Source organism: Streptosporangium sp. NPDC048886 (assembly GCF_055586905.1).
In genome coordinates this window covers 57,672-112,272 of record NZ_JBVJHH010000029.1, presented here as the reverse complement: position 1 = coordinate 112,272, position 54,601 = coordinate 57,672, and the positions used below count along the sequence as shown (strand labels likewise).

The following is a 54,601-nucleotide window of genomic DNA, read 5'->3' as shown; positions in this document are numbered from 1 at the left end:
TCGGCCGGCGGCCCCTCTTCCACCGGGACCTCGGCGGGGACGATCTCCCGGCCGGCGACCTTCGCCTCGATGACCTCGTGGACCGCCTCCCGGTAGGCGTCCTTGTGGGCGGAGGGGTCGAAGTCCGCGACCATCGCCTCGATCAGCGACTCCGTCATCCTCACCTCCTGCGGCCGGACGTCGACGCCCTCCTCCAGGAACGCGAAGTCCGCCGGGCGCACCTCGTCCGGCCAGAGCATGGTCTCCAGCACGAACACCCCCTCGCGGACCCGGAGCGTCGCCAGGGACTCGCGCTGCCGCAGCGCCACCTTGACGACCGCCACCAGCCCCGAGCGCTCCAGCGCGTCACGGAGCAGCGCGTACGGCTTGACCCCGACGGCGTCCGGCTCCAGGTAGTAGGACTTGTCCAGCAGGATCGGGTCGATCTGGTCCGCCGGGCTGAACTGGAGCACCTCGATCCTGCGCGAGGTGGACAGCGGCAGGTCCTCGAAGTCGTCGCCGGCGAGCACGACCATGTCCCCGTTGGGGAACTCGTAGCCCTTGGCCACGTCGGCGAACGAGACCTCCTCCTCGCACACCTGGCAGAACCGGCGGAACCTGATCCGGCCGCCGTCCTCCCCGTGCACCAGGTGGAAGGTGACGTCACGGCGTTCCGTCGCGCCGAACAGCCTGACCGGGATCGTGATCAGCCCGAACGAGACCGTGCCTTTCCAGATGCTCCGCATGACGACCCCCTGCCTTGGAGTTACCCGTCAAGTTTCGCGCACATGTTCGGAAATGGCGCCAAGTAACTGCAAACACTCACCAACCGGGCAGGTACCCCTCATGGCAGACCCGATGCCATGCCTTTCTCAGCAGGCGGGACCCGACGCCGTACGCTTGGCGATGTCCGGTGTTCGCAGGAGAACGGAAACAGAGCGGATGTCAGAGATGGATGTGCGCGACGACAGCCTGCACGGGGAAGAGCCCGAGGACGCCCGCTCCGAGGAGATCGGGATCGAGGCGCCCGAGGCCGACGCGGCCGAGCAGCACCGCCGGGCAGGCGACGACGTCGGCGACTGGCCCGGGGAGACCTCGCCCGAGGCGCCCGAGGCCGACGTGGCCGAGCAGCACCAGTCGGTGGACGCCGACGGCCCCGAATGGCCCGACCACATCCCGCTGGAGGCCGACCCCGCCGACACCGCCGAGCAGAGCCGCACGGTGGAGCTGGACGAGGACGACTACCGTTGACCCGGGTCACACGGCTATCGCTGACCCGAGTTACCCACGCGTAGGATGATTCACGACAGCAGGAGCACCCGCAAGGAGAACGCCGTGACCGCTACCCCGGACGCCAAGCCCCGGGGCACCCGGCTGCCCCGAATGGCCCGTCGCCGCCAGCTGCTCAGCGCGGCGCAGGAAGTGTTCGTGGAGAACGGCTACCACGCGGCCGCGATGGACGACATCGCCGAGCGGGCCGGGGTCAGCAAGCCGGTGCTCTACCAGCACTTCCCCGGCAAGCAGGAGCTCTACCTGGCCCTGCTCGACCTCCACGTGGACGACATGATCGCCCGCTGCCGCGACGCGCTGGCCTCCACCACCGACAACAAGCAGCGCGTCCAGGCCGCGATCGGCGCCTTCTTCGACTTCGTCTCCGGTCAGGGCGAGGCGTTCCGCCTGGTCTTCGAGTCGGACCTGCGCAACGTCGCCCCGGTCCGCCAGCGCATCGAGCGCAACCTCCGCGAGAGCGCCGAGATGATCAGCCAGGTCATCCAGGAGGACACCGGCTGCTCAAGCGACGAGGCACGGCTGCTGGGCGTCGGCCTGGTCGGCATGGCCGAGGTCAGCGCCCGCTACTGGATCAGCAGCAACGGCTCCATCCCCAAGGACGCCGCCACCCAGCTCATCGCCCGGCTGTCCTGGCGCGGGATCTCGGGCTTCCCGCGCACGAACGCCGACCACTGACCGACACCTCTGTTCGCTTGACGCGATCAACCGGCGCGTCGCGCGCCCGATGAGGCGACCATGGGACGAGCAACCCTCGTCGAAAGGGAGCACTATGGAAATCAAAATCGGCGTGCGTTCCGTGCACCGTGAGCTTGTAGTGGAGACCGACCTGTCGGCCGAGCAGGTCGAGGAGGAGCTCGGCAAGGCCATCACCACCGAACGCGGCGTCTTCGGCATCACCGACAGCAAGGGCCGCAGGGTCCTCGTCCCGATCTCCTCACTCGGCTTCATCGAGATCGGTGAGGACGAGCCCAGGACCGTCGGTTTCGGCGGCACCCTCTAGACCCCGTACGGCTCGCGCCAGGCCGTCCCCTGCGGCCATGGCGCGGGTCCGGGGCGCCGGGCGCGCGGCGGGCTCAGCCCGCGCGGCACCCGTCCCGCTCGCCCAGCCCGCAGCAGCGTGGCCGGCGGGCCCGGCGGACGCGGTGCCGCCCCAGGGTCATGGCCGGACAGTCGTCGCCGCCCCTGCGTAACACGGCGCGCGAAGTCCAGCGGTTCGGCCCACATCTCGTCAAGGAACTGCCGTAGCGGCGCGAGGCCCTCATATCTCGCACGTTACAACCGTTCGGCGCCTTCACGCTGCTCGATCAGCAGACCTGTCCGCAGACGCCCCCGCCCACCCCGGCGGAGCGGCCGTCCGCCGGCCCGCCCGCCCCTGCGGATCAGGGCCCCGGGGTCAGTCCCATGGCGGCCATCCGCCTGCCGTGCGCCTCCGTCAGCCGGGCGAACATCCGGCCGATGTCCTCCCCCGCCGCCTCCACCAGCAGCTCGGCGAGCTCCGGCCGGGCCGCGGCCACGTGCTGGCCCTGGCTCAGCGACTCTCCCACCAGCCGCCTGGCCCACAGCGCCAGCCGCCCGCTCAGCGTGGGGTCCTCCTTGATGGCCGCGCCGACCCGCTCGACGGCGAACTGCGACCGCCCCTCGTCCGCGAGCACCTCGTCGACGAGCCGCCGCGTCTCGGGGTCCACGCCGGCGGCGGCCTCCCGGTAGAAGTCGAGCGCGATCCCGGTGCCGACGTACGCCTTGACCAGCGCCTCCGGCCAGTCTCCCGGGGTGGTCTGGGTATGCCAGTCGTCCAGTGGCCCGACGAACGGGGCCATCGCCTCCTCCGGATCGATCCCGAGCGAGGCGATCCGGTCGTGGAGCAGCCGGAAATGGGCGTATTCGGTGGCCGCCAGGTCGCCGAGCGCGGCCCGGTCGGCCAGTGACGGGGCGTGCCGCGTGGCATCCTCGGCAAGGCGGAGGAAGGCGGTCAGCTCCGCGTAGGCGAGCACGCCGAGCAGATCGGCGACGCCGGCAGGGGAATCACTCATGAAGGCAGCCTACGAGTTGACTGACCCGGCGATTCATCAGGAATACTAAGAAATCGGTTCCGCGTTGTGGTATCGAGTACACTGCTCTGAGAAAGTGCGACCGCACTGTGTTAATCCAGGAGATCTGCTCCCGGACGCCCCCAAAGTCGGCATGACGCCGCAGCGGTCGCTGATGACATGAGAGGGCTGGCCCTTCCACGAGGACCCGGGCACGGGGATTTTTGCGTCCGTGGTCCCGACAGGCTTGCCTTCAACGGAGATTTAGGCAGGCCAAGCTGACGACGTTCCGAGACCTCGGAGTCACACCAGAGATCGCCGATGCCCTCGAGACCGAGGGCATCATCACGCCGTTCCCGATTCAGGAGATGGCACTCCCCCTGGCCCTCAACGGCCAGGACATCATCGGCCAGGCGCGCACCGGCACCGGCAAGACCTACGCCTTCGGCGTGGCGATGCTGCAGCGTGTCGGCAAGCCCCGGAAGAACCGCAAGAAGCCCCGCGGGCTGGTCGTCGTGCCGACCCGCGAGCTGGCCGTCCAGGTCACCGAAGACCTGGTGACGGCCGCCGGCAAGCTCGGCTCGCGGATCCTCACCGTCTACGGCGGGCGCGCCTACGAACCCCAGATCGAGGCGCTCAAGCAGGGCGTCGACGTCATCGTCGGCACCCCGGGCCGCCTGCTCGACCTGGTCAAGCAGAAGCACCTCGACCTCGGCCAGATCGACGTGCTCGTCCTCGACGAGGCCGACCGCATGCTCGACCTGGGCTTCCTGCCCGACATCGAGCGCATCATCAAGCTCATCCCGGACAAGCGGCAGACGATGCTGTTCTCCGCGACCCTGCCGGGCGAGATCGTCGCCCTGTCCCGGCGTTACCTCACCCGCCCCACCCACGTGCGGGCCGAGAACCACGACGCCGAAGCCGAGGCCACGCCGCAGACGACCCAGTTCGTCTGGCGCGCGCACCGGATGGACAAGATCGAGATCGTGGGCCGCCTGCTCCAGTGCGAGGGGCGCGGGCTCACGATGATCTTCTGTGAGACCAAGCGCGCCTGCGACATGGTCGTCGACGAGCTCAAGAGGCGCGGCTTCGCCGCCGCGGCCGTCCACGGAGACCTGGGTCAGGGCCAGCGCGAGCAGGCTCTGCGGGCCTTCCGCAACGGCAAGATCGACGTGCTGGTCGCCACCGACGTGGCCGCGCGCGGCATCGACGTCGACGACGTCACGCACGTCGTCAACTACGACTGCCCGCAGGACGAGAAGGCCTACGTGCACCGGATCGGCCGCACCGGCCGGGCGGGCAAGACCGGCGTCGCGGTGACCTTCGTGGAGTGGGAGGACCTCACCCGCTGGAAGGTCATCAACAACGCGCTGTCGCTCGACTTCGCCGAGCCCGTGGAGACCTACTCGACCTCCCCGCACGTCTTCAGCGACCTGGGCATCCCCGAGGGCACCAAGGGCGTGCTGCCGCACGCCAACCGGTCCCGGGCGGGCCTGGCCGCCGAAGAGGTCGAGGACCTCGGCGAGACCGGGCGCGTCCGCTCCCGCGGTCCCCGCAGGGGACGCGAGGAGGAGCGGGAGGAGCGGCGCGAGCGTCCCGCCCGCGCTCCCCGGGAGCGCCGCCGCACCCGCGGCGGCCGGTCGGGCGAGGAGGCGGCGGAGACCGTGCAGGACGTGCGGGCGGAGGAGACGGCCGTCGAGGCGGCGCCGGTCGAGGAGCCCAAGCGCCGTCGCACACGTGCCGGCCGTACCGCCGAGGAGACTCCGGCGCCGGCCGCGGCCCAGGGGATCCAGAGCCCGCTCGTCGAGCTCGCCGAGGTGGAGGTGGATGTGACCTCTCGCAAGGACGACCGTGACGACCGGTCCGCCGAGACCGCGCCCCGCCGGGGCCGGACCCGCAGGGCCGGGCTGAACCCCGAGGTGAGCCTCACCGAGGGCGCCGGGGCGCAGGCTCCCGACGGACCCGCTGCGGAGCAGGCCGACAGGCCGCGCCGCAGGCGTGAGCCGGTGGCCGAGGTCCCGCAGTGGGAGGAGGAGCCCGTGTCCGACCGCTGGGACGACGAACCCGCCGAGGCGCCCGCGCCCCGCCCGCAGCCGGAGAAGATCATCCCCCCGAGCCCGTTCGCGGTGATCTTCCAGTCACCGGACCTGGCGACGGACGACGACGAGATCGCCCCGTCGGCGGCCTCCGAGCGGGCGCAGAGCCGCCGCCGCCCGCCGAACCGAGGCCAGCAGCGGGGCGCACGCCGCCCGAGCTGACCGTACGGAAGGGAAGGGGCGCGACCACGAGGTGGCGCCCCTTTTCGCGTCCTGAGACGCACAGAGCCATGTCACCAAGAGAGGTATCGTGGGGCCACGTGAGTACGCCGCGATTTCTGACCCTGCCTCCTGGCGTCCGGACCCGCCAGATCGAGACGTCGGTGGGCGCCTTCACCGTGCTGGAGGCCCTGCCGGTCAGCGGCGTCCCCGAGCGCTGGCCCGCCCTGCTGGTCCCGGGCCTCACCGGCAGCAAGGAAGACTTCATCGCGGTCCTGCAGACGCTCGCCCAGTCGGGGCGCCAGGTCATCGCGGTCGACATGCGCGGGCAGTTCGAGACCGCCGGCCCTGAGGACCCCCGGGCCTACACCTGCGCGGCGCTCGGCAACGACATCGACGTCCTGGCGCACACGATCGGCGGGGGCGAGCCCCTCCACCTGGTCGGCCACTCCTTCGGCGGCCTGGTCACCCGGGAGGCGGTCATCGACGGCCGCACCAAGTTCGCCTCCTACACGCTGATGAGCTCGGGCCCCGCCGCCATCGTGGGCGTCCGCGAGCGCGCGGGCCGGACCATGATCTCGGAGCTGCCCGAGGCCGGCCTGGAGCACATGTGGCACACCCGGATGGAGCCCGAGGCCCTGTCCGCGGGGGTGCCGGACGACATCATCGCGTTCCTGCGCAAGCGGTTGTTCGCCAACTCCCTGACCGGCATGGCCACGATGACCGAGCAGGTCCTCTCCGCGCCGGACCGGTGCGACGAGCTCGCCCAGGTCGAGGTCCCCACCCTGGTCCTGTACGGCGAGCACGACGACGGCTGGCCGCCGCCGATGCAGTCGGAGATGGCCGCCCGGCTGAACGCCGAGTGCGTGGTCGTCCCCGGCGCCGCCCACTCCCCCGCGGTGGAGGCCCCCGAGACGACGGCCGCCGCGCTCACCCGGTTCTGGAACGCGGCGGAGACGCGCTCACTCGGCTGAGGCTCCCCGCCACCCCGGTCCACCAGTGGTTTCCCGTCATCGACCACCCCTGTTGGATTTCCCGTCGAATGCCATGTAATCATCTACTTACTATGGCGAGCATCGAAGACATCGTCGTCCAGCCCCCGCACACCGCGACGTGGCTGGTGCACATCGACCGCTCCATGTGGGTCGGCGGGGTCCGGGGCCTCATGCTGCAGGCGCTGCACCCGCTCGCGATGCGCGGAGTCTGGCAGAACTCCAACTTCCAGGAGGACCCGTTCGGACGGCTCCGCCGTACGGCGGACTTCGTGGGCCGGGTCACGTTCGGCAGCCCGGCGGAGGCCGACGAGATCGGCCGCCGGGTCCGGGGGATCCACCGCCGGCTGCGCATCGACGACCCCGACACCGGCAGGACCCACCGGGTGGACGACCCCGAGCTGTTGCTCTGGGTGCACTGCGCCGAGGTCTCGTCCTACCTGTCGGTGGCGCGGCGGGCCGGTCTCGGCCTCAGCGACCGCCAGGCCGACCGCTACCTGGCCGAGCAGCGCCGCAGCGCCACCTACGTGGGCCTGCACGCCGAGGACGTGCCCGGCTCGATGGCGGAGCTGGACGCCTACTTCACCGGGATGCGGTCCCGGCTGAGGGTGATCCCGGAGTCGGCCTCCACGGTGCGCTTCCTGCTGTGGCCGCGACTGCCTGCCGAGCTCCGGATGCTCGCCCCCGGCAAGCCCGCCTACTTCCCGTTCGGCGCGCTGTGCTACTACTCGCTGCCGGACTGGGCCAGGAAGCTGTACGGCGTGCTGCCCGAGGTGCCGCCGAGCACCGTGAGCGCGGCACTGAGGGCCTTCCGGCTGGGTATGAACTCGGTGCCCGAGCCCGTCCACGACCGCGCGTTCATGCCCTACACCCGGGACATGCTCGCCGGGGCCCGGGCCCGCCTGGGCGCCGCGGGCTACGACGTCAGCCGGGGGCTCAGGGGGCTGACCGACCCACGCCGCTGGCCGGCCGGGGTGCCGGACGCCGCCTGATCCCCGGCCCCGTCCCGGCACCCGCCGCCACCCGGCCCGGGAGGCGTCCCGGACCGCGGTCAGTCGGCCAGGCCGTCCCAGGGCAGGCGGTCGCCCGAGGCCGCCTGGCCCTCCGGGCAGTGCCTGCGGAAGTCGCACCAGGAGCAGAGGGGGCCGGTCCTGGGCGGGAAGAGCGCGTCGACCTCCGGGGGCACCTCGGGCGGGGTGCGGCCGGCACCGCCGGTCCGCGCCGGGCCCGACCAGGCCCGGTAGCGGTCCTCGGCCTCGGACGCCTCGATCGCGATCTCCTCGGCCCGGCTCAGATGGCGGGCCAGGGACTCGTCGGTGTGCTCCCACTCGGCGACCGTGCCGGTCGGCAGGTGGTGGAGCTCGACCCGGTAACAGGGCCGGCGCAGCACCCGCGAGGAGGCGATGGCGTAGACGGCCAGCGCGAGCGAGGAGCGGGCGTCGTCGGCGGTGAGGGGGCGGCGGCCGGTCTTGTAGTCGACCACGACCAGTTCGTCACCCCGCCGGTCGAGCCGGTCGATGCGGCCGGAGACGGCGATGACGGAGGTCCGGGTGGCCACGGTCCGTTCGACGCCGACCGGCTCGTCGGCGGGGTCGAGGCCGGCGACGTATCCGGCGGTCATGTCGCGGGCCCGGTCACGCCAGGTCGCCGACTGCTCGGCGTCGCGGAACCCCTCGTTGATCCACCCCTTGGTGACCAGGGTGGCCGCCGTCACCGGCGTCCGGCGTTCGTACGGCTCGCGCCACCAGGCGGCCAGGGCGTTGTGGACGCTGGACCCCACGCTGTTGTGCGCCCAGGGCGGCCCCTTCTGCGGCGAGGGCCGGTCCAGGTAGGTGAACCGGTGGCGCCGGGGGCAGTCGAGCCAGGTGTTCAGCCGCGACGGCGTGCAGGAGTAGAGCCGCCGCGGCATGCCCTCAAGGGGGAGCTGGTCCACGGAGGACTACTCGTCGAGGAGCTTCAGGTTGATCTTGGCCGCCCGGGTCCCGTCGCTCAGCGGGCCCTCGCTCTTCTCGGTCACCTCACCGCGGGTCAGCGAGCCGGACAGCCAGGCGTCGAACTGCGGCTCCAGGGCGCCGATGGTGGTCTCCTCGCCGTGCGCGGGCAGCACGCGGATGCCGTGGCGCAGGGTGAACAGCCGGCCGCCGATGGCGGTGAGCTGGTCGGCCAGCGCGGGATACTCCCCACCGATCTTGCCGGGCCCGTCGGCCTGCAGGGTCTTGCCGGTGAAGACCGCGTCGAGGGCCTCGCAGTAGAGCGAGACACCGCCCTGGGAGACGCCGGGGGTGGCCATGACCTCCAGCTCGACGTCGGCGACGCCGAACACGCCCTCGTCCTCCATGTCGATGTCCGGCCAGGTGTCCGGCCAGGTCAGCCGCCAAAGCGGCCGGTCCTTGGGGTGGAGGGCGACCACGGCCTCGTCCCGCGCCGCCACCTCGATGGCCGCGCCCACGTGGTCGGGCAGGCCGTGGGTGCAGATGACGGCCAGCACCTCCCGCTCGCCGACCTTCTCCAGGATCTTCTCCGCGTCACGCGCGGGATCGATGACGATGACCTCCTCATCGTCACCCAGGATCCAGGTGTTGTTCTCGACCTTGTGCTCGGCGCCGTCGACATCGACGACGCCCTCGGTCACCACTCGTTCGATACGCGCTGTCACGCTTCCGAACTTTACTGCCTCGCTCCACCCTGCGGCTCGAGCGCGGGTAACGGATAGTCTTCCCATTTACCCTATTCGCCCGCCTATTCCCTCCGCATTGCCTGTCACCGGCCAACACACCCCCACGGGCCTATCCCGCCCCGACGAGCGTGCGGATCGCGGTGATGATGAGCTGCACCGCGAGGGCGGACAGCAGCAGACCCGAGACGCGGGTGACGAGCTCGACGCCGTTCTCCTTTATGACCCGGAGGATGGTCACCGAGAAGCGCATGAACACCCAGAGCAGGATGTGCACGGCCGCGATGGCCAGGGCCAGCGCAAGGATGCCGCCCTCCTTCTGCCCTGCCTGCTGGGCGAAGACGATCGTCGCCACGATGGCCCCCGGCCCGGCCAGCAGAGGGGTGCCGAGCGGGACCAGGGCGACGTTCACGCTGGACTTCATCGTGTTGGGGGGCGGCTCGGTCTCTCCGGTGAGCAGTTGCAGGGCGACCAGCAGGAGCAGCAGGCCACCGGCGATCTGCATGGCCGCCACCTCGACGTGCAGGTAGCCCAGGATGGCCCGGCCGAAGACCGCGAACAGCACGACGAGGCAGAACGCGACGATGGGCGCCTGCCAGGCGATCCGCCTGCGCTCCGCCGCCGTACGGCCGCGGGTGTAGGCCAGGAAGAGCGGGATGATGCCGGGCGGGTCCATGATGACGAACATGGTGACGAACGCCTCGACGAAGAACTGGAGGTCCAACGCACGCTCCCCTGAGCCGTGGTGAGGTGAGGGGAGTGGTCGGTGCCGGATCGGACGTTCTCACCGCCCAGGCGCGGAGAGATCGGGCGTCCTCCGCCCGGGGACGGAGCGGTCAGCCCTCCTCGCCGCCCAGGCGCGGGGAGAACGCACCGAAGGGCAGGTCGAGGGCCTGGTCCTGGTCTCGCAGGTCGCGCAGGGAGAGGTCGGCCAGGGTCATCATGTAGCCCGCCTCGGCGGGCCAGACGACCGCCCACAGCCAGTTGCCCAGCGCCTCGCCGGCGTAGACCGCCCGGTCGGGGGCGGCGGACTCGACGCACCACAGCGCGGCGGGATGTCCCTTGATCTCGACCTTGGCGTGCGGCGGCCCCTGGTCGAACCCGGTGCCCGGGTCGGGGCCCTCCAGCCCGGCGAACCCCGCGCCCAGGCCCACTCCGGGCTCCTCCGCGATGATCAGCAGGTCGGCCGGTCCGTGGACCAGGGAGGGACCGCTGAGCGCGACCACGGTGGCCCTGACGCCGCTGCGCTCGTCGCCCGCCTCGGCCAGCCCGGTGACCAGCCAGCCCTGGGGCAGGGGCCACGGGAGCCAGACGGGGACGAGGGCGCTCCGGCCGACGGCCTCCATGGCGGCGGCGGAGGGGCGTCTCGGCGGCTGCAGTGGCAGGACGTCACCGTGCGGGCCACATCGCCAGGCGCTCGACCAAGCGCTTGGCGGACGGAGCGGGCCGAAACACCGTGGGCAGGTAGGCGCGGCTCTCACGCCTACCCACGGTGCTTTGTCAGTGGCCATTCGTCAAGGGCGGACCGCGTTATCGAGCCGTAATCTTATCAATGTGCGCGTAAATTGTGTCGGAGCAATAATCTTCGACGGTTCCGGGCGGATGCTCCTCATCCGCCGGGGCCGTCCCCCGAGTGAAGGTCTCTGGTCGATCCCCGGCGGCCGGGTCGAACCCGGCGAGTCGGACGCCGAGGCGGTGGCCCGCGAGGTGCTGGAGGAGACCGGCCTGACGGTCACGGCGGGCCGCCTGGCCGGCACCGTCGACCGTCCCGGCCCCGGCGGCCTCGTCTACGAGATCCGCGACTACCTGGCCGAGGTCTCCGGCGGCACGCTCTCCGCCGGAGACGACGCCGCGGAGGCCCGCTGGTTCAGCGACGAGGAGCTCCGGCGGCTCCCGCTCGCCCCGGGTCTGCTGGACGCCCTCACCGGATGGGCGGTCACCGCGCCGCGGTCAGGGTCGAGCACCACGACATGAGACAGCCGACACCTGCGCCTCCCCCTCCCCCGGGTCTGCTGGACGCCCTCACCGGATGGGCGGTCACCGCGCCGCGGTCAGGGTTGAGCGCCACAGCGTGAGGTGGTCGGCGTCGTAGGTGGTGGACCTGCCCAGGGCCACCACCTGGTCGCCGGAGACCGCCACCGCGCCGAGCTGCTGAGCCCCGTCGCCGGCCAGGCTGCCCTGGGTGGGGGCGTGGCGCTGCCAGCCCAGCCCGTCCTCGGAGGTCCAGGCCACGCTGTCGCCCTCGCCGGGCAGCCCCTGCCAGCCGACCGCCACCACGCCCGCCTCCGTGGCGGCCAGGTCCTGCACGGCGGCCGCCTCCTCGGCGGGGAACCAGGAGAACTCCCACGTCGAGCCGTTGTCGGCCGACACCGCGCCGAAGGCCCGGAGCCCGTCGCCGGTCCGGGCGGTGCCGGCGGCGACGACGTGCCCGCCGTACAGGACCACGTGCCGCAGTCCCGCCGACGTCGCCCCGGGGGGCAGGACCGGCTTGCGCGCGGTCCAGTTGACCCCGTCGGCCGAGACCCAGACCACCCCGGTCTCATGACCCGCGCCGCCGGCGCCGCCGACGGCCACATACCCGGACGAGGTCACCGAGACGTCGTGCAGCCGCACCCCGCCGCCGCCGGCGGGCAGCTTCGCCGCCCTGGTGTAGCGCTTCAGGTCGGAGGAGAACCACAGGACCGGGACGGTCCCGGCCGGGCTGCGATCCTCGCCGGCCAGGACGTAGCCGGACGGGCCCGCGGCGACCGCGTGGGGGGCGAGGAAGTCGTGCTCGGCGGCCGGGGCGAGGGGGCCCAGGACGGGCACCCGGCGCCAGCTCCTGCCGTCGTCCGAGGTGACGAGCAGGGGCTCGGTGGTGGAGGCGTCGGTCATGGCGCTGCCCACCGCCAGCCAGCCCCGCCTGCTCCGGGCGACGTCGCTGAGCGCCTGCCGGCGCGAGCCGCCGAGGATCTGCGCCGGGCCGGCCGCCTGCCAGCTCTGGCCGTCGGCGCTGGTCCAGATCCCCGCGTCGCCGGACACGGCGCCCACGGCGACGAACCCGCCCTCCCCGGCGGCCACCCTGGCCGTCTCCCGCGCGGCCCTGGTGAGCCCTTCGATGCCGCTCAGGGGGACCGTCCGCGCCTGACCCCCCTTGGGGGCGGTGATGAGGACCAGGCGGTTGTCCACGTCGGCGGCGCGCTCGTCGCCGCCGACGACGAGCGTGCCCTCGTCCGAGACGGCCAGCGCCCGCAGCGAACCGGGCACCTGGCCGAGGTCGGTGCTCTTGCTCCAGTCGTGGCCGTCCTTGCTGGTGTAGACGGCGTAGTGCTCGAAACCGGACTCGGTGATCGCGGCCACTCCGGCCGAGGAGGAGGCCAGGCGCTTGACGCCCGAACCGTCGGGGGCCAGGCCGCCGATGGTGCCGCACCGGGTCCAGTCGACGCCCTGGGGCGAGCAGTAGACGGCCACCTCGCCCTTGTCGCTGCGCTGCTGGGTGGGGACCAGCACGAACCCGTCGGCCACCACGGCCAGCGCGCCCGGTTCGGGGACGACGCCCGTCAGCGCCGCGCCGGTCCTCAGCCAGGTCTTCCCCCCGTCGGCCGAGCGCAGGATGACCGAGGTGGACTGGCCTTCGGCCGGATCGCCCAGCGCCACCACGGCGTCGCCCTTGGCGATGACCGCCTTCAGGCCCCGGACCTTGTCCGGCAGGCCGATCTCCCTGGTGTCCACCCGGTCCCAGCTCCGCCCGTCGGGCGAGACCCAGGCGATGGCCCCGGTGGTGCCGTCCGGGAGCACGGTCGTGCCCACCGCGACGAAGCCCGCGGTGGTCCTCGCCAGGTCCATGATCTTGTCCCCGGCCGAGAACGCCTCCAGCGCGCCGGGGTCCACCGCGCCCCAGCTGTAGCCGTCGGCGCTGGTCCACAGGCCGTGTCCGGCGCCGAAGGGGTCGTTGCCCGCGGCCAGCCAGCGGCCGTCACCGCCGGCGACCAGGCCGACCGTGGTCGGCCCCGTCTCGTAGCCGGCCGGGCCGGTCACCTTTCCGAGCTGCCAGCTCCCGCCCCCGTCGGTGGAGACCAGGAACAGCGGCCTGGGGACCGGACTGGTGGTGTCGCTGCCGACGGCGACCATGACGGTGCCCGCCGAGGCCACGGCGTTGAGCACCTGGCTCGATCCGTCGCCGGCGACGTCGGGCGGCGGCACGAAGTTCGCGTCACCGGAGTGCACCTCGTCACCGACCAGCCGGAGCCCGGAGGTGAACGGGCCGCCCACCCACTCCCACAGCACCAGGCCGCCGCCGACCGCGACGGTCAGGACCAGGACCATCATGAACGGGATCATCAGGCCACGGCCGCGCCCGCGCCTGGTCGGACTGGAGCGGCGCACGGCGGAGGGCGCGGGGGCCGCGCGGTGGTGCCGACCGCCGTTCGGCCCCCGCCTGCCGGGCGGGCCCTGGGCGACCAGCAGGTCCGGCCGGGCCGGCCGGCCCTCGGGAGGGCGTCCCACGCGGCGTACCGGCTCGAAGTCGTCTCCGCCCGGTACGGCCGGCCCGCCCGGCGGGGAGGCCGCCGGTTGACCGGAGCGGCTCTCGTCTCCTGACCCACGCGGTGATCCGGGTCTGGCCGGGGGACCCTGCCCTTCGTCTCCCGGCCTCGGCGGTGACGCGGTCCCGGCCCGGGGACCTGAGCGGCTCTCGTCCCCGGGCTCGCGCGGCGGGCCGGAGGCGACCAGCAGGTCCGGCCGGGGCCCCCTTCCCCGCTCGCGCGGTGACCCGGAACCGGTCTGGGGGCCGTGCTGCCCCTCGTCTACCGTCCTCCGCGGTGACGCGGTCCCGGTCTGGGGACCTGAGCGGCTCCCGCTCCCGGGCTCGCGCGGCGGGCCGGAGGCGACCAGCAGGTCCGGCCGGTCGGCCCTCCGCCCGCGGGAGGGCCCTTCCGGTGGGACGTCCCGGCCTCCGGCCCCGGCGGACCGGCCGTCGGCGGGTGGCCGCCCTGCGCCGGAGGGGTCGCTGGGAGGACCTCCAGAGGAGCGGGAGGAAGGACCGGGAGCGCCGCCGGAGGGGTCGATGGGAGGGTCGGCCGGGGGCGCGGCGTAGGGCTGGGTGTGGGGACGGCGGCGTTCGCCGCCCAGGCCCTCCGGACGGGCCTGGAGGGGTTCGCTGTCGTCCGGGGTGGGCGAGGCGAACGGCGGGAGCATCCAGGGCGAGGCCAGCGGGAGGCCCCGGGGGGTGTCGTCGGAGGGCCCGGGCGGGGAGTGCTGGATCGTCGGCGGTGACTCCTGGGGCTCCTGGGGCCTGCTTTCGGGTGTCGCGTCACCGTGGGCGCCGTCGTCGTGCGCCGGCCACTCTCGCGGGCGCGGGTCGTGGGGGCCCGGGGCCACGCTCAGCACCTCCTGTAGGGAGCCCTTCTGCGCCCGGGGCCGTCACCCCGGACCGTTCCAGCCGTCACCGTGACACTCCGCCGCAACCCCCCATGGGAGCGGCGAATCGCACGCGACCCTACTCCTACCCTGTTCCACCGGAACGATCACCTGCCCCGGCCGGGGGGACCGGGGCCTGCCGTACACAGTCCAGAGCAACACGTCGGAGCCGCGCTGACGAGACCTCTCTAGTCAGATTTATCGGCGCAACGCCGGAATTATCACTGTTTGCCCCAGAAATCCGGAGATCGCTGTCCACGGCGGTCCCCATGCCGGGCTCCCACCGGTCCCGTCCTTGTGCGGATTAGTTCACAGACGCCGGCGCCCGGCAGGCGTACACCTGAGGGCAGGAAACCACCACCCCTGGGAGCAGACGATGAAACGGCTGGGGCCCGTCCACACGCTGGCGGCCGGAGCGGCGACAGCCGTCGCACTCGGCGCGCTCAGCGTCATCACCACACCGGCGGCGCAGGACGCGGGCGCGCGGGACGCCTCCGCCGACGCCGCGGTCGCCTCGCCGGCGCCGGCCGCCGCCGGGGCCACCCGGACCCCTGGGGCCGCCGAGAGCGCCGGAGCCACCGAGACCGCCAGGCCCACCCCGGCCAAGGCCGACTACGCCGGGCGGGTCAAGGGCAACGGCGGGCTCATCGCCATCTCCGTCCGCGACGGCAGGGCGATCGCCTACTTCTGCGACGGCAGGATCGAGTCCTGGCTCAAGGGCCGGGCCGCCGACGGCCGGGTCACCCTGTCCGGACGGGGCGGCGCCTCCGTCGTCGCCCGGCTCGGCGACGGCGGGGCGGCCGGGGAGCTGAGGTTCGGCGGCAGGCGGTGGGACTTCGGCGCGCCCACCGTGAAGAAGCCCTCCGGGCTCTACCGGGCGAGCGCGATCGTCCGCGGCGCGAAGGTGCGGGCCGGCTGGATCTACCTGGACGACGGCAGCCGGGTCGGGCTGACCCTCGTCGACGGCAGCCCCGCCGACGTGGCGATCCCGGAGCCCGGCGAGAACGCGACCGTCAACGGCCAGGAGGTCGACCCCAAGGACGTCGACGAGTTCATTGGAGAGCTCTGATGAATGACACACAGGTCTCGCAGGTCCCGCGCGGGCGGAGCCTCGCCCTGCTGCTCGCGCCGCTCGCCGTCGGCGGCCTGATCGCGGTCGGGCTGGGCGTCTACGGCCGCGTCCATCTCGCCACCGGCTACGCGGTCGGCCCCGCCGGGTTCTCCGGGCCGCTGGCGATGAAGTCCTGGCTCACCACCGGCGCCTTCCTGCTGGCGCTGGTCCAGCTGTTCTCCGCCCTGGTCATGTGGGGCCGGATCAAGCTGGACGCGCCGTGGATCGGCCCCCTGCACCGCTGGTCGGGCCGGGCGGCGTTCCTGCTGACGGTCCCGGTGGCCTTCCACTGCCTGTACGCGCTGGGCGCGCAGTTCGACACGCCCCGGGTGATGGCCCACTCGCTGCTGGGCTGCTTCTTCTACGGCGTGTTCGCCGCGAAGATGGTGGCGCTGCCCAGGCGCGGGCTGCCCGGCTGGGCCCTGCCGGTGCTCGGCGGGCTGGCGTTCACCGCTCTGACCGGGCTCTGGCTGACCTCGTCGCTGTGGTTCTTCACCACGATCGGGGTCACGCTGTAGGCGGGGTGAAGGCGGTGGTGCGCCCGAGGCCCGCGGCCCGGCCCTTGGCCGCCACCACCAGCGCCATCTTCCTGGACGCCTCGTCGATCATCTCGTCGCCGAGCATGACCGCGCCGCGCTTTTCGACCGTCGTGTAGTACTCGTACGCGTCGAGGATCAGCTCGGCGCGGTCGTAGTCGTCCTGGGAGGGCGAGAACACCTCGTTGGCGGCCTCGATCTGGGTCGGGTGGAGCACCCACTTGCCGTCGAAGCCGAGCGCCGCGGCCCGTCCGGCCACCCGGCGGTAGCCGTCCAGGTCCTTGATCGCCAGATATGGGCCGTCGATGGCCTGCAGGTCGTGTGTGCGGGCGGCCATCAGGATGCGCATCAGGATGTAGTGGTAGGCGTCCCCCTCGGTGTAGCCGGGCGGCTGCTCGCCGACCACCAGGGTCCGCATGTTGATCGAGGCCATGAAGTCGGCGGGGCCGAAGACCAGCGTCTCCAGGCGCCGGGACGAGCCGGCGATGGCGTCCACGTTGACCAGGCCCCGGGCGTTCTCGATCTGGACCTCGACGCCGATCCGGCCGACCTCCAGCCCGTTGGCCTTCTCGATCTGGGTCAGCAGCGTGTCGAGCCAGAGCACCTGGGCCGGGTCCTCCACCTTGGGCAGCATGAGGCAGTCGAGGAACTCCCCCGCGCCCTCCACGACCTCGATGACGTCCCGGTAGGTCCACTGCGTGCCCAGGTCGTTGACCCGCACGACCCTCGTCTTGCCCGACCAGTCGCCCTCGCGCAGGGCGGCCACGATGTTCTTGCGCGCCCCCTCCTTGGCGAGCGGGGCGACGGAGTCCTCCAGGTCGAGGAAGACCTCGTCGGCGGGCAGGCCCTGGGCCTTCTCCAGGAAGCGAGGGTTGCTGCCGGGCACCGCCAGGCACGAACGTCGCGAGCGCATGGGCACACGCTAGCGGCCGCCCCGCCCCGAGCGGCAGGCCGGGCCGCTCTATGGTCCTCATACAAAGACCCCGCTCTGTTCTTGGCGCCGATCTCGTACGACTCTTGTCTGAGGTATTCGAACAATAGGTATCAAGCATCGTTAAGGGAGACATTCACGATGGCAAACGCTTCTTCGGTGGCCCGGCCCGCCGTACTGTCCGACCTCATCCCGGGTTCCCGCGTCCGCGACATCGCGCTCGTGCTCGGCGGCGCCGCCCTGACGGGCCTGGCCGCGCAGCTCACCTTCCCCATGTGGCCCGTCCCGGTCACCGGCCAGACCTTCGCGGTCGTGCTGGTCGGCGCGGCGCTCGGGATGAACCGCGCGGTGCTGAGCATGGTCCTCTACACGCTCGTCGGCATCGCGGGCGTCCCGTGGTTCCAGGGTGGCACCTCGGGCTTCGGCGGTCCCACCTTCGGCTATGTCATCGGCTTCATCGCCGCCGCCGCCATCGTCGGCAAGCTGGCCGAGCGCGGCGGTGACCGCACCGTCGCGCGCACGGTCGGCACGATGGTCCTCGGCAACCTGACGATCTACGCCTTCGGCCTGCCGGTCCTCATGGCCGTCACCGGGCTGGGTCTGGGCAAGGCGCTCGCCGCGGGTGTGATCCCCTTCCTGGCCGGCGACGCCCTCAAGATCGCCATCGCGGCCGGCCTGCTGCCGGCGGCGTGGAAGCTCTCCGGCCGCTGATCCGGTGACCGCGTACGGCCTGCCCCTCCGGCCCGGGAGGGGCAGGCCGTACATTCGTCTCATGGGTGTGATCGAAGAAGGGGCCAAGAAGTCGGGTGTCCTGTGGCTCGCTCTGGACCGGCCCCGGCTGGCCTGGCACGCCTGGCACGACGGCGCGATCTACGTGGTCACCGGCGGCGGCGAGCAGTCGCTGCCCGGCCTGGCCGGGGCGGGCGAGGTCCAGGTGACGCTCCGGAGCAAGGACAACGGCGGGCGGCTGGTCGTCTTCGACGCCTCCGTCGAGGTGGTGGACCAGGCGGAGTCCGCCGAGGCGGTGGCGGCGCTCGCCAAGGAGCGGCTCAACGCCGTCGACGGCGCGGGCCTGACCGAGCGCTGGGCCGCCCGCTCACAGGTCGTACGGCTCACGCCGCGCGGACCGGCTCTCTGACCTCCACCGGGGCCGGCGGCAGGTCGGCCGTGGCCCGCTGGGCCAGGTAGGCGCCGGACAGGACGATGAGGCCGCCGGCGATCTGGAAGGGGCCGAGGGCCTCCCCCACCAGGATCCAGGCGATCACCGCTCCGGCGATGACCTCCAGGGAGGCCACCGTGGAGCCGATCGCGGCCGACAGCCGGCGGACCGCGGTGACGCCGAGGATGTAGGCCAGGACGGTGGCGACCACGATCATCCAGGCCACGGCCGCCAGCGCCGGCAGCGCGTAGCCGCCCGCGGGAGCCGCGCTCCGGGTGAACGCCTCCCACGGGATGTTCCACGGCTGGGAGATCGGGGCGAGCACCGCGGCCGCGCCCACCAGGCCCCAGGCGATCAGGCCGAGCGGGTCGACGTCGTCGCCGAAGCCGTCACTGAGCAGGAAGTATCCGGCGCAGCACGCCGCCGCGCCGGCGGCCAGCAGCAGGCCCACCGGGTCCAGGGCGAGGCCGGACCACGCCTCGACCACGATGCCGAGCCCGATCACCGCGACCACGGCGCCGACGAAGGCCGCGCGCGGCAGCCGTACCCGCCGGACGAACCGCACCCAGAGCACGACCAGCACCGGCGAGGTGAACTCGATCAGCAGGGTGACGCCCACCGGCAGCCGGGTGATCGCCGCGAAGTACAGCGCCTGCACCCCGGCCACCGCGACCACCGCGTAGGCCAGGAAGAACAGCAGCCGCGAGCGCGGGATGCGCAGCGCGTGGGGCCTGGTGACCGCGAGGACGCCGACGAGCAGCAGCCCGGCGCCGGCCATCCGCACCCAGACGGCCTCCAGCGGCGCCAGCCCGGCGGCCCCCAGATATTTGGCCATCGGCCCGGAGAAGGCGAAACACCAGGACGACGCAAACGCGACCAGCAGGCCGGCACGCCTCATAAGACACCATCCACGTAATTACCGTATATAGCTTTTGATGCTGTCACGACAGGCTGGATCGGGGCAAGTGGGCGTCCGAAATGTGAGCGTGCCTTGAACCGGCGACTCCGGGATGCGGCCTACGCTTCAAATGTGAAGATCTTCATCGCACGGCTCGCCGGCACCCCGGTCTTCGACCCGGCCGGTGACCAGATCGGGCGGGTGCGGGACGTGGTGGTGTCCATCGCCGGCACCGCGCCGCCACGCGTGCACGGGCTGGTCGTCGAGGTGCAGACCCGGCGGCGGGTCTTCCTGCCCATCACCCGGGTGCGGGGCATCGAGGCCGGGTCCGTCGTCTTCAGCGGCCGGATCAACGTGCGCCGGTTCGAGCAGCGGGCGACCGAGACGCTGGCCATCAGCGAGATCCTCGACCTTGAGGTGGAGGTCGAGGACGAGCGGATGACGGTCCTCGACCTGGCCATGGAGGAGACCCGGCGCGCCGAGTGGGTGATCACCAAGGTGGCGGTGGTCAAGGGCGGCTCCGGCCTGGGGCTGCGGCGGCGCGGCCCCACCAAGATCGTGGAATGGTCCGAGGTCAGGGGCTTCGGCGCGGTCCAGAAGGACCAGGGCGCGGCCAACCTGCTGGTCGCCTTCGAGACGATGCGCGCGGCCGACCTGGCCAGCGCCCTGCACGAGCTGCCGGACAAGCGGCGCGTCGAGGTGGCCGCGGCCCTCGACGACGTACGGCTGGCCGACGTGCTCGAGGAGCTCCCCGAACGCGACCAGATCGGCATCATGAGCCGGCTGTCGCCGGAGCGGGCCGCCGACGTGCTGGAGGAGATGAACCCCGACGACGCGGCCGACCTGCTGCAGGACCTCCCGCCCGAGCAGGCCGAGACGCTCATGGCGCTGATGGAGCCGGAGGAGGCCGCGTCGGTGCGGCGGCTGCTGATCTACCCGGAGGACACCGCGGGCGGCATCATGACGAGCGAGCCCGTGGTGCTCCCCCCCAACGCCACGGTCGCCGAGGCCCTGGCCCACATCCGCCAGCGGGAGGTCACCCCGACGGTGGCCGCGCAGGTCTACGTGACCCGCCAGCCCATCGAGACCCCCACCGGCCGCTACCTCGGCCTGGCCCACTTCCAGCGGCTGCTGCGCGAGCCGCCGTCCGTCATGCTCGGCGGCGTCATGGACACCTCCATCGATCCGATCAGGCCCGAGTTCACCCTGAACCAGGTGACCTCCTACCTGGCCACCTACAACCTGATGGCGGTGCCCGTGGTGGACGAGGTCGGCCGCCTGGTCGGCGCCGTCACCGTGGACGACGTGCTCGACCACCTGCTCCCCGACGACTGGCGGGAACAGGACCACGGGGCGGAGGCGGACCGTGGTTGATCGGTTGGACCAGCCCAGACAGCAGGGCCTGCGCCTGCGCCCGCACTACGACCCGGAGGCCTTCGGCCGGCTGTCGGAGCAGATAGCCCGGTTCCTCGGCACCGCCAGGTTCCTGGTCTACATGACCGTCTTCGTGGCGGTTTGGGTCCTGTGGAATGTCTTCGCCCCGCAGGAGTGGCGTTTCGACCCCTACCCGTTCATCTTCCTCACGCTGATGCTCTCGCTCCAGGCGTCCTACGCCGCGCCGCTGATCCTGCTCGCCCAGAACCGGCAGGACGACCGGGACCGGATCCAGAACGAGCTCGACCGCAGCGCGGCCGAGCGGAACCAGGCCGACGTGGAGTATCTGACCCGGGAGATCGCGGCGCTGCGCATCGCTCTCGGCGAGGTGGCCACCCGCGACTACATCCGCTCGGAGCTGCAGCGCCTGCAGGAGGAGCTCCAGGAGCCGTACGCGCCCGCGGCCGCCCCCCACTCCAGGGAGGCCCGCTAGACGGGCTCGGAGCCGGGGAAGAGCTTGTTCAGCATCGCCGCGCACTGGCGCAGCTCCCCGGCGTCGAGGACGTCCAGGAACTGGGCGCGGATGCCGCGCAGGTAGGTGGGGGTGGCCTCGGCCAGCCGTACGGCTCCGCCGTCGGTGAGGACCGCGAACAGGCCCCGCGCGTCGCTGGCGCAGGCCTCGCGCTCGACCAGGCCCTCACGCTGGAGGCGGTCGATGAGCCGGGTCAGGCCGCTGCGCGACAGGAGCACCCGGTCGGCCAGGTCGTTCATCCGCAGCCGCCGCCCGGGCGACTCCGCCAGGTGCGCGAGCACGTCGTAGGAGGCCAGTGCCAGGTCGTGCTCGACCAGGAGGTCGGCCTCCAGGACCCGGGTGATGCGCACCTGGGCCCGCTGGAGCATGCGCCACAGCGCGAGCTCCCCGGAGCTGAGGATCTCTCTTGACTCGCCTGCCGTCAGGGTCACGGAGTAACCTTAGAACGTTGCACGCGCATCTACATAGCGAATTGTCCGGATCGGATGTCACAGCCGGATGCCGGAATTCCTCTCGGGGTCCCCGGGTTCATACCATGGGTCTGTGACTTCTCCGCTCCCGTCCCGGGAGCGGCCTCTCGCTGAGCCACATGGGCGTCGTGACGTATGAGCCCTGCCCAAGAACGTCTGGACGACAAATAGACAAGGAGGGACGGCATCCTCCCGTCGCCTCAGGGTGGCGGTCTGTTGCCGACATTTCGATGGCACCTACCCCGGAACTGGTGATGGCCGCTCTCGCGACCGTCAACGACCCTGAGATCCGTCGGCCGATCACCGAAATCGACATGGTCAAGAGCGTCGACATCTCCCCCGACGGGATGGTGCGCGTCGGGATCTTCCTCACCGTGTCGGGCTGTCCGCTGAAGGACACCATCACCCGTGACGTCACCTCCGCGGTCTCCAAGATCGACGGTGTGAGCGGCGTCCAGGTCGAGATGGACGTGATGAGCACCGAGCAGCGCAAGGCGCTGCAGACCAAACTGCGCGGCAACAGGGGGCCCGAGAAGGAGATCCCCTTCGCCCAGGCGGGCTCGCTGACCCGTGTCTTCGCGGTCGCCTCGGGCAAGGGCGGTGTCGGAAAGTCCTCCGTCACCGTCAACCTGGCCGCCGCGATGGCCGCCAACGGCCTCAAGGTCGGCGTCGTGGACGCCGACATCTACGGCCACAGCATCCCCCGCATGCTCGGCGTCTCCGAGCGCCCCACCAAGGTCGAGGACATGATCATGCCGCCGGTGGCGCATGACATCAAGGTGATCTCGGTCGGCATGTTCAAGCCGGAGGGCAACACCCCGGTCGTGTGGCGCGGCCCGATGCTGGACCGGGCACTGCACCAGTTCCTCGCCGACGTCTACTGGGGCGACCTCGACGTCCTGCTGATGGACCTGCCCCCGGGCACCGGCGACATCGCGATCTCGGTCGCGCAGCGGATGCCGTCGGCCGAGATCCTCGTGGTGACCACCCCGCAGCAGGCCGCCGCCGAGGTGGCCGAGCGGGCCGGGTCGATCGCCGTGCAGACCCACCAGCAGATCGCCGGCGTCATCGAGAACATGTCCTGGCTGCCCTGCCCGCACTGCGACGAGCGGATCTCCGTCTTCGGCGAGGGCGGCGGCCAGACCGTGGCCGACGCGCTCACCCGCACCCTCGGCGCCCGCGTGCCGCTCCTCGGCCAGGTGCCGATCGACATGCGGCTGCGCGAGGGCGGCGACGAGGGCAAGCCGCTGGTGCTCAGCGACCCCGACGCCCCGGCGGCCGTCGAGCTGGGCCGCATCGCCGCCGGCCTGAGCAAGAAGTCGGGCAGCCTCAAGGGCATGCAGCTCGGCATCTCCCCCACCAGGGGCCGCTGACCGCACGGCGGACAGCGAGAGGCGCCCTCCTCGGGGAGGAGGGCGCCTCTCGTCGTGTCAGGGCCGCGACCCCCGGGGCCCGGGTCAGGGCCGGGGTCAGGTCGCCTCCGAGTCGTACGGCGGGAGCTCACCGTAGCCGAGCTCACCGGCCGCCTCGGCCGCGTAGGAGTCGGCGTAGGCAGGGGCCGTGGCCACCGCGGCGGCCGCGGGGCGGTTCCAGTCGTCCTCCAGGTCACCGGTGAGGTGCTTGCGGACGAAGTTCTTCGGGTTGAGGTCGGCCGGGTCGAAGTCGGCGAACTCCGGGCCCAGCCCGGCCTGCAGGTCGCTCTTGGCGTTGTTGGCCATCTGACGGAGGTTGCGCAGCGTCTTGCCCGCCTGCGCGGCGGCCTGGGGCAGCTTCTCCGGGCCGAAGACGAGAAGGGCGATGACCACCAGCGCCACGATCTCAGGCCAGCCGAGTCCGAACACGGTGATCTCCTACCGGGACAACGCTAGGGCGGCTCCCCGGGCATACACCCGGAGAGCTTCCAGACTAATGCCCTCAAGCCCTAGCATGCACCCGCACGTCGCTGGTCAGGAGGGCTGGGGCGTGGGCTGGGCGGCCGCCGCGCCGACGATCACAGTGGCCGTCTTCTCCTGGCCACCGCGCTGGAACTTGATCGCCAGCTTCTCGCCGGGCGCCTTGTTCCGGATCAGCGCGATCAGCTCGGTGCTGTCCTGCACCACCGTGCCGTTGATCTCCAGGATGACGTCGCCGGGCTTGAGACCCGCCTTGTCGGCGGGGCCGTCCGGCTCGATCGGACGGGTGCCCTGCCTGACCTCGCTGTCGATGCGGACCCCGGCGCCCTGGTAGGTCTGGTCGATGGTGATGCCGATGCGCGACTTCTTGGCGACGCCGGTGGTGACCAGCTCCTCGGCGATGCGGCGCGCGTGGTTGACCGGGATGGCGAAGCCGAGGCCGATGCTGCCGCTCTGGCCGCCGGCCGACCTGCCGAGGGTGGCGATCGCCGAGTTGACCCCGATGACCTCGCCGTTGGCGTTGACCAGCGGACCGCCGGAGTTGCCGGGGTTGATGGCGGCGTCGGTCTGGATGGCGCTGAGCCAGGTGGTGTCGGAGCTGTTCTCCTCCCCCGCCTGGACCGGGCGGTTGAGCGAGCTGACGATGCCGGAGGTGACGGTGCCGACCAGGCCCAGCGGGGAGCCGATGGCCACCACCGGGTCGCCGACGACCACGTTGTCGGAGTTGCCGAGGCTGATCTCCGGGGCGCCGAAGGTCTCCTCGGGCTTGACCACCGCGAGGTCGGACTCGGGGTCACGGCCGATGATCCGGGCGGCGGTGGACTTGCGGTTGTTGAACTGGATCTGGATCTCGCCGCCCGGCGCGGCCGCGGCGACCACGTGGTTGTTCGTCACCACGTAGCCTCCCTTGATCAGGAAGCCGGAGCCGGTGCTCGCGCTGGTGCCGCCGTCGACGGCCAGGGAGACCACGCTGGGCAGCACCTTGGCGGCCACCCCGGCGATCGAGTCCGGGGGCCGGGAGTTGGTGCCGGTCGGCGCCTTGCCCAGGGTGAAGGAGGGGTCGCGGCCCGAGACGGAGGGCCGGGTGAGCAGGTAGGTGCCGACGCTGCCCAGCGTCGAGGCCAGCAGCGCGATCACCACGGCGAGGACGACCAGCGTGCTGGTGCGCGGCCCGCGCCGGGCGGGGACCGCCATGCCCGCGAAGGGGCCGGGAGGCGGCGCCCAGCCGGGGCCCATGCCGAACGCCTGGGAGGGCGGGGGAGGCGGGCTCCCCGGCACGGCGAAGACCGCCGTGTCCTGGCGCACCCGGCCCGACGGGTCGCCCCAGCCGCCCTGGCCGGGCTGCTCGCCCCGGTCGCCGGACCCGGGCAGCCCGGTGCCGCCCTGCTGCCCGCCCTGGCCCCACCTGCCCTGGCCCGGCTGCTCACCCAACTGGCTCCAGCCGTCGTCACGGGGCTGCCCGTCGTATGAGGGGGCCGCCTCGCCGGCGGGCAGGAAGTCCGGGCGGGAGGGCTCCGGGGCCTGGCCTCTGTCGTCGGTGAAGTCCGACGGCGTACGCCCCTCAGCACCGTGCGCCTCGTGGGTACGGCTCTCGTCGGTCATCGAATATTCACCATTCCTTGCCTCGCATGAGGCCACTCACTGGGACGCCCCGACAATCTTCCCCTGAGTGGGATACGAGAGATGTAAAGCGCGCCCTACCCGAAGGGGTTGACCCATGACAGGAGACGGTCGGCGCCTCGGCCGAGCCGTGTCCACAGGCTGGGCAGGGGCTCGTGCGGCAGCGCCGCGACGGCGGCGTCGACCATGTCGGCCGGAGCGTCCGCGAAGACGGTGTAGACATGACCCCCACTCGCCCAGATCGTCTCCTGCTCGGCTGAGTCCCGGATCCAGATCGTATGCCCGTTGCGCTGTCGAGCATGCCACCCGCGGAGCCGTTCTTCATCAAGCACCCCAGGCTGGATGAAGACCGACACGACTGACAAGCCATCCGAATATCCCAGATACAAGTATCCAGGAGAGGCGTCGTGGGCGGCGAACAGCTCAAGGCGGCCGGGCAGGACGTCGGGGAAGCGCCAGCCCCGGGCCAGCAGGGCGGGTGTCCGCCCGAGGTCGAACCCCCCGGCGGCGAGCGCGGGGGCGGCGGCCTTCCGCGCCGGCTCAAGGGTCAGGTCGACGAAGGCGCCGGCGTGGACGACCCTGCCGCGGCCGTCGAGCAGTTCCCGGCGCAGCACCGGCCCCCCGGCCTCGTCGAGCCAGTAGCGGGCGGCGACCGTGCCGTCGGCGCGCACGGCGTGGACGAGGCGGGCCGGCCGGCCGCAGACGCGCCCCTCGCCCACGGCTACGACCCGGTAGTTGCGGGCCAGCACCTCCAGCATGGTCTCGGAGGGGGTGGACATGCCGCCGGCGGGGGTGGCGGGGTCCACCCGCTGCAGCAGACCCGACGGCTGGGCGTGCACGGTCAGCCCCTCACCGGGGACGTTGCGGACCTCCAGCACCGAGGAGACCGAGCCCGAACGGCCCCAGGCGGTGACGTACTGGGTGCCGGAGTATCCGCGGGCACGGCCCGCGACGGCCGCCTCGCGCAGCAGGTGCAGGCCGGTGTCGTCGCTGTCGGACTCGTCCGGCTGGACGGCGTGCGCCGGACCGCCCATCACCAGTCCGAGCAGCATGACGGCCGCGAGGACGACGGTGACGGGCAGCCGGATCACGGAGTGGGGGAGAAGGTCGGCGTCGCCGACCCTCCGTAGGGCGCGGTGTTGCGGTGCTGGTTGGCGAACATGTCGACCGGCGGCACGACGCGCGGGCCGGGCTCGGAGCCGCCCACGACGAACAGCGTGCCGATCGCCACGGCGGCGGAGGCGACGCCCACCGCGACATAGCCCGCCCGCCTCGCCCGGCGGGGGCCTCCGGCGCGGCCCCGGGGCCGGTTGTCCGGCGGCGCGATGCTGTGCATGCTCGGGATCGGCGCGCCGCCGAACGTCCGCGAGCTCGGGAACGGCCGCTCACGCGGCGGTAACGGGCCGCCGGGCTCGGCCATCCGCAGCAACGACATCGTCAGGTCGGCGGGCATCGCGGGCCCGTCCAGGGATCGCAACCGGCTCTTCAGCGCCCGCACGGACTCGACCTCGGCCCGGCAGTCCGCGCAGAAGGTCAGATGTGACAGGGCACGGTCGCGCTCATGGTGATTGAGCTCACCGTCGACCAGTGCGGAAACACGCTCTCCAAGATGACTCATGCCCACTCCTTGCCAAGCGGCCCGTCGTGACATTCGTCATGACTGTGGTCTCTCATGCGAATCCCTCCCCGCGGGTGGCGGTCGGGGGGAACTGGTCGCCGCGGGGCGCGCGGTGCTCCAGCGCCTCGCGCAACTGCGCCCGGCCGCGGTGGATGCGGCTGCGGACCGTGCCGAGCTTCACGCCCAGCGTGGCGGCGATCTCCTCGTAGGACAGCCCCTCGATGTCACACAGGACAACGGCCGCGCGGAACTCGGGCGCGAGCGCGTCGAGTGCCGCCTGGATGTCCGGCTCCAGATGGGTGTCGTCGTACGCCTGGGCGGGGGACGGCTCGCGCCCGCGCAGCCGCTCGGCGGCGTCGTCGGCGAGCCCCTCGAACCTGATGCGCTGCTTGCGCCGCGCCATGTCGAGGAACAGGTTGGTGGTGATGCGGTGCAGCCAGCCCTCGAAAGTGCCGGGCGTGTAGTTCGACAGGGACCTGAAGACCCGGACGAACACCTCCTGGGTGAGGTCCTCGGCGTCGTGCACGTTGCCGGTCAGCCGATAGGCCAGCCGATATACGCGCGCCGAGTGATTCCTGACCACCTCCTCCCAGGTGGGAGGCGTCCAGTCAGACATGGGAGCATCCGTCTGGTGGTCGGAATCCTCCACCAGCACTCCTCTCTCCGGGACCACCGCTATCGCCATAGTGCCTGGTTTCGTCCCTTCGTGCGCACTCACTACCTTCAGGACCGGCAAAGGCCGCTTAAACCGTGCAACGCACCGGGCGTGACATGAGTTCCCGATCGGGCCTGCCTCCCTTAGGCTGCGACCCAGTGCCTATATGACTGTGTACGGAGAAAGCGGGAGGAGAGGCCGATGGCAGAGACGCCGACAAGTCCGTTGGAGGCCACTCTGGCCTATGCCGAAGAGTTCCACACGGAGGATGAGATCCTGCTCACCGCGCGTCAGCGCGGCGCGGAGGTGGGAGCGCCCCCGATCCTGCCCGGCGGCGGCGCCGCCCTCTGCTTCCTCGCCACCGCCGTCAACGCCCGCGCGGTCGTGGAGATCGGCACCGGCTGCGGCGTGTCCGGCCTGTGGCTGCTCCGTGGCATGCGCCAGGACGGCACGCTCACCAGCGTGGACGTGGAGCCGGAGCACCAGCGCCTGGCCCGGCAGAGCTTCGCCCAGGCGGGTTTCTCCGGCGGCCGGATCAGGCTGATCACCGGCCGTGCCCTGGACGTCCTGCCCCGCCTGTCCGACGGCGGCTACGACCTGGTCTTCTGTGACGCCGCCAAGCAGGAGTACGGCGACTACCTGGCCGAGGCCGTCCGCCTGCTGCGCCCCGGCGGCGTCGTGGTCTTCGACGGCACCCTGTGGCGCGACAGGGTCGCCGACCCCGCCCGGCGCGACCCGGACACCGTCGCCGTGCGGGAGCTGGGCAAGCTGGTCCGGGCCGACGAACGGCTCCGCCCGCTGATGATCCCCCTCGGCGACGGCATCCTGGCCGCCGTCAAACTCACCGACTAGAGAGCCACTCCAGCAGCAGGCGCACGCCGTAGCCGGTGGCGCCCTTGCTGAAGACGCCCTCGTCCGCGCCGCTGCGGCCGACCCCGGCGATGTCCAGGTGCGCCCACGGCCGCTTGCCGGTGAACTCGCGCAGGAACAGCGCCGCGGTGATGGAGCCCGCGCCGTAGGACGATCCGACCTCGATGTTGGCCAGGTCGGCCACGCTGGAGTCGAGGGCGGGGACGTAGTCGTCGATCAGCGGCATCCGCCAGAGCCGCTCGCCGGTGCTCTCGCCCGCCGCGGTCAGCTCGGCGGCCAGATCGTCGTCGGAGGCGAAGACGGCGCCGAGGTCCTTGCCGAGGGCGATGGCGATCGCCCCGGTCAGCGTGGCGATGTCCACCATGACGTCCGGGTCGAGCTCGGCGTCGGCGTAGGCCAGCGCGTCGGCCATCACCAGGCGGCCCTCGGCGTCGGTGTTGAGCACCTCGACGGTCCGCCCGCCGTACTGGGTGATCACGTCCGAGGGGCGCTGGGCCGCGCCGGAGAAGGAGTTCTCGGCGGCGGCGATCAGGCCGGTGACCCTGACCCGCACGCCGAGGGAGGCCAGCGCGCCCAGGACCGCGATCACGACCGCGCCGCCGGCCATGTCGGTCTTCATGAACTTCATGCCCTCGGTCGGCTTGAGCGACAGGCCGCCGGTGTCGTAGGTGATGCCCTTGCCGACCAGGACCACGTGCCCGGTCGCGTCCTCGGGCTCGTAGGAGAGCTGGATCAGGCGGGGCGGACTCACCGAGCCCTGGCCGACGGCGACGATGCCGCCGAACCCGCCGGAGCGCAGCTCCTGCTCGTCCCACACCTTCGCGGTGACGCCCTGCTCGAGGGCGCGCTCGGCGAGCCAGGCGGGGGTCTTCACCGAGGAGGGCATGTTGGCCAGGTCCCTGGCGAGCGCGACGGCCCTGGCGACCACCTCGCCCCTGGCGATCTCGGCCTCGGCTCCGTCGCCGACGAACTCGACCAGCGCCACCGGCGTGGACTTCGCCTCGCCGATCCGGAAGGTGTAGGTGGCCAGCAGCGCGCCCTCCACGAACGCGGCCACCGGCCCCTCCGGCAGCACGACCCTGATCGCGTCCTTGCCCCTGCCCCGCCTGGCCACCGCCGCGCCGGCCTTGCGCAGCGCGGCGGCCGAGCCGTCCCCCACCCCGTAGAGCAGCACCCGGCCGACGGCGTCGCCGTTGGCGACGGGGACGTCGACGATCTCCCCGGCCTCGCCCTTGGCCTCGTAGTGGGCCAGCAGCGCGGCGGCGGGCAGCGGTAGCTCCACCTCGGGCGCGAGGTCGGCCCCGAAGGGGACCGCGAGCAGCCGGGCGTCCCCGGCGGCGGGGCTCTGGGCGCCCCCGCCCTCCCGGGAGACCGCTCCGGCGGACAGACCCTGCCCGTAAGGAGTACGGGGCAGTAGTGAATAGGGCGATATGGGCATGCGAACTCCAGTCATCATCCGGGGAGAACACCGCGGCCCTGGCGCGAGCCGCCGTTGGGCGGTCCGACGGCCAGGGCCGTGTTCATCGGTCGCGGTCGCGTGGGCCGTAGCGGCTGTCGCGCGCTCCAAGCAAGATCGAAAAGACCCGGCCACACCGCTTGAATCTCAGATCGGGATCAGACGACGACCTTCTTCAATTCCTCACCAAGGGCACTGGCTTCGTCTGCCGAGAGTTCGACGACGAGCCGGCCGCCACCCTCCAGAGGGACCCGCATGACGATTCCCCTGCCTTCTTTGACGACCTCCAGCGGACCATCACCGGTCCTCGGCTTCATAGCCGCCATGCGTGTATCCCTTCCTGCTTCGGGCTCCGGATCTCCGACTGACCCGAGGGTGGCCGACGCATTCACGTCTTCTGTGATGTCCTATTATCCCGTCTCCGCGCTGGGAATGGGAACGATCAGCCCCAGCATCGACTCATCGGGCAATCAAGACCGTTGTCCGAGACCCTTCAGACGACCAAACTTGTCCTCGTGAACGCCCGCGCCGCTCTGTTCGATCTGTACGGGGACCATCTGCGGTCCCGGGGCGGTCGCGCGTCCGTAGCCGCTCTCGTCCGGCTGCTCGCACCTCTGGATATCGCCGCTCCCGCCGTCCGCACCGCCGTCTCGCGGATGGTGCGGCAGGGCTGGCTGGTCCCCGCCCGCCTGCCCCAGGGCCCCGGCTACGAGGTCACTCCCAGGTGCGTGCGCCGTCTCGACGAGACGGCGCTGAGAATTTACCGAGTTGGGACGATCACCTGGACGGGCCGGTGGCACGTGCTCGTGGTCGAGCCGGTGCGCGAGCGGCCCCGGCGCGACCGGCTCAAGGCCGACCTCGCCTTCCTCGGATACGCCCCGCTGTCGGAGACGACCTGGATAGGCCCGCGTCCCTCCCCCGAGCTCGGCCCGCTCCTGGCCGCCGAGGACGTCCGCGCCGACCGGTTCGACGCGGTGCTCGACGGCGACCCCAGGGCGCTGGTCGCCCGGACGTGGGACCTCGACGGCATCGGCGCGGCCTACGAGAAGTGGCTGGCCCAGGCGGTCGACCTGATCGACGCGCTGCCCCGCGACGCCGCCGACGACCAGGTGTTCGCCACCCGCAGCAGGCTGCTGCACGGCTGGCGCAACTTCCTGTTCCGCGACCCCGGGCTCCCCGCCGACCTCCTGCCGTCGGACTGGCCCGGTGAGAAGGCCAGAGCATACTTCGAGCAGGAGGCGGCCAGGCTGCTCCCCCGCGCCGCCGCGTTCGTCGACCGCCATCTCACCGATCCGTAGAAGGAGCCTTCCGTTGAACGACGTTCTCTACTCCGTCGACGACGCCGTCGCCACCATCACCATCGACCGGCCGGAGGCGATGAACTCGCTGACCGAACGGGCGAAGGCCGGCCTCCTCGAGGCGCTGACCATGGCCTCGCAGGCCTACAGCGTGCGGGCGGTGGTGCTGACGGGGGCGGGCCGGGCCTTCTGCGCGGGCCAGGACCTGAACGAGCACGCCGCCAACCTGGAGGCGGGCCGCGGCCTGAACGACACCGTGCGCACGCGCTACAACCCGATCATCCGCACCATCACCGAGATGGGCAAGCCGGTCGTCGCGGCGGTGAACGGCGTCGCCGCGGGCGCGGGCGCCTCCCTGGCCTTCGCCTGCGACCTGCGGATCGCCGCCGACAGGGCGAAGTTCGCGATGGCCTTCACCGCCATCGGCCTGGCCCCCGACTCCGGCGCCTCCTGGACGCTGCAGCGCCTGGTCGGCCCGGCCCGCGCGGCCGAGCTCCTGCTGCTCGGCGAGCCCTTCGACGCGGCCCGCGCGCTGGAGCTCGGGGTCGTCTCCAAGGTCGTCCCCGCCGACGAGCTGGCCGCCGCGGCCCGCGCGCTGGCCGTACGGCTGGCGCAGGGCCCGACGAGCGCCTACGCGGCCACCAAGCGGGCTCTGGAGTATGCCGCCAGCAGCTCCCTGGCCGACGCCCTGGCCATGGAGGCCGACCTCCAGGACGCCTGTGCCAAGACCGGCGACCATCTGGCGGCCACCCGCGCCTTCCTCAACAAGGAGCGTCCCGTCTTCGAGGGCCGCTAGGTCCTGCCCGCCGCCGCCGGCGCCGTCCGGCGCCGCCGCGCGGGCGACGGGTCACCGGCCCTGGGCCCGCCGGGCGTCACCGGCAGGAGTCGCGCACCCAGCAGTCGGCCAGATGGTCGTTGACCAGCCCGATGGCCTGCATCAGCGCGTAGGCGGTGGTGGGGCCGACGAACCGGAAGCCACGGGACTTGAGCTCCTTGGCGAGCGCCTTGGAGCCGGGGGTCTGGGCCGGCACGTCCGCCAGGGTCTTCGGCATGGTGGAGTCGGGGTCGGCGTGGCGCCAGACGAGGTCGGACAGGTCGACGTCCAGGGCGGCGCGCGCGTTGGCGACCGTGGCCTCGATCTTGGCCCGGTTGCGGACGATCCCGGTGTCGGCCAGCAGGCGGTCGACGTCGGAGTCGCCGAAGGCCGCCACGGCCGGGATCGAGAACCCGGCGAAGGCGGCCCGGAAGTTCTCCCGCTTGCGCAGGATCGTGATCCACGACAGGCCGGACTGGAACGCCTCCAGGGTGAGCCGCTCGAACACGCGGTCGTCGCCCTCGACCCTGCGGCCCCACTCCTCGTCGTGGTAGGCGATGTATTCGGGGGCCGAGCTCACCCAGCCGCAGCGGACGGGCTGCGCGGGCCCGGTCATCGCGCCTCCTCCGAGTCCGGCACGCCCGGCCGGTCGCGCTCCCAGCCGTCATCCGGGCGGTGCTCCCAGCCGCCTCCCCGGTCGCCGCCGTGGCCCACCTCGCCGTCGCGGCCGACCTCACCGTCAAGATCGACGGCGTCGCGGACACGGTCGGCGGCGTCACGGTCGTGGTCGGCGGCGGCGTCGCGGACACGGTCGGCTGCGTCGCGGTCGTGGTCGGCGGCGGCGTCACGGTCGGCGAGGGACTCCGGCAGCGCCTCGGACAGCTCGGGCAGCTCCATGGGCCCCTCGGGCTCGTGGTTGGTGCGCGGGCCGTCCGGCGGGCCGGCGTGGATCTCCCTGCGGGCCTGGAGCCGGAAGGCCAGCAGCTCCGACACCCGCTGCTCCAGGACCGCGATCCTGGTGTCGCGCTCGCCCAGCGCGTTCACGACCCGGTTCAGCGTCTCGTCCACGCTCTGCGTGTGATAGCCGACGAGGCTCACCGGCAGTTGCAGACTCAAGAGATCGACGGCGCCGAGCTGACCGGCGCCGGGCAGGTCGAGCGGAGGGACGTCGGGGGCGAACTCGCTCAGTTCGCCGCCCCGCCCCGTGGCGACCACCACCACACCCGCGAGAATGGCTACGGCGGCGAGAGCGAGTATGACCAGCACATACGAATCGTGCCACAACTCCCCTGATCTAGGATCGCGCCATGACAGCTCTCACGGTAATCGGCCCCGACGACCCGGGCGGACCGGACTGGGCCGAGGCCCACTCGATCGCCGAGATCGAGGAGCTCGTCCGGGCCGGGCGGACCGTCGCCGTCACGCCCGCCGCGCTGGCCGGAGACGACCAGGAGGCCGCGGAGCTCGCCGCGGCCTCGATCTGTGCCTGGGCCGGCGCCCGGGTCTTCCGCACCGCCCGCCCCGACCAGGTGCGGCTGGCGGTCGAGATGACCGAGTCCCTCGCCGGGCGGCGTCCGCCCGCGCTAACCCGCCGTGGCCTCGCCTAGCTCCTCGGCGCTCGGCACCAGGCGCGTGGTCCTCTTCTCCAGGTGCTGGAACGCCTCCTCGACCGTGGTGGTCCAGGAGATCGCGTCGAAGACGTTCGGCCGGGTGAAGCCCTCCTCGTGCATCCGCTCGACCAGGGTCCTCAGCGGCGCGTAGACGCCCCACGGGTCCAGCAGCACCAGCGGCTTGTCGTGCAGGCCGATCGTCCGCGCCGTCCAGATCTCGAACAGCTCCTCGAGCGTCCCGATGCCGCCGGGCAGCACCAGGAAGGCGTCGGAGCGGGCGTCCATGACGCCCTTGCGCTCACGCATGTCGGTGGTGACGACCAGCTCGTCGGAGTCTTCGTCGGCGACCTCGATATCCACCAGGGCCTGGGGGATCACCCCGACGGTCCGGCCTCCGCCCGCGCGTGTCGCCCGGGCCACCGCGCCCATGCAGGAGACCTTGGCACCGCCGCTCACCAGCGTGTGCCCGCGGCCGGCCAGCTCGGTGCCGACCTCCTCGGCCAGGGTCAGATACTTCTGGTCGATCTTCTGACTCGATGCCAGGAATACACATATGAACACAGGCAAACCCTATTGCGCGTCGCCGACCGTGTTCCGGGCCGCCCGCTGCTCCTCCCTGAGCCGCTCGACCCTGTTCCGGTCGGCGTCGGCGATGATCCGCACGGCCTCGTCCACGTCGTCGGTGAGGTGGACGAGGTCCAGGTCCGCCGGGGAGATCTTGCCGCTGGACACGAGGGTGTCCTTGATCCAGCCGATCAGCCCTCCCCAGAACTCCGTGCCCATCAGCACCACGGGGAAGGAGGTGACCTTGCGCGTCTGGACCAGCGTCAGCGCCTCGAACAGCTCGTCCATCGTGCCGAAACCGCCCGGCAGCGCGATGAAGCCGCAGGCGTACTTCACGAACATGGTCTTGCGGACGAAGAAGTAGCGGAACTCGATGCCGAGGTCCACGTACTCGTTCAGGTTCTGCTCGAAGGGGAGCTCGATGCCCAGGCCGACGGAGACCCCGCCCGCCTCCCTGGCCCCCCTGTTGGCCGCCTCCATGCAGCCGGGCCCGCCGCCGGTGATCACGGCGTAGCCCGCCTCGGAGAGTTTCCGGCCGATCTGGACGCCCAGCCCGTACTCGGGGGTGCCCTCGGGGGTCCGGGCGGACCCGAAGACGGTCACCGCCTGAGGCAGCTCGGCGAGCTGGCCGAAGCCCTCCACGAACTCCGCCTGGATGCGCATCACCCGCCACGGGTCCATGTGCAGCCAGTCGGCGGGCCCCCGGCGGTCGAGAAGCCGCTGGTCATGAGTGGATTCGGAGACGAGGTCGCCGCGGACCACGGCGCCTCCCTGACGGCGTTCCGGACGTGTCTTCTTCATGCCGGTCACCGTAGCGCCGACTTCGGAAAAATCTTGGAAAATCTCCGGGAAAACACGGAACCGGATTTCGCGGAGCCTGCGTCTAACTGCCGAGGGTGCTGCTCGGGACTGAAAGTGGCTTTCCCCGCCAAATGGCCGGCGAGGAAAGCCACTTTCATTTGTGTCCGGGCCAGGCGGCCGGTGCGCCCAGGTCAGACGGTCGGCCGCGGCGGGTTCAGCCCAGCCAGTCGAGCATTCTGCGCTCACAATCGGCGATCTTCTTCAGTGAGACGTACTCCCCGCGCTGATGCGCCAGATTCGGGTCGCCGGGACCGTAGTTCACCGCGGGGACTCCAAGGCTGGAGAACAGCGACACGTCGGTCCAGCCGAGTTTGGCCCTCGGGGCGCCGCCGACGGCCTCCAGGAAGGCCGCCGCCACCGGATGGGTCAGGCCGGGCCGCGCGGCCGCGGCCCCGTCGGTGAAGCGGACCTCGAAGCCGTCGAACACCTCGCTCACGTGCGCCTGGGCGGCCTCCAGCGACAGGTCGGGGGCGAAGCGGTAGTTGACGGTCACCACGCACTCGTCGGGGATCACGTTGCCCGCCACGCCGCCGCCGATCGCCACCGCGTTCAGGCCCTCGTGGTATTCCAGCCCGTCCACCACCGGCAGCCTGGCCTGGTAGGCGTTCAGGATCGCGAGCACCGGCTCGGCCGCGTGGACGGCGTTGACCCCGAGCCAGGACCTGGCGCTGTGAGCTCGCCTGCCGCGGGTGGTGATCTGGGCCCGGAGCGTGCCCTGGCAGCCGCCCTCGATCACACCGTCGGTGGGCTCCATGAGCACCGCGAAGTCACCGGCGAGCCAGTCCGGGTGCCTGCGGCTGAGCCGGAGCAGGCCGTTGCGCTCGGCCTCGATCTCCTCGCAGTCGTAGAAGACGTAGGTCACGTCCCTGCTCGGCGTCCGGAGCGCCGCCGCCAGCTTCAGCGCGACCGCGACGCCGGCCTTCATGTCCGAGGTGCCGCAGCCGTACAGCAGGTCGCCCTCGACCCGGCTGGGCAGGTTGTCGGCGACCGGGACGGTGTCGATGTGCCCGGCGATCACCACCCGCTCGCCGCGGCCCAGCTCGGTGCGGGCGACGATCGCCTCGCCGTCGCGGTGCACGCTCAGGTGCGGGAGAGACCGCAGTGCCTGCTCGACCGCGTCCGCCAGGGCCTTCTCGCCGCCGCTGACCGACTCGACGTCCACGATCAGCGCGGTGAGCGCTCCGACGTCCTGTGTGAGATCCAGACGCGTACTCATGCTCGCGACCCTATCCCCGCCCGTGGGTTACCGGAGGGGGTGGTGCGCATCGGCGAGCTGGCCGCGCCGGCCGGAGTCACGCCCACGACGGTCCGTCCCCGGCGCGGCGCAGGGTCGTCGAGCTCCTCGCGGGCTGACGCCTCACACGTTGACGCCGTGCTCGCGGAGGATCTCGTCGAGCTCCGCCCTATCGCGCCGCCCCTCACGCAGGCGCTTGAGCACCAGCACGCAGGGCAGCCCGAAGGTGCCGCCGGGGAACTCCCCGGCGCGGGTGCCGCCGACCGCCACGCACCAGTCGGGGATGCGGCCCCGGTCCAGCTCCTCGCCCGTCCGCACGTCGATGACCGGCATCGAGGCGGACAGGATCGTGCCGGCGCCGACCACGGCGCCCCTGCCCACCCGGGCCCCTTCGACGATCATCGCGCGGCTCCCGACCAGCGCGCCGTCCTCGACGACCGCCGGGGCCGCGCTCGGGGGCTCCGGCGCCCCGCCGACGCCCGCCCCGCCGGACAGGTGGACGTTCTCGCCGATCTGCGCGCACGAGCCGACCGCGGCCCAGGTGTCCACCACGGTCCCGGCGCCCACGTGGGCGCCGATGTCGACGAAGGAGGGCATCAGCACGGCGCCGGGCGCGATGTAGGCGCCCCAGCGGGCGATCGCCCCCGGCACCACGCGGACACCGTCGAAGGAGGTCTTCAGCGGGACGCGGTCATGGTGGTGGAAGTCGCCCACCTGGGACCGGGACATGCCGAGCACGAGGGAGGCCAGCAGGACGGCGCGCCTGGCCCGCTCGTCCACGACCACCTCACCGGCGGGGGAGACGGCGGCGGCCCTGGCCCTGCCGGTGTCGATCATGTCGACGGCGGCGACGACGACGCTCCGCGCCTCGGCGTCGCCGGGGCCCAGCTCGGCCCGGCGCTCCCACAGCTCGTCGACAGCCGCCGGCAGCGGGCTGCAATGGGTCTGGATCGTGACTCCTCCGCTCCCACGCGAAAGCGGCTTCTCGCCAGGCCGGACGGGCATCGCGGCGGACAGGCCCGGCCCGCGGAACCTGTGGAACGATAACAGAGGGCGACCGTCCGGCTTCGAGATTATGCCGAGAATCTCCGGCGGTTCTTCTCCTGCCCGGGACCGGTAGGTTCTTCAGGATGCAACGGCGCTTCTCCAAAGGGGTCATCACGATCTTCGTGATCGTCACCGTGCTCGCGGCGGCCATCACCGTGGGCCTGTTCACCCTGCTGAACCGGGTCACCACGTTCACCGCGCAGCAGGAAGGTTGCACGATCACCACCCCGGCGGGCTCCATCGAGCTGGAGATCGAGCAGGCGCAGGTGGCCTCGGCCATCGCGGCGGTGGCCGCCCGCCGGAAGCTGCCCGAGCGGGCCGTGGTGATCGCCTACGCCACCGGCATCCAGGAGTCCAAGCTGCTCAACCTGCCCTTCGGCGACCGCGACTCGGTCGGGGTGTTCCAGCAGCGGCCCTCGCAGGGCTGGGGCAAGCCCAGTCAGCTGATCGACCCGGTCTACGCCGCGGGGAAGTTCTTCTCCGCCCTGGTGAAGGTCAAGCACTATCGGAAGCTGCCGCTGCACGAGGCGGCCCAGGAGGTGCAGCGCTCGGCCGACGGGTCGGCCTACGCCCAGCACGAGGGCGAGGCGAAGATCCTGGCGGCGGCGTTCACGGGGCGGGTGCCCAAGGCCGTGCGCTGCTGGTTCCCGTCCCCCACCGCGAAGACGCCCCTCCCCGGCGCCGCGGCGGCCAGGCAGGAGCTCGCCCGCGCGCTCGGCTCCGGCACCACGCTCAACGCCACCTCGCAGAAGCACGGCTGGCTGATGTCCACCTGGTCGGTCACCCACGCCCGGGAGTTCGGGCTGAGCCGGGTCCGCTACAACGGCCAGGTCTGGTCGGCGACGGAGGACGACGGCGGGTGGAAGGCCGACGCGGGCGCCCCGGCGGGCCGGGTCGAGATCTCCTAGCCCTTCTTCTCGATCTTGATGGAGCCCGGCGGGAGCGGCTGGGCGTAGGAGGAGCTCCAGGGCTGGCCCTGGAGCCGCTCGAAGGAGAGCAGGCGGCCGTCGGAGGCCCGGTAGTCGGCGAAGTCGAGCAGGCCCCGCTCGGGCATCGAGGTGACGCCCTCCCCGCGGAAGGCCGCCGTCCCGCGGTCCACCGGGAAGAACTCGACCCCCTCGACGCTCAGCGTGGTCTTGGCCGGGATCATGCCCTGGGTGGGCACCGGCGTCCACAGCAGCACCTCGAGGTGGGGCGGGTCGTCCGGCTTCAGGCCGGGACGGGTCTCGACCGACAGCCACTGGTAGCGGCGGGTGCCGTCGTCGAGCAGGTATTCCGTCCACTGGTTGCCCTGCCACGACAGGTACATGGCGCCCAGGACGCGGGTCCGCGCGCCCTGGCAGTCGATCGTGTCGCCCACCTTGATCGTACGAGGATCGGGGTAGTCGATGCCGACATGGCCCATGCTCGGCTGGGGCGGCGGCTGCGCGTCCTCGGCCGGTTGGAGGGGGGTAGCGCCGGGCGGCTCGGTCTTGCGCGGTTTCCTGTCCTGGCGCGTGGTCGCGAAGAACGCGCCGAGCAACAGGACAAGCGTCACTGCGCTCAGTCCGAGTATCGCGGCGACCTCAGGGGTCATGCCGCGGGATCCTACTGGAGGCGGCGGACCGCCGCACTGATGCGTTCGTCACTCGCGGTCACGGCGATCCGGATATGCGACCCACCGGCTTCTCCGTAGAAATCACCCGGTGCCACCAGAATCCCCTTGTCGGCCAGCGCCTGCACCTGCTTCCAGCAGTCCGTGCCGTTGGAGGCCCACAGGTAGAGGCCCGCGGTGGAGTGCTCGATCTCCCAGCCGGCCGCCTCCAGGGCGGGGCGCAGCGCCGCCCGGCGGGCGGCGTAACGGGCACGCTGCTCCTCGGCGTGCTCGTCGTCGTCCAGGGCGACGGCCATCGCCGCCTGGACCGGCGCCGGCATGAGCATGCCCGCGTGCTTGCGGACCTCCAGCAGCCGCCGGATCAGCGCCGGGTCACCCGCGACGAACCCGGCGCGGTAGCCCGCCAGGTTGGAGCGCTTGGACAGCGAGTGCACCGCGAGCAGGCCCTCGTGCGAGCCGCCGCACACGTCCGGGTGCAGGATCGAGATCGGCCGCTCCTCCCAGCCCAGCTCGATGTAGCACTCGTCGGAGGCCACGACCGCGCCCCGCTCGCGCGCCCACGAGACGATCTTGCGCAGGTGCTCGGCGGGCAGGACCTTGCCGGTCGGGTTGGACGGCGAGTTCACCCAGACCAGCGGCACCCGCTCGGGCCCGAGCGCCAGCAGCCCGTCGGTGGCGTACGGCTGGGCGCCCGCGAGACGGGCCCCCACGTCATAGGTGGGGTAGGCCAGCTCGGGGAAGATCACGCGCTGGCCGGGGCCGATGCCGAGCAGCGTCGGCAGCCAGGCCACGAGCTCCTTGGAGCCGATCAGGGGCAGCACGTCCGCCTGGTCGAGGCTCACCCCGTGCCGGCGGCGCAGCCAGCCCGCCGCGGCGGAGCGGAGCCGCTCGGTGCCGTAGGTCAGCGGGTAGCCGGGACTGTCGGCGGCCTCCGCCAGCGCCTGCCGCACGACGGCCGGGACCGGGTCGACGGGGGTGCCGACCGAGAGGTCGACGATCCCGTCGGGATGCGACTGCGCCAGCTCCTTGAGCGGCGTGAGTCGGTCCCATGGGAAATCCGGCAGGCCGATCACAGCTCTCCCCGATAGGCAGGTCCCCCGCCCCGGCCGGGAGGGGGAAGACGTCTTGTCAGCGGACTCCGGCCGGGCGGGGCGGCTCAGTGCGCGCCGCCCCGCCCGGCCGGGCTCCTAGTGGCTCTCGGCCTGCGGGGGCAGGGCCGCGACGACCGGGTGGTCCTTCTGGATCTTGCCGACCTTGGAGGCGCCGCCGGGCGATCCCAGGTCCTCGAAGAAGTCCACGTTGGCCTTGTAGAAGTCCTTCCACTGCTCGGGAAGGTCGTCTTCGTAGAAGATCGCTTCAACGGGGCAGACGGGTTCGCACGCACCGCAGTCCACGCACTCGTCGGGGTGGATGTAGAGCATGCGCTCGCCCTCGTAGATGCAATCGACGGGGCACTCCTCGATGCACGCCTTGTCCAGGACGTCCACGCAAGGCTGCGCGATGACGTAGGTCACCTCGGGCTCCTTCTTTTTTACGCACCTAGGCACGACTTCGACCGCGGGTTGCTACGCCCTAGTATTGCCGTGCCCGCCAAATGTCCGAAACGGGAGGGGGCAAAAGACGGTGAACCCAGGCCTCGGCGCTCGCCTAAATATCACCATAACCCCTTCTGACGTGGGCAAAAGAGTAACCACACGGCGGCGGGTTCCAGAAGGGTTTCGCGACGCGGTGGGCCGACTCGAATTCTGGCGGGACGGCGTGCTCGGGGTGCGCAAGCGCGACGGCAGCCTGGTCGAGATCCCCCAGGACACCCTCGCGGCGGCGAAGGTCGTCCCGGGCTGAGCCCGATCGCGCAGGTCACGGCCCGGCCGGTGGGGACGGCGGCCCGCTCCGTCCGGGTGTAAGCCGTTCACCAAGAAAGGCCGCGCCTCCTCGACCCGCCCCGCCTTCACCAAGAGTATTCGACATGTGACCGTACGCATCAGCGCCGCAGCCGTGATTCTCACCGCCACGATCGCCGGGTGTGGCGCCCCGGCCACCGAGAGCAGCCCGCTTCCGCCGGCCAAGCCCCGGGCCGCCTCCCTGCAGGAGGGGTTCTCGACCATGGACCACCTCGTCGAGACGGCCCGCCAGGAGGGCTCGCTCACCGTGATCGGGCTGCCGCGCGACTGGGTGAACTACGGAGAGATCATCGACGCCTTCTCCGAGGAGTACGGGATCAAGGTCGACCAGCTGGAACCGGGGGCGAGCAGCCGGCAGGAGATCGAGTCCGCGGCCCGGCTCAAGCCCGACGTCTTCGACCTGAGCCTGGAGGTCGCGGTGGCCAACGCCGCCGCCTTCGCCCCGTACAAGGTCCAGAACTGGCAGGACGTCCCCGACGAGCTCAAGGACCCGGCCGGGCGGTGGTACGCCGGCTACGGGGGCTACATGTCCATCGGTTACGACCCGGGCAAGGTCGCGGCCCCCACCTCCTACGGCGACCTGCTCAAGCCCGGCTACAGCGTCTCGCTGTCCGGCGACCCGCGGCAGGCCGCCTCGGCCTTCAACGGGGTGATGGCGGCCTCGCTCAGCAACGGCAGGGCCAAGGTGGAGCGGGGGGTGGAGTTCTTCCACCACCTGAAGCGGGCCGGCAACCTCGCGGCCTCGGAGCAGGCGGCCTCGGTCGTCCTCGACTGGGACTACCGCAACGCCGAGCGGGCGGGCTGGAAGGTCGCGATCCCGGGCGACGCCGCGCTCAGCGCGTACTACGTCCAGGCCATCAGCAAGAACGCCCCGCACCCGGCCGCCGCGCGGCTGTGGCAGGAGTTCCTCTTCTCCGACAGGGGCCAGAACCTCTTCCTCAAGGGCTACGCCCGGCCGGCCCGGATGGAGGCCCTCCGGATGCGGGGCGCGCTGGACGGGGATCTCGCCGCCAGGCTGCCCGCCACGAACGCCCGGCCGGTGATGCTGACCATTCCGGAGACCGACGCCGCCAAGGCATACCTCCAGCGTGCGTGGGGTGGGAAGGTCGGATAACCCTGAGGCTGCCGAGACTGATATGTCGCGACATCCCGGAGGCTCTAAAGTGTCTGGAGAGCACCGATAAGAGGCCGTGGCGTCTCAGAATGTGAGCTGATCGTCATGCGATACGACGCCCCGGGCCTGACGAGGTGGAACGCTCGCTCCTACGACAGCGGCTTCGGATACGTCTCGGCGCACGGCGCCCCCCTGGTCGACCTGCTCGACCCCCAACCCGGGGAGCGCATCGTGGATCTCGGCTGCGGCACCGGGGTGCTGACCGCCGAGATCACCTCCCGGGGGGCCCGCGTCCTGGGGATCGACGGATCCCCGGCGATGATCGAGAAGGCCCTGGCGCAGTATCCGGGGCTGGACTTCATCGTCGGCGACGGCAGTGACTTCACGGTCGCCCAGCCGTACGACGCGGTCTTCTCCAACGCGGCCCTGCACTGGATGGGGCGTGAGCCGGACGCGGTGATATCCAGCGTGCGCGAGGCGCTGACCCCCGGCGGGCGGTTCGTGGCCGAGATGGGCGGCGCGGGCAACTGCGCCGCGCTGACGGCCGCGCTGTCCACCGCGTGGCGGGAGCACGGGCTGCGCGAGCCCGACCTCCCCTGGTACTTCCCCACTCCGGCCGAGTACGCCACGCGGCTGGAGAAGGGCGGGTTCGTCGTCCGGCTGCTGGAGTACTTCGACCGGCCGACCCCGCTTGACGAATGCCCCAACGGGGCGGCGGACTGGGTGCGGATGTTCGCCGGCTCGCTGCTCCACGGAGTGCCCGTGGAGCTGGCCGAATCACTGCTGCGCCGGGTGAACGAACTGGCCGCGCCCGCGCTGCGCCGGGAGACCGGGTGGATGGCCGACTACGTGCGGCTCCGGTTCGCGGCCGTACGCCGCTGACCGGACCCGATGCGCCGGGGCGATTTGCCAGACTATGGTCTGTTCCATGAGTCTCGTTCCCCGGCGACGTGGAGTGACTCGGGCGGCTTGAGGGGCTGGTGAAGGGAACGGATGAACTTCTGTCTGAGTGACCTCGTGCCGCCGCTGCGCTGGAGCGACGCGGCCACGATCCCACTCCTGCGTGACCGGCCCGGTCTCCCGGACGCCTGGTGGCGCAGCCTGCCGATGGCCCGGGTGCTCGCCGTGCTGGAGCCGGAGGAGCTGGCCGAGATCCTCGCCCGGATCGCCCTGGAGCACTGGCCGGCCGCCGCCGTGGGCGACGTGCTGCCCGCCCTGTACGTCCTGGACCCCGACGAGGCCGACGAGCCCTGTACGGCGATCGCCCTCGACCGGGCCGGCTCCTGGGCCGGCCTGCTCTCCCTCACCGGGCACGAGCTGCGCGACCAGCCCTTCATCCAGCCCTATCCCGTGCTGAACGTCCTGTTCGCCGCGGTCTTCCACCGCGTGGCCCACCCCGGCGGCGCCGCGGCGGTGCCCGCGGCCGGGCGCGGCGCCGAGCACCAGGGGGCCGCCGCCGCGGCCCCGGCCGGAGCCGCGGCCCTCGCCGCCGACCCGGAGCCCGCGACCGCTCCGGAGCCGGATCCCGCCGCCGAGCCGGAGCCGGCGGCAGCGGCGGCCGGCCGGGAGCCCGCGGCCGGGGCGGAGCCGGCAGCGGACCAGGAGCCGGAGCGCGGGCCCGGACCGGACGCCGGAGCCGTGCCGGACGCCGGGGACGCCCCCGCGCCGCACGCCGCCGTGCCGGCCGCCCGGGCCGCGCTGGAGTCCGAGGACGTCCACGGCCCGGACGCCGGCCAGGAACCGGTCGCGGCGTCCGCCGGGGCCGGCCGGGAGGCCCGGCGGCCCGCGGAGAGCGTCCACGCGCTGGTGGACGGCGCCTTCGCCAACCTGGAGGACAAGAGCTGGGCCATCGCGCAGAACAGGCTGTTCAGCGACGAACCGGCGACGGTGGAGGCGCTGGCCAAGCTCTTCGCGGTGCAGCCCGAGGTGATCCGCGAGCTGGAGGACGACCTGCGCCTGCGGTTCGCGGCGTGGCTCGGCTCCGAGGAGGCCGCCCCCTACCGGGAGCACCTGGCCGAGGTGAAGCGGGTCCTCGGCAAGGCGGCGCCCAAGGCGCGTCTGATCACGGCGGCCGACTGGCACGAGCACGAGCTCCACTCCCTCGACGTGCCCGCCTGGCAGTTCGTGCTGGCCAGCCTCCCCGAATACCACCTGGTCGACGAGTGGCTGGTGGAGGGCGACATCGCCGAGCTGCGCCACCACACCCGCGACGTGATCAGCGGCGCCAAGCCCCCGCTGACCATGACCAAGGCCCTGGCCCTGGTCACCTCCCTCGGCATCCACCCCGAGGTCTCCAAGGAGTGGCTGGAGAACGTCCCCCAGCTCCGCATCCTGGGCGCCGGCCAGCGGCCGCCCCAGCGGGCGAACGGCTCGGCGGCCAAGGTCAAGAGCGCCGAGCGGGCCAAGGGTCCGGAGAAGGCCGGCAGCGCCGAGAGGACCATGAGCGTCGAGAAGGCCGAGCTGCCCGGCAGATCCTCCGGCCCTCCGGGCGGGGAGGCGGGCAAGGCGCCGTTCCGGCCCCTCAAGGACGTCTCGCTGACCCGGCGCTGCTTCCGGCAGCCGGACGGCCGCTGGTGGCTCAGGATCGACATCACCCCCGAGCACATCGAGGGGGCCGAGTGCCCGCTGCCCAGCGGGTTCGCCGCCTACCTGGGCATGTCGCCCGGCGGCGGCCGTACGGTCACCAGCGCGGTGGGCGAGCTCACCCTGAGCTGGCGGGAGCGGCCCGTCGTGGAGTCGCTCAGGACGCTCCTGGCGGACGTGGGCGCCAAGCAGGGCAGCCACCTGTTCCTGACGCTGTCCGACGAGGGGGTCCTGCGCGCCCGGCACCTGCCGGCCGCCGGCAAGGAGGTCGAGCCGACCGCGCAGGCGCTGCGGCTGGTCGGCTACACCGCGCCGGGCGGCACCCCCGAGCAGGCCGGCCGGGTCATCGCCACCCGGATCGGCATGACGGGCCCGGTGGGGCTGCCCGACCTTCTCGTCCGGCTGCGGGAACGCGGGGACCGCGACCTGCTGTCCCTGCTGGCCTAGCCGATGCCCCGAATCGCGATCTCCCCGGAGTTCCCCGCGGAACTCGGCGCCCTGGCCCAGCCGGTGCGCCGGGACGTCGTCGTCGCCGTGCGCCGGTTCATGCAGAACGTGGCGGGCGCGCCGCACCCGGAGCGGGTCAGGGGGGCCGGGGACCCCCGGCTCGTCACCCTCCGCCTGGCCGCCGGGCACCGCGGCGTCGCGGTCAAGCAGCGGGACGTCTACTGGCTGTTGACCGTGCTGCCGGACGCCGAGGCATGGGCCTACGCGCGGCGCCACCGCTACGGCGTCAACAGCGCGCTGGGCGTGGTCGAGGTATGGGACACCGCGGCGCTGGAGCGGGTCGGACCCGCGGTGCGCAGGGCGGCCGAGTCCTCCCCGGCGCGGCTGTTCGCCGACACCTGTGACACCGACCTGGCCGAGCTGGGCATCGACCGGCGGTTCCTGCCGCTCGTCCGGCAGATCACCGACGAGCTGATCCTGGAGGCGCTGGAGCCGCTGCTGCCCCCGACGCAGTACGGGCCGCTGGCCGCGCTGGCCAGGGGCGAGTCGATGGCCGGGGCCTGGCGGGAGCTGGAGGCCTGCCGCGCGGTCGCCGCCACCGGGGGCCCGGTCGACCCCGACGACTTCGCCGCCGCGCTCGTGCGCAGCCCGGACCGCGCCGTCTTCGTCGGCAGCCCGCGCGAGCTGAACCACGTGCTCGACGCGCCGGGCTGGTGCGTGTTCCTGCATCCGCCGCAGCACCGGCTGGCCCGCTGGGAGTCCTATGAGCAGCCGATGCTGGTCACCGGCGGCGCGGGCACCGGCAAGACCCTCGTCGCCCTGCACCGCTCGGCCTTCCTGGCCGAGCGCGGCGGCGGCCAGATCCTGCTCGTCACCTTCTCGCAGGGGCTGAGCGCCGATCTCGCCGCCCGGCTCGACCTGCTGATCGAGGACGAGACGGCGCGCAAGCGGGTCGAGGTCGGCAACGTGGACCGGCTGGCCCACCGCATCGTCTCCGAGACCGAGGGCCGCTCGCCCGTGCTGGCCGGCGCCGCCGAGCTGACCGCGCTCTGGCAGGAGACCGACACCGGCCACAGCCCGGCGTTCCTGCTGCGCGAGTGGGAGCAGGTGGTGCTGGCGCAGAACCTCCGGACCCTGGAGGAGTATCTGACCGCCCCGCGCCCCGGCCGCAGCGTCGAGCTCACCGGCCCGGAGCGGACCGCCGTGTGGCGGGCCGTCGAGCACGTCACCGGGCAACTGCGGGAGCGCGGCAAGCGCACCCTGCTCCAGCTCGCGGCCGAGGCGTCGGTGCTCCTGGGCCAGACGACGGGGGACCTGCTGGAGGAGACGGCGCCCAGGCGGGAGCCGTACCGGCACATCGTGGTGGACGAGGCGCAGGACCTGCACCCCGCGCAGTGGCGGCTGCTGCGCGCGGCCGTGCCGCACGCCCGCGACGACCTGTTCGTCGTGGGCGACCCGCACCAGCGCATCTTCGACACGCGGGTGTCGCTGGGCTCCGTCGGGATCGACGCGGTCCAACGCCGGCTTCAGGTGTCATACCGGCTTCCGCAGGAGATCCTCTCCTGGGGGGTGCGACTGCGGGGTGGCGGACCCGCCGACGGGCTGGTGGAGGGAGTTCAGGAGCTGTACGGCTTCCAGGCCACCCGGCACGGGCACCGGCCGATGGTCCGAGCCTACGATTCACCGGAGGAAGAGCTGACCGGTCTGGCCGCACAAGTGGGACAGTGGGTGGAGGAGGGTGTGCCGCCGCAGGAGATCGGGGTGGCCGCCAGGACCGCCGGCCTCGTGCGCGAGGTCCGGTCCGCCCTGCGTGATCTGGGGGTGAGAGTGACGACGTTGCACGGCATGAAGGGTCTGGAGTTCCGGCGGGTCGCCGTGATCGGCGTGGCCGACGGGACCGTGCCGCCTCCCGACTCGCTCACCCCCGCCGACGAGGACCCCTCGGCGCGGGCGCACGACCTCCAGCGTGAGCGCGGCCTGCTCTACGTGGCCTGCACCCGGGCCCGGGAACTGCTGTACGTCTCCTACTCCGGGCGGGCCAGTCCGTTCCTTCCTACCTGATCACATACTCTGAACTGCGGATATATTCCCCTTTGCCGGTTGGACCCCAATGAACCTCAGCCTGAGCGACATCGCGCCACCCCTGCGCTGGACCTCTCCCGGCCAGGTAGCGCCGATCGCAACCGACCCCCGTCTCCCCGAGGCGTGGTGGCAGGCGCTTCCGCTGGACCGGGCCTGCTCCACCATCGGGACCTCAGAGGTCGCCGGACGTCTGGCCGATCTCGCCCTGGCCTGCTGGGGACATCTGACACTCGGCGACGTCCTGCCCCTGCTCAGGTTCGCCGACCCGGCCGAGAGCGTCCGCACCCCCGAGGGGCTCGGCCGGGAGGTGGTGCACAAGCTGTTCACCGGCGTGCTGGAACGGCTGCTCGAACCCGTCACCGAGGAGAGCGTCGCCCAGGTCCGCCCCTCCCGGCCGGACCGGCCGCTGCCCGAGCTGATCGACGAGGTCTTCGCGGCTCTGGACGAGCGCCAGCGCGCCATCGCCAGGGACCGTCTCTACGCCTCGCAGCGGGCCACGCTCGACGACCTGGCCCAGCGGTTCTCGGTGACCAGGGAGCGCATCCGGCAGATCGAGCGCGACCTGCGCGACCACGTCGAGTCCTGGCTGGCCAGTGACGACGCCGCGCCGCTGGTCGCCCACGTGTCCTGGCTGCGGGGCCGGCTCGGCTCCGCCGTGCCCGCCGACGACCTGGCCGCGGCGGTGCCGTGGCACCGCACCGACATGGCCACGCTGGGCATCCCGGCCTGGCGGTTCGTGCGGACCCTGCTGACCGGCTACGACCAGGTGGACGGCTGGCTGGTGGCGGGCGGCGCCGACGAGCTGCGGGAGAAGACCCGGCAGCTGTTCACCGACGGGCCGCGCCCCCTCGACGAGGCCGTCACGCTGGTCAGCCAGCTCGGCATCCGCGAGGACGTGGCCGAGCGGTGGCTCATCGCCGTGCCCCAGCTCCGGGTCCTCGAAGGCCATGTGGTGCCGTGGCCGCGCAGCGTCAACGACAAGGCCGAGGCCGTGCTCGCGGTGGCGGGCGGCGCGCTGACCCCCGAGGAGATCCAGGAGCGCATCGGCGAGGACTACAGCCTCGTCGGCATCCGCAACCAGCTCACCGCCGACGACCGCTTCCTCCGGCTCGACCGCAACAAGTACGGGCTGTCGCGCTGGGGCGGCGAGCAGTACCTGGGCATCAGGGAGATGATCGTCCGGGAGATCGAGCGGTCCAACGGCGAGGCGTCGGTCAACACGATCGTGACGAACCTGACCTCGCGCTACGACGTGAGCGAGAGCTCGGTCCGCGCCTACGCGGGCGGACCCGGCTTCGAGCGCACCCAGCGCGGGTGGATCCGGGTGGCCGGGGCCGAGCAGGCCGACTACCAGCCGCGCCGCGACGTCTCGGCGACCCGCCGCTGCTTCCGCAGCCGCGACGGGCGCTGGTGGCACCGGGTGGACGTCAACGCCGAGCACCTGCGCGGCTCGGGCTCCCCGCTGCCGACCGGCTTCGCGGCCCACCTGGGCATGGCCCCCGGGGGCCAGCTCACCGCCTCCACCCCGTCGGGCGACGTGGTGATCAGCTGGCACAACCAGCCGACCATGGGCTCCATCCGCCCGATCCTGGTCGCCTCCAACGCCTCCGAGGGCGATCACGTCTTCCTGACGGTCTCCGACGGCGGCGAGCTCCTGACCCGCTACCTGCCCGCCGCGGCCCCGGGCCTGCCGGCCCTGAACCGGGCCCTCTACCTGATCGGCTACACCGCCCCGGTCGCCTCCGAGGCCGAGGGCATCCGCCTGATCGGCGCCCGGATAGGCCTGGCCGACGGCTGCACCCGCGAGGAGGTCATCGCCCGCCTGCGCGACCGCGGCGACCGGGAGATCCTCGCCTTCCTGGAGGGCCCCGCCTGAGAATCTTCCTCAAGGGCCCCGGCGGAGAATAGGGTCGAAGGATGCTACGGCTGTATGACACTCGGCACCGCCAGGTCGAGCCGGTCCTCCCCGAGGGGGCCCGGTCGATGCGGATCTACACCTGCGGGCCGACCGTCTACCGCCACGCCCACCTCGGCAACTTCCGGTCGTACGTGCTGTCGGACCTGATCAGGCGGGTCAGCGAGCGGCAGCGGGTGCGGGTGGTCGCCTGCCGCAACATCACCGACGTCGGGCACCTGGTGGACGACGCCGAGATCGATCCCGGCGGCGAGGACAAGATCCTGGCCCAGGCGCGGGCCGAGGGCCGGAGCGCGCTGGAGATCGCACGCTTCTACGAGGCGGCCTTCCTGTCCGACACGGCCGCGCTGAACATCCGGCCGCCCGAGCACTCCCCCAGGGCCACCGAGACGATCGACCTGATGATCGAGTTGATCGTCAAGCTGATCGAGAAGGGGCACGCCTACCCGACGCCCGACGGGTCGGTCTTCTACGACGCGACCTCCTTCCCGTCCTACGGCGAGATCTCCGGCAACCGGCTCGACCGGCTCAGGCCCGGCCACCGGGTCGAGGGCGTCGACCCCCGCAAGCGCTTCCACGCCGACTGGGCCCTGTGGAAGCCCGCCGACCGCGAGATGACCTGGCAGGCCCCCTGGGGCCGCGGCTTCCCCGGCTGGCACATCGAGTGCTCGGCCATGTCGCTGCGCTTCCTCGGCGAGCACGTCGACGTGCACACCGGCGGGATCGACCTGCGCTTCCCGCACCACGAGGACGAGCGCGCCCAGTCCGACGCCGCCGCCGGGCGCGAGGTGGTCGAGCACTGGGTCCACGGCGAGCACCTGCTGTTCGACGGGCGCAAGATGGCCAAGTCCACCGGCAACGTGGTCCTGCTCCAGGACGTGGTCGAGGCGGGCCTCGATCCGCTGGCCGTACGGCTGGCGCTGCTGGAGCACCGCTACCGCCAGCAGATGAACCTCACCTGGGACACGCTCCGGGCCGCCGACAGGACCCTGCGGCGCTGGCGCTCGCACGTCGCCGGGTGGTCGGAGTCGCCGAGCCGCCCGATGCCCGCCGGGCACGTCTCCCGGATCGAGGCCGCCTTCGACGACGATCTCGACACCCCGCTGGCCCTGCGCCTGCTGCGCGAGCTGGAGCGCGACGGCTCGATCGCCCCCGGCTCCCGGTTCGAGGCGTTCCTGCACTTGGACCAGATCCTCGGCCTGGACCTGTCGGCCGACATCGGCAGGTCCAGGAGCCTGCCGCCGGGCGCCGCCGAGCTGCTGGAGCGGCGCCTGCGGGCCCGCGAGGCCGGAGACTGGGCAGTCTCCGACCGCCTCCGCGACGACCTGGCCGCCCTCGGCGTACGGGTCGCCGACACCCCGCAGGGCCAGACCTGGTCGTAGCCGGCCCCGGCGGGTGACGGCCCCGACGGGCGGCGGTCCCGGCAAGCGGCGGGCACGTTTCCGGCGGGGCGGGGGCGGGGCGGATCGCGGTTAATGTCGGTGGCGGCCGATAGCGTCCCGATCATGAGTGAGACTGGCGTTGTCGTACGGCCTGCCACGGTTGCCGACCTGGAGGGAGTGGTGGCCTGCAGTTCCGCGCTCTTCGCCGAGGACGCCGGGGCCCGTGACTCCACCCTGAACGTCAACTGGCCCGCCGAGCGGGGCCCGGCCTGGTTCGCCGATGCCCTGGCCGACCCGGGGCGCCTGGTGATGGTCGCCGACGACGGCGGCCGGACCGTCGGCCACCTGACCGGCTCGGTCTCCGGGCCCACCCCGATGCGTCCGGTCACGGTGGCGACGCTGGGCAGCGTCTACGTGCGGCCCGCCTACCGTGGCCAGAAGATCGGGGCCGGCCTGGTGGAGCAGTTCAGGGCGTGGGCCCGCCACCGCGGGGCGCAGTACGCCGGGGTGACGTCCTACGCCGGCAACGAGGCGGCCGTGCGCTTCTACGAGCGCAACGGCTTCGCGGTGCGCTCGGTGGTCCTGGAGACGGCGCTGTGACCCGGGGCCGCCGTCGGTCCCGACGGGCCGCGCGCCCGGCCCGGGATCCCGCCCTCCGGCGGGCCGGTCACCGCGTGGTGGTCGCGGAGATCCCCGGCCGGTAAGTGCGGAAGCGGTGTTTCCCCCTCCTCGGTGCTGCCAAACTTGATCGAGCACGCCGCATAGGAGGTCTTTGTGAGGTTCCGGCCGTATGCCTGGATGCCCCGGCCACTCAAGTGGTCCGCGCGGGCGCTGACCGTCCTCGTGGTGCTCGGTGTGGTCCTCGCCGGAGCGGGCGTGTGGACCGTGCGCGCGTCCTTCCCGCAGCTCGCGGGGGAGCTCAAAGTGGACGGCCTAGCCGGAAAAGTCACCGTATACCGGGATAAAACGGGTATTCCGCATATCTATGCCGACTCCCCCGACGACCTGTTCCTCGCCCAGGGCTACGTGCACGCGCAGGACCGGTTCTTCGAGATGGACTTCCGCCGGCACGTGACGGCCGGGCGGCTGTCGGAGATGTTCGGCTCGGCGACACTCGTCGAGGACAAGGTCATCCGGACCATGGGCTGGCGCAAGGTGGCCGAGGCCGAGCTGCCGATGCTGACCGAGCAGACCCGGCACTACCTCGACGCCTACGCCAAGGGCGTGAACTCCTGGATGGACCGGCACCCGGGCTTCGCCGGCCGGAGCCTGGAGTACGCGGTCCTCAAGCTCACCAACTTCGGCTACCAGCCCGAACCGTGGACCCCGGTGGACTCCCTCTCCTGGCTCAAGGCCATGGCCTGGGACCTGCGCTCCAACATGTCCGACGAGATCGGCCGGGCGCTCGCGGCCAGCAGGCTGCCCCGCGAGCGGGTGGAGCAGCTCTGGCCCGGCTACCCCTTCGACACCCACCAGCCGATCGTCACCCAGGGCTCGGTCACCGGCGACGGCTTCGACCAGGACACCGAGCCCGGCCAGGGCACCGGGGTGGGCCGGGACACCGCCACGCGGCCGGACACCGGCGCGCTGACCCGGGCGGCCGAGGCCATGCGCGCGGTGCCGAGCCTGATGGGCGACCCCAAGGGCGGCAACGGCATCGGCTCCAACTCCTGGGTGGTCGGCGGCAGGCACACCACGTCGGGCAAGCCGCTGCTGTCCAACGACCCCCACCTGTCGGCCGGGATGCCCTCGGTCTGGTACCAGGCCGGGCTGCACTGCCGCACCAAGAGCGCCGCCTGCCCGTTCGACGTCACCGGATTCACCTTCTCCGGCGTGCCCGGCGTGATCATCGGGCACAACGACAAGATCTCCTGGGGTTTCACCAACCTGGGCCCCGACGTCGCCGACCTCTATCTGGAGCGGGTCAAGGACGACTCCTACCTGTTCACCGGCTCCTGGAAGCCGCTCACCACCAGGGTCGAGACGATCAAGGTCGCCGGCGGCGACCCGGTCCGGCTCAAGGTCCGCGAGACCATGCACGGCCCGATCCTCTCCGACGTCATGGAGAGCGTGAAGGAGACCCTGCCCGGCGCGGCGACCGCCTTCCAGGAACAGGCCGACGCGGTCGCGCTGAAATGGACGGCCCTGGAGCCCGGCAGGACCGCGGACGCGATCTTCTCGCTCAACTCGGCGCAGGACTGGCAGCAGTTCCGGGCGGCGGCGAGCCGGTTCGACGTGCCCGCGCAGAACCTGATCTACGCCGACACCCGGGGCAACATCGGCTACCAGGCGCCGGGCCGGATCCCGGTGCGGGCCCGGGGCGACGGCACCTGGCCGGTGCCGGGCTGGACCGGCGAATACTCCTGGCAGTCGACCATCCCCTTCGACGAGCTGCCCAGCGTCTACAACCCGCCCGAGGGCTACATCGTGACCGCCAACAACGCGGTCGTCGACCCCGAGCGCTACCCGCACCTGCTCACCAAGGACTGGGCGTACGGCTACCGCTCCCAGCGCATCCTGGACCGCCTTCAGAGCGAGCTCAGGAAGGGCAAGGTGGACGTGACGACGATGGGCAAGGTGCAGCAGGACACCCACAACGGCTTCGCCCAGTTCCTGGTGCCCAAGCTGATGGACCTCAAGGTGGCCGGCGCCTCCGGGGACGCCCGTGAGCTGCTGCGCTCGTGGGACTACTCCCAGAGCGCGGGATCGAGCCCGGCGATGTACTTCAACGCCGTCTGGCGGCACCTGCTCATCGAGACCTTCAACGACGACCTGCCGGAGAGCGCCTGGCCGGGCGGCGGCGACCGCTGGTTCGAGGTGGTCCGCGTCATGCTCGACGATCCCAGTGACCCGTTCTGGGACGACGCCCGGACCGAGGCTGCCGAGACCCGCGACGACATGCTGCGGCGGGCCATGGCGATGGCCTACGACGAGCTGAGCGCCGCCCTCGGCCCGGACCCCAGGTCCTGGCACTGGGGCGACCTGCACTCGCTGGAGCTGGTCAACCAGACCTTCGGCACCTCCGGGATCGCCCCGATCGAGTGGCTGTTCAACCGGGGCCCGTTCCCGGTGGGCGGCAACGACGACGCGGTCAACGCCGCCGGCTGGGACGTCCAGAAGGACTACACGGTGGGCTGGCTGCCGTCCATGCGGATGGTCGTCGACCTGGCGGACCTGGACAGGTCCCAGTGGGTCAACCTGACCGGCGCGTCGGGCCACGCCTTCCACGACAACTACTGGGACCAGGCCCCGCTGTGGGCCGACGGGAGGACCGTCCCCATGCTCTCCAGCGAGGGAGCGGTCAAGAACGCGGCCAGGAACGTCCTGACCCTCACGCCCTGACGGCGAGGGGCCCCGGCGGCCGGACCCCGCGGATCACGTGGGTCCGCCGGCCGTCGGGCCTCAGGAGGCCGCCTTCCGTCTCCACCAGGGCGATCTGCGGGGATAGTTCCCGTCCTCCAGGTTCGCCAGCCGCTCGAAGACGTTCCACGAGGCCTGGTGCCCGCAGATCAGGACGGAGACGACCACCGCGACGACGTACAGCGGGAGCATCGGCAGACCGACGCAGGCCATGTACTGGGAGGCGTGCCGGTCCTCGTGCCTGAGCAGGTCACCGGCCAGGTAACCCTCCTCGTGCCGGGTCAGCACCACGTTGCCGACGGTGAACGCCCCGGCGACCGGGAAGGGGATGCGGTAGCCGTGGGCCAGGACCAGCCCGCCGGGTCCCGCCGTCACCCGGGCCCGGCCGAGGCGCGCCACCAGCAGCCCCAGCGGTGTGGACAGGTTCACGTAGTTGAGCGTCCGCCGTATCCGGTGCATCCGCCGCATACCGGGATTGTGCGCTATCGGGCCGGGCCGTGGTAGGGGTCGTCGCTCCGCACCGGAGCCGGTCCGGACCCGGCCGGGGACGGCTGGGGGCCGTACGGGCGCTGCGCGAGCAGCCACGCCCCGCCACCCGAGGGTGAGAGCAGGACGCCCGCCAGGACCGCGATCAGGCCGCCGTAGAGGTAGACGTAGCCGGACGGGTCGTTGGCGATGACCACGTCGCCCTCCGGGCTGCCGCCCAGCCAGATCAGCGTGATCGCCATCCAGCCCGCCCCCGGGGCCAGGGCGGCCAGCTTGCCCCCCATCGCCCGCCCGGCGCCGTAACAGGCCACGGCCAGCAGCACGGCCCAGCCGATCGCCGAGATCGGGACAGGCCGGGCGTACCACGAATGCTGGAAACCCCCGACGACCCCCGCCACGAGGCCGGCCAGGACCAGCACGGCGTACGCCGCCGCGGTGACCGCCGCCGCCGGAGGCCGCTGTGCCTGTCGGTCCTGCTCCATCACAACCATCGAGGCTAGTGGATCCCGGCGAAGAGGTCGGCTTCGCGGTCGTACGGCTCGCCGAGCCCCCCGACTTCGAGCGGCGCCCCCG

General features: G+C 72.2%; 57 protein-coding genes (2 of these 57 only partly in view). 28 read left to right on the top strand and 29 right to left on the bottom strand.

Annotation, left to right across the window (positions count from 1 at the left end):
* Positions 1-725, bottom strand: partial view of a non-homologous end joining protein Ku gene (gene ku, locus ACZ6R6_RS31755; protein ID WP_470099560.1) — the 5' portion only. The gene continues 178 nt to the left of window position 1, outside the view; the window shows 725 of its 903 coding nt (coding positions 1-725); the start codon lies at positions 723-725; the stop codon falls past the left edge of the window.
* 196 nt (positions 726-921) lie between these two features.
* Between ku and ACZ6R6_RS31750 the strand changes: the two genes are divergently transcribed.
* The 3 genes from ACZ6R6_RS31750 (at position 922) to ACZ6R6_RS31740 (ending at position 2,269) form a co-directional block, all read left to right on the top strand.
* Complete coding sequence (locus ACZ6R6_RS31750) at positions 922-1,230, top strand: hypothetical protein (RefSeq protein WP_470099558.1); 309 nt, start codon at positions 922-924, stop codon at positions 1,228-1,230.
* Positions 1,231-1,314: 84 nt separating this feature from the next.
* A complete protein-coding gene (locus ACZ6R6_RS31745) occupies positions 1,315-1,944 on the top strand; it encodes a TetR/AcrR family transcriptional regulator (RefSeq protein ID WP_470099556.1) in 630 nt (209 codons plus the stop codon).
* Positions 1,945-2,038: 94 nt separating this feature from the next.
* Positions 2,039-2,269, top strand: a complete 231-nt coding sequence (locus ACZ6R6_RS31740) for a DUF3107 domain-containing protein (RefSeq protein WP_306864199.1) — start codon at positions 2,039-2,041, stop codon at positions 2,267-2,269.
* 379 nt (positions 2,270-2,648) lie between these two features.
* Here the strand turns inward: ACZ6R6_RS31740 and ACZ6R6_RS31735 are convergent, their stop codons facing one another.
* A complete protein-coding gene (locus ACZ6R6_RS31735) occupies positions 2,649-3,299 on the bottom strand; it encodes a ferritin-like fold-containing protein (RefSeq protein WP_470099554.1) in 651 nt (216 codons plus the stop codon).
* Between the two features lie 365 nt (positions 3,300-3,664).
* Between ACZ6R6_RS31735 and ACZ6R6_RS31730 the strand changes: the two genes are divergently transcribed.
* The 3 genes from ACZ6R6_RS31730 to ACZ6R6_RS31720 all read left to right on the top strand — a co-directional run bounded on the left by ACZ6R6_RS31730 (position 3,665) and on the right by ACZ6R6_RS31720 (position 7,535).
* Complete coding sequence (locus ACZ6R6_RS31730; protein WP_470099552.1) at positions 3,665-5,554, top strand: DEAD/DEAH box helicase; 1,890 nt, start codon at positions 3,665-3,667, stop codon at positions 5,552-5,554.
* 98 nt (positions 5,555-5,652) lie between these two features.
* Positions 5,653-6,525, top strand: a complete 873-nt coding sequence (locus ACZ6R6_RS31725; protein ID WP_470099550.1) for an alpha/beta fold hydrolase — start codon at positions 5,653-5,655, stop codon at positions 6,523-6,525.
* 92 nt (positions 6,526-6,617) lie between these two features.
* A complete protein-coding gene (locus tag ACZ6R6_RS31720) occupies positions 6,618-7,535 on the top strand; it encodes an oxygenase MpaB family protein (protein WP_470099548.1) in 918 nt (305 codons plus the stop codon).
* A 59-nt stretch (positions 7,536-7,594) separates the two neighbouring features.
* On the opposite strand, the gene ACZ6R6_RS31715 is transcribed toward ACZ6R6_RS31720, so the two are convergent.
* The 4 genes from ACZ6R6_RS31715 to ACZ6R6_RS31700 form a co-directional block, all read right to left on the bottom strand.
* Positions 7,595-8,476, bottom strand: a complete 882-nt coding sequence (locus tag ACZ6R6_RS31715) for a RecB family exonuclease (RefSeq protein ID WP_470099546.1) — start codon at positions 8,474-8,476, stop codon at positions 7,595-7,597.
* Between the two features lie 6 nt (positions 8,477-8,482).
* On the bottom strand, positions 8,483-9,199 hold the full coding sequence (locus ACZ6R6_RS31710) for an MBL fold metallo-hydrolase (RefSeq protein ID WP_306864183.1): 717 nt from the start codon (positions 9,197-9,199) through the stop codon (positions 8,483-8,485).
* Between the two features lie 130 nt (positions 9,200-9,329).
* Positions 9,330-9,941 (bottom strand): MarC family protein, encoded by a 612-nt coding sequence (locus ACZ6R6_RS31705; protein WP_470099544.1) that lies wholly within the window; start codon positions 9,939-9,941, stop codon positions 9,330-9,332.
* 112 nt (positions 9,942-10,053) lie between these two features.
* Positions 10,054-10,728, bottom strand: coding sequence for a DUF6758 family protein (locus tag ACZ6R6_RS31700; protein WP_470099542.1), 675 nt, complete (start codon positions 10,726-10,728; stop codon positions 10,054-10,056).
* Here ACZ6R6_RS31700 and ACZ6R6_RS31695 point away from each other — a divergent pair.
* Positions 10,721-11,191 (top strand): NUDIX hydrolase, encoded by a 471-nt coding sequence (locus ACZ6R6_RS31695; RefSeq protein ID WP_470099540.1) that lies wholly within the window; start codon positions 10,721-10,723, stop codon positions 11,189-11,191. The genes ACZ6R6_RS31700 and ACZ6R6_RS31695 overlap by 8 nt on opposite strands.
* A gap of 63 nt (positions 11,192-11,254) precedes the next feature.
* On the opposite strand, the gene ACZ6R6_RS31690 is transcribed toward ACZ6R6_RS31695, so the two are convergent.
* Entirely contained in the window at positions 11,255-13,525 is a 2,271-nt protein-coding gene (locus ACZ6R6_RS31690) for a beta propeller repeat protein (protein ID WP_470099538.1), read from the bottom strand.
* Between the two features lie 1,465 nt (positions 13,526-14,990).
* On the opposite strand from ACZ6R6_RS31690, the gene ACZ6R6_RS31685 reads away from it, so the two are divergent.
* Both ACZ6R6_RS31685 and ACZ6R6_RS31680 read left to right on the top strand, forming a co-directional pair.
* The gene (locus tag ACZ6R6_RS31685; RefSeq protein ID WP_470099536.1) at positions 14,991-15,683 is read left to right on the top strand and encodes a hypothetical protein; all 693 of its coding nucleotides are present in this window, start codon (positions 14,991-14,993) and stop codon (positions 15,681-15,683) included.
* Entirely contained in the window at positions 15,683-16,243 is a 561-nt protein-coding gene (locus tag ACZ6R6_RS31680) for a DUF6529 family protein (RefSeq protein WP_470099534.1), read from the top strand. Before ACZ6R6_RS31685 ends, ACZ6R6_RS31680 begins: the two co-directional genes overlap by 1 nt.
* Here ACZ6R6_RS31680 and ACZ6R6_RS31675 read toward each other — a convergent pair.
* A complete protein-coding gene (locus tag ACZ6R6_RS31675; protein WP_470099532.1) occupies positions 16,233-17,174 on the bottom strand; it encodes an HpcH/HpaI aldolase/citrate lyase family protein in 942 nt (313 codons plus the stop codon). The two genes, ACZ6R6_RS31680 and ACZ6R6_RS31675, sit on opposite strands and share 11 nt — an antisense overlap.
* A gap of 159 nt (positions 17,175-17,333) precedes the next feature.
* Here ACZ6R6_RS31675 and ACZ6R6_RS31670 point away from each other — a divergent pair, with 159 nt between their 5' ends.
* Together ACZ6R6_RS31670 and ACZ6R6_RS31665 are read left to right on the top strand one after the other, a co-directional pair.
* The gene (locus ACZ6R6_RS31670) at positions 17,334-17,903 is read left to right on the top strand and encodes a biotin transporter BioY (protein WP_470099530.1); all 570 of its coding nucleotides are present in this window, start codon (positions 17,334-17,336) and stop codon (positions 17,901-17,903) included.
* A 61-nt stretch (positions 17,904-17,964) separates the two neighbouring features.
* The gene (locus tag ACZ6R6_RS31665; RefSeq protein WP_470099528.1) at positions 17,965-18,330 is read left to right on the top strand and encodes a hypothetical protein; all 366 of its coding nucleotides are present in this window, start codon (positions 17,965-17,967) and stop codon (positions 18,328-18,330) included.
* Here ACZ6R6_RS31665 and ACZ6R6_RS31660 read toward each other — a convergent pair.
* Positions 18,305-19,249, bottom strand: a complete 945-nt coding sequence (locus tag ACZ6R6_RS31660; RefSeq protein WP_470099526.1) for an EamA family transporter — start codon at positions 19,247-19,249, stop codon at positions 18,305-18,307. The genes ACZ6R6_RS31665 and ACZ6R6_RS31660 overlap by 26 nt on opposite strands.
* A 132-nt stretch (positions 19,250-19,381) precedes the next feature.
* Here ACZ6R6_RS31660 and ACZ6R6_RS31655 point away from each other — a divergent pair, with 132 nt between their 5' ends.
* Positions 19,382-20,623 carry a magnesium transporter MgtE N-terminal domain-containing protein gene (locus tag ACZ6R6_RS31655; protein ID WP_470099524.1) on the top strand — a complete coding sequence of 414 codons (1,242 nt, stop codon included), beginning with the start codon at positions 19,382-19,384 and terminating at the stop codon, positions 20,621-20,623.
* A complete protein-coding gene (locus tag ACZ6R6_RS31650; protein WP_306864146.1) occupies positions 20,616-21,116 on the top strand; it encodes a DUF1003 domain-containing protein in 501 nt (166 codons plus the stop codon). The genes ACZ6R6_RS31655 and ACZ6R6_RS31650 overlap by 8 nt, the downstream gene beginning before the upstream one ends.
* Here ACZ6R6_RS31650 and ACZ6R6_RS31645 read toward each other — a convergent pair.
* Entirely contained in the window at positions 21,113-21,586 is a 474-nt protein-coding gene (locus ACZ6R6_RS31645; RefSeq protein ID WP_470099522.1) for a MarR family winged helix-turn-helix transcriptional regulator, read from the bottom strand. The genes ACZ6R6_RS31650 and ACZ6R6_RS31645 overlap by 4 nt on opposite strands.
* Positions 21,587-21,855: 269 nt before the next feature.
* Here ACZ6R6_RS31645 and ACZ6R6_RS31640 point away from each other — a divergent pair, with 269 nt between their 5' ends.
* Positions 21,856-22,998: an Mrp/NBP35 family ATP-binding protein gene (locus ACZ6R6_RS31640; RefSeq protein ID WP_470099520.1), complete on the top strand. Its 1,143-nt coding sequence runs from the start codon at positions 21,856-21,858 to the stop codon at positions 22,996-22,998.
* Between the two features lie 96 nt (positions 22,999-23,094).
* Here ACZ6R6_RS31640 and ACZ6R6_RS31635 read toward each other — a convergent pair whose 3' ends face one another.
* From ACZ6R6_RS31635 to sigE, 5 genes are all read right to left on the bottom strand, one after another.
* A complete protein-coding gene (locus ACZ6R6_RS31635; protein WP_470099518.1) occupies positions 23,095-23,466 on the bottom strand; it encodes a sec-independent translocase in 372 nt (123 codons plus the stop codon).
* Positions 23,467-23,571: 105 nt separating this feature from the next.
* Positions 23,572-25,119, bottom strand: a complete 1,548-nt coding sequence (locus ACZ6R6_RS31630) for a S1C family serine protease (RefSeq protein WP_470099516.1) — start codon at positions 25,117-25,119, stop codon at positions 23,572-23,574.
* A gap of 95 nt (positions 25,120-25,214) precedes the next feature.
* Positions 25,215-26,228, bottom strand: a complete 1,014-nt coding sequence (locus ACZ6R6_RS31625; RefSeq protein ID WP_470099514.1) for a sigma-E factor regulatory protein RseB domain-containing protein — start codon at positions 26,226-26,228, stop codon at positions 25,215-25,217.
* The gene (locus tag ACZ6R6_RS31620) at positions 26,225-26,755 is read right to left on the bottom strand and encodes an anti-sigma factor family protein (protein WP_470099512.1); all 531 of its coding nucleotides are present in this window, start codon (positions 26,753-26,755) and stop codon (positions 26,225-26,227) included. The genes ACZ6R6_RS31625 and ACZ6R6_RS31620 overlap by 4 nt, the downstream gene beginning before the upstream one ends.
* Positions 26,756-26,807: 52 nt before the next feature.
* The gene (gene sigE / locus ACZ6R6_RS31615) at positions 26,808-27,440 is read right to left on the bottom strand and encodes an RNA polymerase sigma factor SigE (RefSeq protein WP_306864126.1); all 633 of its coding nucleotides are present in this window, start codon (positions 27,438-27,440) and stop codon (positions 26,808-26,810) included.
* Between the two features lie 171 nt (positions 27,441-27,611).
* Here sigE and ACZ6R6_RS31610 point away from each other — a divergent pair, with 171 nt between their 5' ends.
* Positions 27,612-28,262: an O-methyltransferase gene (locus ACZ6R6_RS31610; RefSeq protein ID WP_470099509.1), complete on the top strand. Its 651-nt coding sequence runs from the start codon at positions 27,612-27,614 to the stop codon at positions 28,260-28,262.
* Here the strand turns inward: ACZ6R6_RS31610 and ACZ6R6_RS31605 are convergent.
* Both ACZ6R6_RS31605 and ACZ6R6_RS31600 read right to left on the bottom strand, forming a co-directional pair.
* Positions 28,252-29,718, bottom strand: coding sequence for a leucyl aminopeptidase (locus tag ACZ6R6_RS31605; protein WP_470099507.1), 1,467 nt, complete (start codon positions 29,716-29,718; stop codon positions 28,252-28,254). The two genes, ACZ6R6_RS31610 and ACZ6R6_RS31605, sit on opposite strands and share 11 nt — an antisense overlap.
* A gap of 176 nt (positions 29,719-29,894) precedes the next feature.
* Positions 29,895-30,062: a DUF3117 domain-containing protein gene (locus ACZ6R6_RS31600; RefSeq protein WP_012894793.1), complete on the bottom strand. Its 168-nt coding sequence runs from the start codon at positions 30,060-30,062 to the stop codon at positions 29,895-29,897.
* Between the two features lie 189 nt (positions 30,063-30,251).
* Here ACZ6R6_RS31600 and ACZ6R6_RS31595 point away from each other — a divergent pair, with 189 nt between their 5' ends.
* Positions 30,252-31,034: a PaaX family transcriptional regulator gene (locus ACZ6R6_RS31595; RefSeq protein ID WP_470099505.1), complete on the top strand. Its 783-nt coding sequence runs from the start codon at positions 30,252-30,254 to the stop codon at positions 31,032-31,034.
* 13 nt (positions 31,035-31,047) lie between these two features.
* Positions 31,048-31,830: an enoyl-CoA hydratase-related protein gene (locus ACZ6R6_RS31590; RefSeq protein WP_470099503.1), complete on the top strand. Its 783-nt coding sequence runs from the start codon at positions 31,048-31,050 to the stop codon at positions 31,828-31,830.
* 76 nt (positions 31,831-31,906) lie between these two features.
* Here the strand turns inward: ACZ6R6_RS31590 and ACZ6R6_RS31585 are convergent, their stop codons facing one another.
* Both ACZ6R6_RS31585 and ACZ6R6_RS31580 read right to left on the bottom strand, forming a co-directional pair.
* On the bottom strand, positions 31,907-32,464 hold the full coding sequence (locus tag ACZ6R6_RS31585; RefSeq protein ID WP_470099501.1) for a DNA-3-methyladenine glycosylase I: 558 nt from the start codon (positions 32,462-32,464) through the stop codon (positions 31,907-31,909).
* Positions 32,461-33,114: a hypothetical protein gene (locus tag ACZ6R6_RS31580; RefSeq protein ID WP_470099499.1), complete on the bottom strand. Its 654-nt coding sequence runs from the start codon at positions 33,112-33,114 to the stop codon at positions 32,461-32,463. The genes ACZ6R6_RS31585 and ACZ6R6_RS31580 overlap by 4 nt, the downstream gene beginning before the upstream one ends.
* A 41-nt stretch (positions 33,115-33,155) precedes the next feature.
* On the opposite strand from ACZ6R6_RS31580, the gene ACZ6R6_RS31575 reads away from it, so the two are divergent.
* The gene (locus ACZ6R6_RS31575; protein WP_470099497.1) at positions 33,156-33,455 is read left to right on the top strand and encodes a hypothetical protein; all 300 of its coding nucleotides are present in this window, start codon (positions 33,156-33,158) and stop codon (positions 33,453-33,455) included.
* Here the strand turns inward: ACZ6R6_RS31575 and ACZ6R6_RS31570 are convergent.
* The 4 genes from ACZ6R6_RS31570 to ACZ6R6_RS31555 form a co-directional block, all read right to left on the bottom strand.
* The gene (locus ACZ6R6_RS31570) at positions 33,432-34,019 is read right to left on the bottom strand and encodes an LOG family protein (RefSeq protein ID WP_470099495.1); all 588 of its coding nucleotides are present in this window, start codon (positions 34,017-34,019) and stop codon (positions 33,432-33,434) included. The genes ACZ6R6_RS31575 and ACZ6R6_RS31570 overlap by 24 nt on opposite strands.
* A 9-nt stretch (positions 34,020-34,028) precedes the next feature.
* Positions 34,029-34,823, bottom strand: a complete 795-nt coding sequence (locus ACZ6R6_RS31565; protein ID WP_470099493.1) for an LOG family protein — start codon at positions 34,821-34,823, stop codon at positions 34,029-34,031.
* 214 nt (positions 34,824-35,037) lie between these two features.
* The gene (gene dapE, locus ACZ6R6_RS31560) at positions 35,038-36,099 is read right to left on the bottom strand and encodes a succinyl-diaminopimelate desuccinylase (protein WP_470099491.1); all 1,062 of its coding nucleotides are present in this window, start codon (positions 36,097-36,099) and stop codon (positions 35,038-35,040) included.
* A gap of 141 nt (positions 36,100-36,240) precedes the next feature.
* Positions 36,241-37,122, bottom strand: coding sequence for a 2,3,4,5-tetrahydropyridine-2,6-dicarboxylate N-succinyltransferase (locus ACZ6R6_RS31555; RefSeq protein WP_470099489.1), 882 nt, complete (start codon positions 37,120-37,122; stop codon positions 36,241-36,243).
* A 125-nt stretch (positions 37,123-37,247) separates the two neighbouring features.
* Between ACZ6R6_RS31555 and ACZ6R6_RS31550 the strand changes: the two genes are divergently transcribed.
* A complete protein-coding gene (locus ACZ6R6_RS31550; protein ID WP_470099487.1) occupies positions 37,248-38,072 on the top strand; it encodes a hypothetical protein in 825 nt (274 codons plus the stop codon).
* Here the strand turns inward: ACZ6R6_RS31550 and ACZ6R6_RS31545 are convergent.
* From ACZ6R6_RS31545 to fdxA, 3 genes are all read right to left on the bottom strand, one after another.
* The gene (locus tag ACZ6R6_RS31545) at positions 38,069-38,740 is read right to left on the bottom strand and encodes a DUF4178 domain-containing protein (RefSeq protein ID WP_470099485.1); all 672 of its coding nucleotides are present in this window, start codon (positions 38,738-38,740) and stop codon (positions 38,069-38,071) included. The two genes, ACZ6R6_RS31550 and ACZ6R6_RS31545, sit on opposite strands and share 4 nt — an antisense overlap.
* Before the next feature lie 11 nt (positions 38,741-38,751).
* Positions 38,752-39,831, bottom strand: a complete 1,080-nt coding sequence (dapC, locus tag ACZ6R6_RS31540; RefSeq protein WP_470099483.1) for a succinyldiaminopimelate transaminase — start codon at positions 39,829-39,831, stop codon at positions 38,752-38,754.
* A gap of 114 nt (positions 39,832-39,945) precedes the next feature.
* Complete coding sequence (fdxA, locus tag ACZ6R6_RS31535) at positions 39,946-40,272, bottom strand: ferredoxin (protein WP_306864079.1); 327 nt, start codon at positions 40,270-40,272, stop codon at positions 39,946-39,948.
* A 109-nt stretch (positions 40,273-40,381) separates the two neighbouring features.
* Between fdxA and ACZ6R6_RS31530 the strand changes: the two genes are divergently transcribed.
* The 9 genes from ACZ6R6_RS31530 (at position 40,382) to ACZ6R6_RS31490 (ending at position 53,524) form a co-directional block, all read left to right on the top strand.
* Positions 40,382-40,600, top strand: coding sequence for a putative acetyltransferase (locus tag ACZ6R6_RS31530; RefSeq protein WP_470099481.1), 219 nt, complete (start codon positions 40,382-40,384; stop codon positions 40,598-40,600).
* Between the two features lie 126 nt (positions 40,601-40,726).
* Positions 40,727-41,773 (top strand): ABC transporter substrate-binding protein, encoded by a 1,047-nt coding sequence (locus ACZ6R6_RS31525; protein WP_470099479.1) that lies wholly within the window; start codon positions 40,727-40,729, stop codon positions 41,771-41,773.
* A 105-nt stretch (positions 41,774-41,878) separates the two neighbouring features.
* Positions 41,879-42,655, top strand: coding sequence for a class I SAM-dependent methyltransferase (locus ACZ6R6_RS31520; protein ID WP_306864074.1), 777 nt, complete (start codon positions 41,879-41,881; stop codon positions 42,653-42,655).
* Positions 42,656-42,766: 111 nt separating this feature from the next.
* Positions 42,767-44,803 (top strand): hypothetical protein, encoded by a 2,037-nt coding sequence (locus ACZ6R6_RS31515; RefSeq protein ID WP_470099477.1) that lies wholly within the window; start codon positions 42,767-42,769, stop codon positions 44,801-44,803.
* 3 nt (positions 44,804-44,806) lie between these two features.
* The gene (locus ACZ6R6_RS31510) at positions 44,807-46,864 is read left to right on the top strand and encodes a UvrD-helicase domain-containing protein (RefSeq protein ID WP_470099475.1); all 2,058 of its coding nucleotides are present in this window, start codon (positions 44,807-44,809) and stop codon (positions 46,862-46,864) included.
* Positions 46,865-46,913: 49 nt separating this feature from the next.
* Positions 46,914-48,761: a sigma factor-like helix-turn-helix DNA-binding protein gene (locus tag ACZ6R6_RS31505; protein ID WP_470099473.1), complete on the top strand. Its 1,848-nt coding sequence runs from the start codon at positions 46,914-46,916 to the stop codon at positions 48,759-48,761.
* 41 nt (positions 48,762-48,802) lie between these two features.
* A complete protein-coding gene (gene cysS, locus ACZ6R6_RS31500; protein ID WP_470099471.1) occupies positions 48,803-50,182 on the top strand; it encodes a cysteine--tRNA ligase in 1,380 nt (459 codons plus the stop codon).
* Between the two features lie 123 nt (positions 50,183-50,305).
* A complete protein-coding gene (locus ACZ6R6_RS31495) occupies positions 50,306-50,782 on the top strand; it encodes a GNAT family N-acetyltransferase (protein ID WP_470099469.1) in 477 nt (158 codons plus the stop codon).
* Between the two features lie 198 nt (positions 50,783-50,980).
* Complete coding sequence (locus ACZ6R6_RS31490) at positions 50,981-53,524, top strand: penicillin acylase family protein (protein WP_470099467.1); 2,544 nt, start codon at positions 50,981-50,983, stop codon at positions 53,522-53,524.
* A gap of 60 nt (positions 53,525-53,584) precedes the next feature.
* Here the strand turns inward: ACZ6R6_RS31490 and ACZ6R6_RS31485 are convergent, their stop codons facing one another.
* The 3 genes in view from ACZ6R6_RS31485 to mshB are tightly spaced (at most 14 nt apart) and all read right to left on the bottom strand, a layout consistent with a single transcriptional unit that may run on beyond the window.
* Positions 53,585-54,010: a hypothetical protein gene (locus tag ACZ6R6_RS31485; RefSeq protein WP_470099465.1), complete on the bottom strand. Its 426-nt coding sequence runs from the start codon at positions 54,008-54,010 to the stop codon at positions 53,585-53,587.
* Between the two features lie 14 nt (positions 54,011-54,024).
* Positions 54,025-54,510, bottom strand: coding sequence for a DUF6113 family protein (locus tag ACZ6R6_RS31480; protein WP_470099463.1), 486 nt, complete (start codon positions 54,508-54,510; stop codon positions 54,025-54,027).
* Positions 54,511-54,524: 14 nt separating this feature from the next.
* On the bottom strand, positions 54,525-54,601 hold the final stretch of the coding sequence (gene mshB, locus ACZ6R6_RS31475) for an N-acetyl-1-D-myo-inositol-2-amino-2-deoxy-alpha-D-glucopyranoside deacetylase (RefSeq protein ID WP_470099461.1). Its footprint extends 832 nt past the window's final position; 77 of the gene's 909 nt are visible here — the last part of the coding sequence; its start codon lies off the right edge, out of view — the gene reads right to left on this strand; its stop codon occupies positions 54,525-54,527.

Bases quoted from the DNA above. Each gene is read 5' to 3' on its own strand.
- ACZ6R6_RS31740 (WP_306864199.1), top strand. From the start codon at position 2,039: ATGGAAATCAAAATCGGCGTGCGTTCCGTGCACCGTGAGCTTGTAGTG.
- ACZ6R6_RS31575 (WP_470099497.1), top strand. From the start codon at position 33,156: ATGACAGCTCTCACGGTAATCGGCCCCGACGACCCGGGCGGACCGGAC.
- ACZ6R6_RS31730 (WP_470099552.1), top strand. From the start codon at position 3,665: ATGGCACTCCCCCTGGCCCTCAACGGCCAGGACATCATCGGCCAGGCG.
- ACZ6R6_RS31480 (WP_470099463.1), bottom strand. From the start codon at position 54,510: ATGGAGCAGGACCGACAGGCACAGCGGCCTCCGGCGGCGGCGGTCACC.
- ACZ6R6_RS31515 (WP_470099477.1), top strand. From the start codon at position 42,767: ATGAACTTCTGTCTGAGTGACCTCGTGCCGCCGCTGCGCTGGAGCGAC.
- ACZ6R6_RS31545 (WP_470099485.1), bottom strand. From the start codon at position 38,740: ATGACCCCTGAGGTCGCCGCGATACTCGGACTGAGCGCAGTGACGCTT.
- ACZ6R6_RS31640 (WP_470099520.1), top strand. From the start codon at position 21,856: ATGGCACCTACCCCGGAACTGGTGATGGCCGCTCTCGCGACCGTCAAC.
- ACZ6R6_RS31490 (WP_470099467.1), top strand. From the start codon at position 50,981: ATGCCCCGGCCACTCAAGTGGTCCGCGCGGGCGCTGACCGTCCTCGTG.
- ACZ6R6_RS31675 (WP_470099532.1), bottom strand. From the start codon at position 17,174: ATGCGCTCGCGACGTTCGTGCCTGGCGGTGCCCGGCAGCAACCCTCGC.
- ACZ6R6_RS31685 (WP_470099536.1), top strand. From the start codon at position 14,991: ATGAAACGGCTGGGGCCCGTCCACACGCTGGCGGCCGGAGCGGCGACA.
- ACZ6R6_RS31585 (WP_470099501.1), bottom strand. From the start codon at position 32,464: ATGACCGGGCCCGCGCAGCCCGTCCGCTGCGGCTGGGTGAGCTCGGCC.
- ACZ6R6_RS31550 (WP_470099487.1), top strand. From the start codon at position 37,248: ATGCAACGGCGCTTCTCCAAAGGGGTCATCACGATCTTCGTGATCGTC.
- ACZ6R6_RS31600 (WP_012894793.1), bottom strand. From the start codon at position 30,062: ATGGCGGCTATGAAGCCGAGGACCGGTGATGGTCCGCTGGAGGTCGTC.
- ACZ6R6_RS31690 (WP_470099538.1), bottom strand. From the start codon at position 13,525: ATGATGGTCCTGGTCCTGACCGTCGCGGTCGGCGGCGGCCTGGTGCTG.
- ACZ6R6_RS31485 (WP_470099465.1), bottom strand. From the start codon at position 54,010: ATGCGGCGGATGCACCGGATACGGCGGACGCTCAACTACGTGAACCTG.
- ACZ6R6_RS31750 (WP_470099558.1), top strand. From the start codon at position 922: ATGTCAGAGATGGATGTGCGCGACGACAGCCTGCACGGGGAAGAGCCC.
- ACZ6R6_RS31610 (WP_470099509.1), top strand. From the start codon at position 27,612: ATGGCAGAGACGCCGACAAGTCCGTTGGAGGCCACTCTGGCCTATGCC.
- ACZ6R6_RS31620 (WP_470099512.1), bottom strand. From the start codon at position 26,755: ATGAGTCATCTTGGAGAGCGTGTTTCCGCACTGGTCGACGGTGAGCTC.
- dapE (WP_470099491.1), bottom strand. From the start codon at position 36,099: ATGAGTACGCGTCTGGATCTCACACAGGACGTCGGAGCGCTCACCGCG.
- ACZ6R6_RS31665 (WP_470099528.1), top strand. From the start codon at position 17,965: ATGGGTGTGATCGAAGAAGGGGCCAAGAAGTCGGGTGTCCTGTGGCTC.
- ACZ6R6_RS31555 (WP_470099489.1), bottom strand. From the start codon at position 37,122: ATGCCCGTCCGGCCTGGCGAGAAGCCGCTTTCGCGTGGGAGCGGAGGA.
- ACZ6R6_RS31660 (WP_470099526.1), bottom strand. From the start codon at position 19,249: ATGAGGCGTGCCGGCCTGCTGGTCGCGTTTGCGTCGTCCTGGTGTTTC.
- cysS (WP_470099471.1), top strand. From the start codon at position 48,803: ATGCTACGGCTGTATGACACTCGGCACCGCCAGGTCGAGCCGGTCCTC.
- ACZ6R6_RS31735 (WP_470099554.1), bottom strand. From the start codon at position 3,299: ATGAGTGATTCCCCTGCCGGCGTCGCCGATCTGCTCGGCGTGCTCGCC.
- ACZ6R6_RS31495 (WP_470099469.1), top strand. From the start codon at position 50,306: ATGAGTGAGACTGGCGTTGTCGTACGGCCTGCCACGGTTGCCGACCTG.
- ACZ6R6_RS31700 (WP_470099542.1), bottom strand. From the start codon at position 10,728: ATGGCCACTGACAAAGCACCGTGGGTAGGCGTGAGAGCCGCGCCTACC.
- ACZ6R6_RS31505 (WP_470099473.1), top strand. From the start codon at position 46,914: ATGAACCTCAGCCTGAGCGACATCGCGCCACCCCTGCGCTGGACCTCT.
- ACZ6R6_RS31680 (WP_470099534.1), top strand. From the start codon at position 15,683: ATGAATGACACACAGGTCTCGCAGGTCCCGCGCGGGCGGAGCCTCGCC.
- ACZ6R6_RS31630 (WP_470099516.1), bottom strand. From the start codon at position 25,119: ATGACCGACGAGAGCCGTACCCACGAGGCGCACGGTGCTGAGGGGCGT.
- ACZ6R6_RS31670 (WP_470099530.1), top strand. From the start codon at position 17,334: ATGGCAAACGCTTCTTCGGTGGCCCGGCCCGCCGTACTGTCCGACCTC.
- sigE (WP_306864126.1), bottom strand. From the start codon at position 27,440: ATGGCGATAGCGGTGGTCCCGGAGAGAGGAGTGCTGGTGGAGGATTCC.
- ACZ6R6_RS31510 (WP_470099475.1), top strand. From the start codon at position 44,807: ATGCCCCGAATCGCGATCTCCCCGGAGTTCCCCGCGGAACTCGGCGCC.
- ACZ6R6_RS31720 (WP_470099548.1), top strand. From the start codon at position 6,618: ATGGCGAGCATCGAAGACATCGTCGTCCAGCCCCCGCACACCGCGACG.
- ACZ6R6_RS31605 (WP_470099507.1), bottom strand. From the start codon at position 29,718: ATGCCCATATCGCCCTATTCACTACTGCCCCGTACTCCTTACGGGCAG.
- ACZ6R6_RS31565 (WP_470099493.1), bottom strand. From the start codon at position 34,823: ATGAAGAAGACACGTCCGGAACGCCGTCAGGGAGGCGCCGTGGTCCGC.
- ACZ6R6_RS31520 (WP_306864074.1), top strand. From the start codon at position 41,879: ATGCGATACGACGCCCCGGGCCTGACGAGGTGGAACGCTCGCTCCTAC.